Source organism: Kitasatospora sp. CB01950 (assembly GCF_001905465.1).
Classification (GTDB): Bacteria; Actinomycetota; Actinomycetes; order Streptomycetales; family Streptomycetaceae; genus Kitasatospora.
In genome coordinates this window covers 1-55,595 of the sequence record NZ_LISX01000011.1, presented here as the reverse complement: position 1 = coordinate 55,595, position 55,595 = coordinate 1, and the positions used below count along the sequence as shown (strand labels likewise).

The following is a 55,595-nucleotide window of genomic DNA, read 5'->3' as shown; positions in this document are numbered from 1 at the left end:
GCTGGGCGGCGATCGCGGCGGCGGACCGCGCGCTGGCGGTCAACATCTCGTCGGCGCCGTCGCCGGGGTGCTGGTCGGCGTAGCGGGCCTCGACGAGGGTGATGTGGTGGCCGACCAGTTCGACCCGGATCGCGGCCATCGGCTTGACGCCGGCTGCGGGGGCGACCAGTCCGTCGGGGAAGGTGAATTCGAACTCCGCCGCGTGGTCGCGGACGGCCTGGAGGGCCTGGGCGGCGGCGGCCGGGTCGTTGAAGCGCAGCACGGTGATGCTGGTGATGACGGGCTGGTCGGTGCGGGTGAGCGCGACGCCGAACCAGTCCTTGCAGTCGAGCTTCTCCAGCAGGTCGTGGCTCTTGTCGAGTTGGACGCCCTGGCAGTCGACGCCGTCCCGGCCGGCGGTCCGGCGGCTCTTGAACAGCTCGTGGTCGTAGGCGCGCTGCACGGGGAAGTAGTGGTCGACGGTGAAGGCCTGAACCTCCGTCATCGGCTTGGCGACCTGCCCGGGCGCGGCGGCCGCGGCAGCGGGCTGGGTGCTGGTGGGGCCGAGGCCGGGCAGGATGTCGCCGGGGTGCGGTGTGGACACCACCCAGACCCCGCCGGCGGCCAGGACGGCGACGACGCTCCACAGGGCGGCCAGCCGTCTGCGCTCGCCGACGGCCCGGTGACTGGTGGCCGGTTGGTCCTCGTCGGCGCTCGCAGTCACGCCCCCCTGGATGGTCATGGCGCAGATTCTAAGCAGGTCATCCCACAATCCCACCTTCGGGTGGGACGTACCGGAAGCACCTGGCCCACCACGGGCATGCGGCCGACAATCAACTTGTCAGCAGATCGGAGGTTATGTCCAACTTGCGCACTGCGGGCGGTTTCTGGCGGACCGCCCGAGGCCCACCGGCCCACTCGCCGCCGCCCACCGGTTCACTCGCCGCCGCCCGCGGGTTCACTCGCCGAGGCCCGGCACCCACACCAGGCGCAGCACGTCGATGGTGCGCTCGTCCGGGTTGACGAACAGTTCGGCGGTGACGGACGGGGCGAGCACCGCGCTGCGCAGGTCGCCCCACTCGTCGACGGCCGCGCCCGCCCGGCCGTCGAGCGTCACCAGCGCGGCGGTGACCAGCGCGAACAGCAGGTCGTCCGCCTTGGAGATCTCGACCATCGCCTGGGCGGGCTGGTCCTGGAGCCAGACCCGCCACCCCTTCACGCGACGGCCCCGACCTGCTGCGACCGCCCCGCCGTGAGCAGCGGGCCGACGGCGGCCCGGTACCCGGACCGGTCGCTGCCGTACGCCGCGGACATCGCCCGCAGCCACCACGAGGTGATCACGGCCTCCCGGTCCTGCGGGTCCTCGACCGGCCCCAACTCTGCGTAGAACCTTGCCCGTTCGTCGTAGGTGAGCGCGTGCTCGATGCCGTTGATGCTCCGTGGCACCCGAAGCGTGCCGGACTCCGCCATTGCCGTCATGCCCTGCCCTCCCGTCCCAATGCCTCCGACCGTACCCGGGCCCGCCCGATCCGTCTGCCACGTTTCCCGAACGGCTCTTCGCGGAGAGGGCGGCTGTGCCCGGGGAACGCTGCGGATATGCGCCGCCGAGGGGCGGTTCACGCTTTCGGGTCCGGTTCCGCGCAGAGGCTCGCGGCGGGCCCGCGGTGATCACTAGCGTGCGGGCGGCGGCGTCCGGGGCGGTCGGCTCGCGGTGTCGCCGGTGTGTCGTTCCGCGGCGTGAAGGAGCTCGGATGGGCAGTGTCCGGGAGCAGTTGATGCGTGGCGCGGCCGGGTACCTGGCCGCACAGGTGGAGGCGGACGGCCGGATGCGGGTGCGATGCCCGAGCCGGGTGCTCGAATCGGTGCTGACGGAGCGCCTGTTGGCGCGCCACGCCCCCGCCGACCCCGCGCTCGGCCGGGTGCGCGGGTATCTGCGCGCCGCCCGGCACGGCGCGGGCCTCGGTGCGCTGGACCGGGTGCTGCTGGGGCTGCCGGCCGGCGAGGACGTGCTGGCGGGGCTGGACCACTACACGGCCGCCCGCAAGCGGGTGCTGGTCAACACCGTGCTCCATCTCGCCGGTGTGCACGCCGAGTTGCGGGTCGGCGCGGAGGAGATCGCGGTGCCGGTCGGCGCGTTGCAGAACTGGAAGCGCGCCGAGTGGCTGGCCTGCCGGGTGATCCGCGCCCACGCACGCGCCGAGCCGGTGGACGCCGGCGACCTGGCGGCGCTGGCCGCGCTGGTGCAGGGCCCGGTGATCTACGAGCACCTGCACCTGGCCCACCTGATCGTGCTGCACGCGCTCTCCCCGCACCCGGCCCACGGGCGGGCGGTGCGCCACGGCCTGGAGTTGACGGCCGCCACCCAGTTGCCGGACGGCGGCTTCACCGTCGCCGTGGACTTCGACCTGTGGGTGCCGTCCATCGCGGCCTGCGCCCTCGCCGAGGCCGAGGCCGACCCGGCCCTGCTGGCACGGATCGCCGCCTGGGCGGCCCCGCACCAGCACGCCGACGGCGGCTGGCCGTACCGGCCCGACGTCGAGCAGACGGACGTCGACACCACCTACACCGTGCTGGCCTTCCTCCAGCGCCACGACCGCGCCCGGCACGCGGAGCGGATCGCGGCCGGGCACGCCTACCTTCGGCGGATCCAGAACCCGGACGGCGGCTGGTCCACCTACCCCGGCGGCAGCTCGGAGCCGGCCATGACCGGCGGCGCGCTCGCCGTCCTCGCCGACCGGCCCGTCCTCGCCGACCGGCCCGGCCTCGACGACGGGCAGACCGACGCCGTCCTGCGCGGCGCCCGCCTGCTGGCCGCCGCCCAGCGCGCCGACGGCGCGTTCGAACGCGGCTGGAGCCTGGCCGAGAACAACGCGCTGTTCCGCGCCGTCCACGGCCTGGCCGCCGTCCGCGACCACGCGCTCCCGCCCGCCGCCGACCAGCACCTGATCGAACGCGCGCTGACCGCCGCCACCGCCTACCTGACCCGCGGCCAGAACCCGGACGGCGGCTGGGGCCACCGCCACGGCAGCCCCAGCGACGCCACCAGCACCGGCTGCGCGCTCGCCGCGCTGGGGCGGCTCAAGCAGACCGGGCCCGTCCCCGCCGCCCTCGCCTTCCTCGCCGACACGCAGCTGCCGGACGGCAGCCTCCCCGCCGTCCCCGACACCACCGCGCCCCGCGGCCTGCCCATCGACCTGCCGTACATGCCCACCGCGTACGTCCTGCGCGGCCTGGCCCACCTCCGGTGAGAGCGGAGCGCCGACCCGTGACCCCCCGACTCCCCGGCCCGCACCGGGCGACGGTCTTCGACTTCGACGGCACCCTCGCCGACACCGGCGCGCTGAACGCCCGGGCCGTCCACCACGCCCTGACCGTGCACGGCGTCAACGTCCCCGCCGCCTGGCTGCACACCGTCGAGCTGGCCGACCTGACCGCGGTGCGCCGCCGCTTACGCGCCGAGTACGGGCAGCAACTCGCCTGCGCGGACGCCGAGTTCATCGACACCGCGCGCGCCTGGTGGGCCCGCCACGCGCACACCGTCCGCGCCGTCCCGCACATCGCCGACCTGGCCCGGCGGGCGGCCCGCAGCGGGCCGGTCGCCGTCGTCTCCGCCAACGACGGCGGCATCGTGCGGGCCGGCCTGGCCGCCATCGGCCTGTCCCACCTCGCCGCCACCCTGGTCGCCCGCGAGGACGTCCCGCACCTCAAACCCGCGCCCGACGGCTACCTGCTCGCCGCCGCCCTGCTCCGCGTCCCCCCGGCCGCCTGCCTCGTCTACGAGAACACCGACGAGGGCATCACCGCCGCCCGCACCGCCGGGATGACCGTCGTCGACGTCCGCACCCACCCGCGCGGGACGGGCATCGGGCATCCGCCGGCGCACGGCGATTCGCTTTCCCGGGCGGCCCCCTACTCCTAGGCTTGGGGCTCCGAATGTCCGACCGACAGGGTGGTTTCGATGACGGACGACACCCCGGGGATCGACGGGTCGAAGCCGAGCATCGCCCGGATCTACGACTATCTGCTCGGCGGTCGGGACAACTACCCGGTCGACCGCGAGATCGGCGATTTCTTCCTCAACGACCTGCCCGGCTCGGTGGAAGTCCCGGTGGAGAACCGCCGGGCCCTGATCCGTGCCGTCGCCGCGATGGCCGAGGACGGCATCCGCCAGTTCGTCGACATGGGCAGCGGCCTGCCCACCGCCGACAACGTCCACCAGGTCGCCCGGCGCCACCGCGCCGACGCCCGCGTCGCCTACGTCGACAACGACCCGACCGTCCTCGCCCACGGCCGCGCCCTGCTGGCCGCCGACGAGCGCACCACCGTGATCCTGGCCGACGTGCGCGAGCCGGAGACCGTCCGCCACCACCCCGAGGTGGCGCGGCTGATCGACTTCGGCGAGCCGGTGGGCGTCGTCTTCAGCGCCGTCCTGCACCACCTCGACGACGAGGAACGCCCCGGCGAGCTGGTGCGCTGGTGGGCGGAGCGGGTGCCGTCGGGCAGCCGGTTCTACCTCTCGCACTTCCGCTCCGGCCACAACGAGCAGACCCGGCTCGCGGAGCAGAGACTCCAGTCCGCCTTCGGCCGTGGCCGCTTCCGCACCGACCGGGAGATCGCCGATCTGTTCGGCGACCTCGAACTGCTCGAACCCGGGCTGGTCCCCTGCTCGCTGTGGCGGCCCGAATCGGCCTCCGGAGACCGGTCCGGCGCGGGTGAGCGGGAACTGACGGTGTGGGAACAGATGATTTCCTGCGGATTGGCCCGCAAGCCGTAAGTGCCCTACGCGGCAAGGCCCGGTGACGGCCGGTCGCCCCCCGGTGGCTCCGGCGGCCGGATTCCGCTTTGACAAGTCGAACGCGCCCCCTATTCTTCAGGCCGAATCTGCGTGCGACCGGCACCGCAGTAACGTCCGGTGGGGGCTCGCAGTGCATTCCGAAACCGCTCACGACATACCGCGTCCGCAGGCCGCCCGGCCCGGCGGATCGCCCGTCGCGGTCCGGGGGTTGGCGCTCGCCGCACAGGTGCTGATCGGCCTTGAGACCGCCCTGCAGCTGGTGCTCGCGGCGGCCGGCGGCACCCGCTCGACGCTGTTCCGGGTGACCACGCCGCTCTCGCTCCTGCTGTTCTTCGGCTCGGTCGTGGTCTTCCTCGTCTGGTTCCGGCGCTGCCGCCTCAACGCCGAGCTCCTCGCTCCGGGGGCCCACCGCTACTCCGCGGGCTGGGCCGTCGGGGCCTGGTTCACGCCGGTGGCGCTGCTGTGGATACCGCGCACCGTCACGCTCGACATCTGGCGTGCCTCCGCGCCGGCCGGCACCGGCGTCTGGCTGGTCAACGCCTGGTGGGCCGCCTGGCTGGCCAAGACCGTCGGCGGCGTGATCGTCGGCGAGATCGGGCACAACGCCTACGGCTACTCGGTCTTCGACATGGCCGCCGGCCTCGGCGCGGGCGTCCTCGCCGTCCTGCTGATCCGCCGGCTCACCGCCCACCAGGAAGCCGCCCTGCGCGGGTAGCCGCAGGCAGCCCTCAGTCGAACGCCACCACGAGCCGGACGGCCTCCTCCCCATGGCGGTCCGCCGGCGCCTTCATCACGGCGAACACGTGCGGCCAGTGCGTGCCGCCGCCCAGCAGGTAGCCGGCCGTGAGCGGCTCGTAGGTGCAGCGCACGTCCCCGGCCGTCCACTCCGTCGCGGTCGAGCGGCTGAGCCCGGCCGGCGGCGGCCCCACCTCGGCGAGGACGTCCGCGGGCCACAGCGCGGGCACCAGCAGCTGACGCAGCGGCGACCGCGCGGACGCCGGGTGCAGGCTCAGGCGGCCGGCGAAGTGGTCGGGCGCGGTCGCCGGGTCGAGCCGGGCGAGTTCCGCCCAGCCGACCCAGCTGGCCCCCTCGCACCCTTTCAGTTCGGCCCGCAGGACGCTCGACACGTCGTCCGGAAGGCCGCGGCGGGCCGCGAGCGGGCGGAAGCCCGCGTCGTTCCGCACGCCGAACAGGCAGCCGAAGGCCGCGTAGTCGCTCTGGTCGTACAGCGGCCACAGGTCGACGGCCTTGACCCAGGGTTCGGCGTCGTCGGCGTCGAGGTGCCCGGCGTCCACGCCGGGGTGGCGGTGCTCGATGCCGCCGAAGATGCCCGTGCTCATGGCCGCAGAGGCTACCGGCCAGGACCGCCCGGAGTCTGCCCGCCCGGGCATTCGGGGTCAGTCGCGGACGGCGAGTTCGGCCACCACCGCGCGGTGGTCCGTCCGGGCCAGGGTGTGTTCGCCGATCGACACCGGGACCAGGGCCGGGCCGTGCAGGACGTGGTCGATCTGGATCATCGGCGGCAGGTACGGGAAGTCCAGGTTGTGCTCCGGCCAGGTCGGGAACAGTCCGGCCCCCAACTCGGCGTGCGCGTCCGCGAGTCCGGTCGCCAGCAGGCTCCGCATCGGCGCGTGGTCGAGCGTCGCGTTGAAGTCGCCCAGCAGCACCGCGTTGCGGCTGCGTCCCGGCGCGGCATCCCGCAGCGCGTGCATCCCGGCCGCCCACTTGGCTGCGTCGCCCAGGGGGTAGTACGTGTGCACCGCCACCAACTGGACCGGCCGGCCGTCCACGGTGACCGTCACGTTGGTGGTCGGCCAGGCCGGATCGGCGGCCGCCGTCACCGGCAGCCGGGTGTAGATCGCGGTGTCGGTGCCGTCCGGCATCTCCCGGTGCGGGAGCAGCTCGCGGATGCCCGCCGCGTCCAGCGCAGCCGCCGCCGAACCGCTCAACTCCTCGACCGCAAGCGCGTCCAGGTGCTGCGCCCGGACCAGGTCGACCAGCGCCTGCGGCGAGATGTTGCCCAGGTACGCGTTGCTGGTGGCCACCCGCAGCCGCGGCGCACCGGCCGGCGCCTCCGCCCCGTCGGGGACGAACCTCGGTACCAGCCACCACAGTTGCAGCCCGACCAGGGCGGCGGCCGCCACCGCGAGCCAGCGGCGGCGCAGCACGGCGAGCACCGCCGCCGACAGCAGCGTCAGCAGTGCCGCGTACGGCAGCCCGGCCATCGGCAGGGCGAGGATCGTCCCGTCGTCCAGGCCCAGCACGCGGACCGCGGCGAGTGCGGCCGGCCCGAGCAGCAGCAGGCCGCACAGGGTGGTCGCGCTCGGACGCCACCACCGTCTCCGCGCGGGTGAACCGGTTCCCGACCTGCGGTCAGCCACGATGCTCCTCCTGTGGGGGCACCGGTGGCATTCATGATCACCGGTCGCCGTTGTCGGAAGAGGACGCCCGAGGGAGGAGCTCGGTTCCGGCCGGACGTGCGCCGCCCGGTGGCGGGCCCGGCCGGGTGCGGCCCGCAGCCGGGCCCGGCCGGGTCGCGGCCTCAGTTGACGTTGACCGCCTTCCACGCCGCAGCCACCGCGTTGACCTCCGGCTGGCCGTACAGGTCCCTCGCCGCGGCGACGGTCGCGTTGCGGGCGGTGCGGTAGTTGGTGGTGGAGGTGAAGTAGATCGTCAGCGCCCGGTACCAGATCGCGGCGGCCTTGTCCCGGCCGATGCCGACCAGCGTCGAGCCGTCGGCGGTCGGGCTGTTGTAGGCCACGCCGTTGACCACCTTCGCGCCGCTGCCCTCGGACAGCAGGTAGAAGAAGTGGTTGCCGACGCCCGAGGAGAAGTGCGGGTCCAGGGCGCCGATGCCCGAGTACCAGAAGTCCCGCGAGTAGCCGTCCTTGGAGGGCTCGTCCATGTAGCGCAGCGGGGTGCCGTTGCCCATGAAGTCGAGCTTCTCGGCGATGAGGTAGTCCGGCGGATCGGCCTGCAGGCTGGCGTACCACTCGACCATGGTCCCGAGGATGTCCGAGGTGGCCTCGTCGAGGCCGCCGGGTTCGCCGGAGTACGGCAGTCCGGCGGTGACCGCGGTGATGCCGTGGCTCATCTCGTGGGCAGCCACGTCGAGTTCGGTCATCGGCTTGCTGTTGGAGCGGCCGTCGCCGTAGCTCATGCAGTAGCAGGTGTCGTCCCAGAAGAGGTCCATGAGGCCGTTTCCGACGTGGACACGGCTGGTGATGCCGACGCCGTTGTTCCTGATGCCGTTGCGGCCGAAGGTGTTCTTGAAGTAGTCCCAGGTCACGGCCGCGTCGAACTGGGCGTCCACGGCGGCCGACTGGCGGTTGGAGGCGAATCCATTGCCCCAGCTGTTGGTGGTGCTGGTGAACAGCGGGTTGCCGGGCACGCCGCCGTCGACGGTGGACTGGTTGCCCCGGGTGGCGTCCTTCAGCTGGTAGGTCGCGCCGCTCTGCGTGGTGGTCAGGGTGACGGCGCCGACGTTGACGCCGGTGCCGGTGCCCGTCGCGGTCCGGACGGCGTCGTCACTGGCGAGCACCGCGCCGGTGCCCGCGTCCGTGATCACCCGCCGGCTGCTGGGGACGCCGTCGGTGCGCACGCCCTGCACCACCGTCCGGTAGGCCAGTCGCGGGGTGTCGCCGCCGGCCCAGACCACCAGCTGCGCCTCGCCGGCGGACCCGACCTGCGCGAGCGCCGCGCCCTCCTGCGCCGTGCTCGCTCCGAGGGTGGCCCGGACGGCGTCGGCCGCTCCGGCGGCGGCCCGGTCGGCGGAGAGCTTCGGGGCGAGGCTGGGCAGCGACAGCCGCCCGGCGAAGGCCCGGTCGACGGAGGCGATCGAGCCGTCGGCCCGCTGGTGCACGACCAGGTCGCCGCCGATCACGGGCAGGCCCGCGAAGGTCCGGTCGTAGCGCAGGTGACGGGTGCCGTCGGCGTCCGTCACCACGTCCTTGACGACGAGTCTTTCCCGGTCGCCCAGGGCGAGCGCCCCGGCGACCGGGGCGGCCTGGGCCTCGGCCAGCGCGAGCAGGGCGTCGTGCTGCTGCGCCGCCGACGGCACGCCCGCCTGCGCGGGGGCGGCGGCGGCCTGGACGACGCCCGCCAGCAGGGCGGTGGCGGAGAGTACGGCTCCGACTGTCAGCATTCGCTTCACGTGCGGGGTCCCTTCCACGAAACCGCAGGTGCGCGGTCGCGCCGCGCACCGGGGCGCCGGGGTTGGCGCCGTGGGGCGGTACGGGCGCTGACGTGCTGCTCCCGTGCGGTCCTCGACGGCCCGTCAGGGTGGGGGACGGCCGCCGAACGGGAGTTGGGCAGAAGCATGACAACACATGGGGCGAAATGACAGCTTCTCTCCGTACAGTGGCCAGGGCCCGCCACCGGGCCGGGCCGGGCCGCCCGCCTGCCTGCCGGTCTTGTCCCGCTATCGCCCCGTTCGCCGCGCTGGCGGGATCCCGCCAGCGACCGCCCCCTTGCCGCCTCCCGGACGGCCTGCTAGCGCCTCGCCGGTGCCTGCCGTACGCGGACGGACCGCCCGGGCCCGGCCGCGCCGTGCGCCCGTGCGCCCCTCCGCGCCCGGTTCGTCGCCGCAGGTCAGCAGGCGTTGTGACTACTCGCACACGCTCCGGGCGATCTTCTGGCGTGTTCCCTCTGGCGAACGGTGGGGCAGCCCGGGCAGGATCGGGCTCATGGATCTCCTCGACACGCTGACCGACAAGGGCCTTCGCCGGGAACTGCCCACCCGCGAGGAGGCGCTGGCCGTCCTGGCCACCACGGATGACGACTTGCTGGATGTGGTCGCGGCCGCGGGGCGGGTGCGCCGCCAGTGGTTCGGGCGGAGGGTGAAGCTCAACTACCTGGTGAACCTGAAGAGCGGCCTGTGCCCGGAGGACTGCTCGTACTGCTCGCAGCGCCTCGGCTCGAAGGCGGAGATCCTCAAGTACACCTGGCTGAAGCCGGACCAGGCCGCCGAGGCGGCGGCCGCGGGCGTCGCGGGCGGCGCGAAGCGCGTGTGCCTGGTCGCCAGCGGGCGCGGGCCGACGGACCGGGACATCGACCGGGTCGCGGACACCATCGCGGCGATCAAGGGCGCGGACGAGCAGGTCGAGGTCTGCGCCTGCCTGGGCCTGCTGTCGGACAACCAGGCCGAGCGCCTGAAGGCGGCCGGCGCGGACGCGTACAACCACAACCTGAACACCTCCGAGAGCACCTACGGCGACATCACCACCACCCACACCTACGCGGACCGGGTGGACACCGTCACCAAGGCGCACGGCGCGGGCCTGTCGGCCTGCTCGGGCCTGATCGCGGGCATGGGCGAGAGCGACGAGGACCTGGTCGACGTGGTCTTCGCACTGCGCGAGCTGGACCCGGACTCGGTGCCGGTGAACTTCCTGATCCCGTTCGAGGGCACCCCGCTCGCCGAGGAGTGGAACCTGACGCCGCAGCGCTGCCTGCGGATCCTGGCGATGGTCCGGTTCGTCTGCCCGGACATCGAGGTGCGGATCGCGGGCGGCCGCGAGGTGCACCTGCGCTCGATGCAGCCGCTCGGCCTGCACATCGCCAACTCGATCTTCCTGGGCGACTACCTGACCAGCGAGGGCCAGGCCGGGCAGGCCGACCTCGACATGATCAAGGACGCCGGTTTCGAGGTCGAGGGCGCCGAGCAGACCACCCTGCCCCGCCACCGCGCGGCGGCCACCGGCGGCGGCTGCGGATCGGTGTGCGGCGGCGAGTCGGCCGAGGCGGGCTGCGGCAGCGGCTCGGGCTGCGGCGGCCACGAGGAGCCGACCGCCTGCGGCCCGTGCGGCGGGCACGCTCCCGAGCAGGCCCCGGACGACGCGGCCCCGGCGGTCTCGGCGGCCGCGGAGGCCTCGCAGGTCTCGCAGGTCTCGCAGGTCTCGGACGACGAGGCGCGCACCGACCTGGTGCGGGTGCGCCGTCGCGGCGCGGGCACCGAACTGGCGCCGAACGCGTGAGGGACGCAACGCAGTTGCTCGACCTGGACCGGGCGCACGTCTGGCACCCGTACGGCCCGATGCCGGGCACGGTCCGGCCGTTCGTGGTGGAGTCGGCCGCGGGCGTGCGCCTGCGGCTGGCCGAGCCGGTGGGCGGGCACGAGGAGCTGATCGACGGGATGTCGTCCTGGTGGGCGGCGATCCACGGCTACCGGCACCCGGAGCTGGACGCGGCGGTCCGCGACCAGCTGGAGCGGATGAGCCACGTCATGTTCGGCGGGCTCACCCACCGCCCGGCGGTCGAACTCGCCGTCAAACTGGTGGAGTTGACGCCGGAGCCGTTGCAGCACGTGTTCCTCGCCGACTCCGGTTCGGTGGCGGTCGAGGTCGCGCTGAAGATGTGCCTGCAGTACTGGCAGTCGCTGGGGCGGCCGGAGAAGCGGCGGGTGCTGACCTGGCGCGGCGGCTACCACGGCGACACCTTCCACCCCATGTCGGTGTGCGACCCCGAGGGCGGGATGCACCACCTGTGGGGCGGGGTGCTGCCGCAGCAGCTGTTCGCGGCCGAGCCGCCCGCCGGGTACGACGCCCCGGCCGACCCGGAGTACCTGGCGCACCTGGCCGACCTGATCGAGCGGCACGCCGGCGAGCTGGCCGCCGTGATCGTCGAGCCGGTGGTGCAGGGCGCGGGCGGAATGCGCTTTCACTCCCCCGCTTATCTGACCGCGCTACGGGAGTTGTGCGACGCGCACGACGTGCTGCTGGTCTTCGACGAGATCGCCACCGGCTTCGGCCGCACCGGCGAACTCTTCGCGGCCGACCACGCGGGCGTCTCCCCGGACGTGATGTGCCTCGGCAAGGCGCTCACCGGCGGCTACCTGACGCTGGCCGCCACCCTGTGCACGGGCAGGGTCGCGGAGGGCATCTCGCGCGGCGAGGTCCCGGTGCTGGCGCACGGCCCGACGTTCATGGGCAACCCGCTCGCCACCGCCGCCGCCAACGCCTCGATCGACCTGCTGCTGCGTCAGGACTGGCGCACCGAGGTCAAGCGCATCGAGACCGCGCTGCACGGCGCCCTCGCGCCCTGCGCCGACCAGCCCGGGGTGCGGGACGTCCGGGTGCTGGGCGCGATCGGCGTGGTGCAGCTGGACGCGCCGGTCGACATGGCGGCGGCCACCGCCGCCGCCGCCGAACAGGGCGTGTGGCTGCGCCCGTTCCGCGACCTGATCTACACCATGCCGCCGTTCGTCACCGGGGACGCGGACGTCGCCGCGATCGGCCGCGGCATCGCCGCCGCCGCGGCCGCGTCCCACGCGGCGCACAGCAACTGAACCACCCTCCTGAGGAAGCACCATGTCGCCCGTACTGTTCGTCACCGGCACCGGCACCGAGGTCGGCAAGACCGTCACCACCGCGGCCCTCGCCGCCCTGCACACCGCTCCGGTGGCGGTGCTCAAGCCCGGCCAGACCGGCCTGGCGCCGGGCGAGCCGGGCGACGTCGACGAGGTGGCCCGGCTGGCCGGGCCGCTGGTGCACGGGGTCGAACTGGCCCGCTACCCCGAGCCGTTGGCGCCCGACACGGCGGCCCGCCGGTCCGGCCTGCCGACCCTCGCACCGGACGAGGTGGCGAAGACCGTGGCCGACCTGGCCGACCGCTTCGGCGCGGTGCTGGTGGAGGGCGCGGGCGGCCTGCTGGTCCGCTACGACGAGCAGGGCCGGACCCTGGCCGACCTCGCCGCGGCCTGCCGACTCGCGGGCGTGGACGTCGAGTTCCTGCTGGTCGCGGCCGCCGGGCTGGGAACCCTCAACGCGACGGCGCTGACCGCGGAGGCGCTGCGCCACCGGGGTCTGGCACTGCGCGGCGTGGTCGTCGGCAGCTGGCCCGCCGACCCGGACCTCGCGGCCCGCTGCAACCTCGCCGACCTGCCGTCCGCCGCCGGCGCGCCCCTGCTGGGCGCCCTGCCGGCGGGCGCCGCCGACGCCCCGGCCTTCCGGGAGTTGGCCGCGTCCTCGCTCGCCCCTGCGCTGGGCGGACACTGGGACGCCGAGGCGTTCGCGACGGCGCACCGCCCCGGCTGAGTCCGCCGCCACGGCCGGGTCTCGCGGCAACGGCGCGACGGGAATCCCCCGTCGCGCCGTTTTTTCATGCCCGGGTGCAGTGCTCCCTCACCGTCCGCTCGCGCTGCCGCCCGCGCCGCCGGCCGCGCCCTGCTCGCCGATCAGGCGGGCCACCAGCTCGTTCACCAGCTCGGCGCGCTGCTCGGGCGTGAACAGGTCGGGCAGTGCGAGGCGTTCCAGGATCAGCCAGTTCAGCGCCAGGTAGAGCAGCTGGACGGCGGTGGCGTCGCCCGGCAGGCCGGACGCCAGGTGGTAGTCGATGTTGAACTTCAGGTCCTCGCCGATCCGGCGGGTGACGGTCTCGCGCAGTTCGGGGCGGCGCAGCGCGGCCAGTCGCAGTTCCAGCAGGGCCAGGAAGCCGGTCGGGAAGTCGGCGATCCGGTCGACGAGTTGGTGCATCAGTTCGGCGACGCGGGCGACGTCGCGCGGGCCGGCCAGGCCCTGGGCGAGGGTGTCGGGGTCGGCGCCGAGGCGCTCGTACACGCGCTCGGCGCACTGGGTGAGCAGGGTGTCGCGGTTGGCGAAGTAGTTGGAGGCGGTGCCGGCCGGGACGGCGGCGCGCTGGTCGACGGCGCGGAAGGTGAGTCCGCGGGCGCCTTCGTCGGCGAGGACCTCGATGGCGGCGTCGAGCAGGGCCGCGCGCCGTTCGGGATTGCTTCGAGCCATTGCCTGTAACCACTCCACTCGTAGTGCTACGGTCTTACCACTTCAGTCAGAGTACTACAGACCAAGTGGTCACCGTTCTTCTTCGAGAGGCATCAGGATGCGAAAGCTCGTGTACTTCGTCGCCGTCTCCATCGACGGCTTCATCGCCGGCCCGTCCGGCGAGTTCGACTTCTACCCCCAGCCCGACGACCTGGTCGCGCACCTGCGCGCCGAGTTCCCCGAGACCATGCCGGGCCACGTCCGGCCGCACATCGGTCTCGACGGCGCGCCCAACAAGCGCTTCGACACCGTCCTGATGGGCCTCGGCACGTACCGCCCCGCGTACGACCACGGCATCACCAGCCCCTACCCGCACCTCAAGCAGTACGTGGTCTCCTCCACCCTGCCCGAACCGACCGACCCCGCGATCACCGTGGTCCGCGCCGATCCGCTCGGCCTGGTCCGGGAGCTGAAGCAGCAGCCCGGCGACGGCGACATCTGGCTCTGCGGCGGCGGCCTACTGGCGGGCGCACTGCTCCCGGAGATCGACGAACTCCTCTGGAAGCGCTACCCCGTCATCGCCGGCACCGGCATCCCCGCCCTCGCCGGCGACTTCCACCCCCGCCCGTTCACCCCCACCGAGACCTTGGCCTTCAGCAACGGCGCCACCCTCACCACCTACCGCCCGACCGTCTGACCCACCCGGCCAGAACCCGGTGCGCCGGTGCCGCGCGACCCCTCCGAGCCGATCAGCGGCCCAGGGTGGCGAGTTCGGTGGGGCCGAGGGTGAGGGTGGCTGCGGCGGCGGAGTCGTGGATGGAGGCGGGGCGGCGGGCGCCGGGGATCGGGACGACGGTCGGGGACTGGGCCAAGTGCCAGGCGAGGCAGACCTGTTGGGGGCTGACATGGAGGGTGGCGGCCAGGGTGTGGAAGGACGTGGTGGGCGGCGGCGTGGTGGCGGGGTCGTCGACGGCGCTGCGGGAGATGCCGCCGAGGGGGCTCCAGGGGAGGAAGGCCAGGCCGAGTCCGGTGCACAGGTCGAGGGTGTCGCGGGTGTCCTGGTGCGCGGGCGAGAAGCGGTTCTGCACCGAGACGAGCCGGTCGCCGAGGACGGCGTGCGCGGTGCGGATCTGTGCGCAGTCGACGTTGGACAGGCCGATCATCCGAATGGTTCCCTCCTCGGCGAGCTCGCGCAGCGCCCCGACCGAGTCCTCGAACGGCACCTCGGGGTCGGGCTTGTGGAGCTGGTAGAGGCCGATCGCGTCGACGCCGAGGCGCGCCGCCGAGGCGTGGGCGGCGCGGCGCAGGTGGCGCGGGTCGCCGTTGACGGTCCACGAGCCGTCGCCGGGCCGGCCCCGGCCGCCCTTGCTCGCGACCAGCACGCCGTCGGTGTCGCCGCCGTACGTGGCGAGGGCACGGGCGATCAGCCGTTCGTTGTGGCCGACTTCGTCGGCGTGCCAGTGGTAGCTGTCGGCGGTGTCGATGAGCCGCACGCCCGCGTCGAGTGCGGCGTGCAGGGTGGCGATCGCCTGCGCCTCGTCGGGGCGGCCCTCGACGGACAGCGGCATCGCGCCGAGCCCGATCGCCCCCACCGGGACCCCGCCGATCGCGCGGGTGCCGCGCTCCCCCTGCTGCTCCTTCACGTTGCCCACTCTCTCCCGTCCGATGATCTCTCCGGTGATCTCTCCGGTGATCTCTCCGGTGATCTCTCCGGTGAGAAGCCTGCCGGGAGCCGGTCGCCAGCGGTAGTGTCCGGTCGACGACCTCGTTTTCAGGAGAACTGTTGATCGACGTTCAACGCCTCGCCGTTCTGCGGGAGGTGGCCCGCCGGGGCAGTTTCAACCAGGCGGCCGCGGCGCTGCACTGCACGGCCTCGGCGGTCTCGCAGCAGATCGCGGCGCTGGAACGCGGCCTGGGCGCGCCGGTGGTCGAACGGTCCACCAGGGGCGTCACGTTGACGGGCGCGGGCCGGGTACTGGTCGAGGCGGCGGACGCGATCGCGGCCGAACTCGCCGACACCGAGCAGCGGATCACCCGGCTGACCGCCGCCCGCACCACGCTCACCGTCGCGACCTTCGCCAGCGGCGGCCGCCGGCTGCTGCCGGGTGCGCTGGCCGGGTTCGTCGCGGAGCATCCGGAGGTCGAGCTGACCATCGTGGAGGCCGAGCCGGAGGACAGCCTGCCCGCCGTCCGCGAGGGCCGGGCCGACCTCGCCCTCGCCTACCACCTGGACGGCCCGCCGCCGGCCCGCGCGGGCGACCGCTCCGGCCTGGACTGGACGCCGCTGGTCGAGGATCCGCTGCTCGTCGTCCTCCCCCGCCGCCATCCGCTGGGCCACCGGCCGGTCCTGCACCTGGCCGAACTCGCCGACCAGCGCTGGATCCTGGGCTGCCGGAAGTCCGCCGGACAGCTGGCCCGGTTCGGCGCGCTGGCTGGCGTCGACCTGCGGATCTCCTGCACCGCGACGGACTACGAGTTCGCCCAGTCGCTGGTCCGCTCGGGCATCGGCATCGCTCTGATCCCGCAGATCGCCCTCGCCGACCACCCGGACCTGATCTCCCGCCCCCTCGCCGAGCCCGCCCCCCGCCGCCACCTCGGCCTCGCCCTCTCCCGCCGTCGCCGCACCCCTCGCGCCCACCTCGCCGAAGCCCTCGCCGCCCGCCTCACCACCGAGGCCCGACTCCCTTGACCTGCACGCAGGTTGAGCATCCCGCCGCTCGGACGGGGCTGGGCATGACGTGGGTGGGGACGCGTTCGGCGTCGACCGGGCGACCCGTCGATGTTCACCCTGGGCGGCGTGCTGGACGCGCCGGACGAGCAGTGGCAGTCGCTGTTCGACCCGAACGTGATGTCGGCGGTGCGCACCACCCGGGCCGCACTGCCCAGTCTGCGGGAGCGGCGCGGCGCGATCGTCAACGTCTCCTCGATCAACTCCCGTATTCCCAGCGGCTCTCCGGTCGACTTAGCGGAGGCCGAGGCGGCGCTCACCCGGTGCGGCAAGCGCCTCAGACGCCCTGGGCATGCCGCTCGACGACCTGCTGGCCGGCCTGCCCGCCAAGGCGGGTACCGCGTCCGGCCGGCTCCCCACCCCGGAGGAGGTCGCCGACGTCGTCCTGTTCGCCCTCTCCGGCCGGGCCGGCAACGTCCACGGAGCGGACCTGGTGATCGACGGCGGAACCCTCAAAGCCGCCTGAGCACACAAGAACTGACGGTTGATCAGGTCAGCGGACGGGTCCAGCGCCGCCACCGCTCCTCGCGCCCGTACCCGGCCGCCAGCCAGGCCGACTGCCCGAGTTCGTTGCGCTCCAGCACCATCGCGTCGGCCCGCCGGCCGCCCAGCGCCTCGAAGCGCTCGTGCGCGGCGTCCAGCAGCGCGGCCCCGATGCCCCGGCGGCGCGCCGACGGGTGGACGGCGAGGCGGTACAGGTGGCAGCGCCAGCCGTCCCAGCCCGCGATCACCGTGCCGAGGATCGCGCCGCCCTGCTCGGCCAGGATCAGTGCCTGCGGGTCGCGCTCCAGCAGCCGCGCCACGCCCGCCCGGTCGTCGCTGATGCTGGTGCCCTCGGCGGCCTCCGCCCAGAACGCCAGCACCGCGTCGATGTCCGCGGGCACCGCGGCCCGCAGTTCGTACTCGCTCATGGCACGCCTTCCTACCAGCGGCGATGCCCCGAACACCAGCGCTTTTCGCGGTCTTTCCCCATCATCCTTTCGCCGTAGGGAACTTGACCGCCCCTCACCACCCTTGCCGTCCCTGCCACCCCTTGACGGAGGCCCGTGCCGCCCTCCAGGGTGTGGTCCACTCCCTCGCACCGCCGCCCCTCATCCACCGACCCCACCGGGAGACGGCATGCGTGCACCGACCCAGCACCATCACGGCACCCCCCTGCGCGGCACACCCCTACGCGGCGCGGCCGCCGCGACGCTCGCCCTGGCCACCGCCGCCGCGCTGACGCTCGGCGGCAGCGCCTCCGCCGACGACCCGGCCAACGCCCAACTGCTCATCGACAGCAGCTTCGCCGGGCCGCTGGGCCTGAACTGGCAGTGCACGAACGTGGCCCGGGACGGCGCCGGCATCACCGGCCACCCCGTCGGCGACGACTACGCGCGCTGCTCCCAGACCGTCGCCGTGCTGGAGCACACCACCTACAAGCTGGAGGCCGCGATCTCCGGGCCGTACGTCTTCCTCGGCGCGGTCGGCGGCGACACCCCCGACACCTACACCTGGGCCAACTACCCGAGCAGCGGCCGACTCTCCACCACCGTCACCACCGGCCCGACCACCACCCGGCTGACGGTGTACGTCCACGGCTGGTACGGGCAGGAGGCGTACCACGCGAGTTCGGTGACGCTGACCGGCCCGCGCGCCCCGGTCCCGTGCGGGTCGTTCACCATGCCCCCGCCCCCGTCCCCGTCGCGCCCGGCCACGACGCCCCCGCCCCCGTCGCCGTCGAGCGCCGCCGCGGCCGCGAACGCGAACACCGTGACGCCGACGGCCAGTTGCCTCACCCCGTACCCGCTGGAACGAGCGGGCTGACGGTGCGTCAGCCGCGCAGCGCCCAGACCGTGGTGGTCTTCACGGCGGCGTCCTCCAGGTCCGCGGCGACCGGGACGGCGTACTCGGCGAGCGCGGTGAAACGCTCGCGCGGCAGGTAGGCGCGGCCCGGGTCGCCGACCACCACGGTGGCGCCCCGGGCGGCGGCGCGTTCCAGGAACGGCAGGAAGCGCGCCGCCATCGCCCGCTCGTAGAACACGTCACCGGCCAGCACCACCTGGCATTCGCCGCCGTCGCCGTCGAGCACGTCCGCGAGCTCCGCCGTCACCGACACCCCGTTGGCGGCCGCGTTCACGGCGATCGCCGCCACCGCGTACGCGTCGATCTCCGCCGCCCGCACCTCGGCCGCACCGCTCAGCGCCGCCGCCACCCCGACCAGGCCGGAGCCCGCCGCCAGGTCCAGCACGGTGCGCCCGGCGACCAGTTCGGGCCGGTCCAGCACGTGCCGGGCCACCGCCACGCCGCCCGCCCACGGGAACGCCCAGAACGGCGGCGGCAGTCCGATCTCGCCGCGCTCCCGCTCGGTGACCTCCCAGAGCGCGATCGCGTCCTGCGCCATGTGCAGCCGCACCTCGGGCACGAACGGCACCGGCCCGGGCTCGGTGTGGGCCCGCACGAACTCCGCGTCGGCGGAGCCGATCTGACAGTCCGCGGCATTCCGCAACGTGGCGGCGTCGTTCCCCATGGCGCACAGCCTAGGGCCTGTCTTCGAACCCGCGCCGCAGCCCCGCGGCGTCTGGTGCGTGCTCTCGGCGTGCCGGGTGGAAGGCCTCGTACTGGGTGTCTCGGTCTTTCGCCCGGTGCGGCGAGAGTGCGTGCCAGGGGCCGTGGGGCAGGCGGGGGTTTGAAGACGGGCCCGAGGGGCAGTGATCACCGCTTCCGTGCCGCCACGACACGGCCGGACGATCACCGCGCGATCACAGGCCACGTACCGTTTCGATACCGAAGCCGTGATGAGCTGCGGAAACGCTCGCTCCGCAAGGGACGCCCGAGTACGATCCGGGCAGACGCCCCGGTTCACGGCACATGCTCGTGCCCGGCCGCGGGCGGCGGCTCGCACGGGGGCGTGCCCGGCACCTGAACGCCGGTGCGCCGCGACCCGCGTTCACGGCACCGCGCGCCAGGGCAGTCGCGCGAAGCGGAAGGGCAAGCGACTTGGCGGATCGTCTTACCGGCGGGGACTCCTCACTGCTGCGGCGGATCAACGCGGCGGTCACCCTGCGGTCGTTGCGCGACGGACAGGCCGTCACCCTCACCCAACTCGTGGGCGACACCGGCCTGTCCAGACCCACCGTCGAAGGCGTCATCGAAGGTCTGCTGGAATCCGGCCTGGTCGCCGAGGTCGAACACGTCCAGGAGTCGGGCCGTCAACGCGGCCGCCCGGCCCGCTGGTTCCGCTTCCGCGCCGAGGCCGGGCACGTCCTCGGCATCGAGATCGGCGTCCACGACCTGCGGGTCGTCCTCGCCGACCTGGCCGGCGAGGTGATCACCAGCCACGCCAAGCCGGTCGACGAGTCGACCGAGGCAGAGGAACGGCTCACCCAACTCCGCACCACCGTCGCCGAGGTGCTCCGCAAGGCCGGGGTCTCCCGCGACAGCCTGTGGGAGGTCGTCGTCGGCACCCCCGGCATCGTCGACCGCGAAGGCGTCGTCCGCCTCGGCACCGCGATGCCCGGCTGGACCGGCCTCGACCTCGGCGCCCGGCTGCGCCGCTCGTTCCGCTGCCCCGTGGTGATCGAGAACGACGCCAACCTGGCGGCCATCGCCGAACATTGGCAGGGCGCCGCCGTCGGCAGGGGCGACGTGGTGTTCGTGATGGCCGGCCTCAGCCCCGGCGCCGGCTCGCTGATCGGCGGGCGACTCCACCGCGGCTTCGGCGGCGCCGCCGGCGAGATCGGCGCCCTCCACCTGCTCGGCCGCCAGGCCACCCCCGAACGCCTGCTCTCCACCACTGGCCAGCCCCTCGACCCGCTGGACGAGGCCGCCGTGGCCCGCGTCCTGCGGCTCGCCCGCGAGGGCGACCAGGTCGCGCAGGTCGCCATGGACCGTTTCCTCGGCCGCCTCGTCCACGACGTCACCGCGCTCGTCCTCGCCCTCGACCCCGAACTCGTCGTGGTCGGCGGCTGGGCGGCCGGTCTGGACGGCGTCCTGGAACCGCTGCGCGAACAGCTCGCCCGCTACACGCTGCGCGCGCCCGAGGTCGAACTCGCCGCGCTCGGCTCCGAAGTGGTGGCGATGGGCGCGCTGCGGGTGGCCCTCGACCACGTCGAGGAACAGCTGTTCGCGGTCGATCCGCCGGCCCGGTGACGCAGCTCTACGGCAGGCAGAGCAGCTCGTAGTCGCCCGCGAAGCGGTCGCGGGCGTGGGTGCGCATCCGGTGCGCGTAGCGGCGGTCGTTCTTGAGCGCGTCGTAGCCCTCGCCTGCGGCCGGGTCCAGGATCCCGGCCGTGTCGGCGAGGTACGCGTCGAGGCCCGGATACATCAGCACGGCGCACGGCAGGTCGTCGACGTCCAACGCGAACACCGGGTACTCGCCGAGTTCGTCGCGCTCGCCGTTCGGCCCGAGCGAGAGGATGCGGCGGCTGTCAGAGCCGCCGGGCAGCAGGAAGCACCCGCCGAAGCGCTCCTCGAACGGGGCGAAGCACGCGTCCCAGGGCTCGCCGAACTCCTCGGCCGCGATCTCCCCGAGGGTGCGCGGCGCGAGCCGGCCGTCGACGTCGAACCAGCCGTGCCGCTCCAACATCCCGCCGTCGTACGCCAACCAGGCACGCAGGCTCGGCGGCAGCGGGTGCCCGCCCGGGAACTCCTCGACCACGCGGGGCTGCGGCGCGCCCTCCACCCACGGCCCGGCGAAGCGGTGGTACGCCAGCACCGGGCGGGACGGATCGGCGGCCACGGCGGCGATCACCCGCGCGACGAGCGCACCTCCGTGGTCGTCGCCGGCCTGGCCGGTGCCGCCGCGATCGTTACTGCCGTGGCCGTTACTGCCGTGGCCGTTATTGCCGCGATCGTTGACGTCGTGCGAACTCACCGCTGTACCACCCCTGTTCACCGATCTGCGCCAGTGAGCGGGAGCGTAACGGGCCGCTCCGACAGATCAGTGCCCGGTCAGGAGGCGGTGGCGGCGGCGACCGGGGTAGCGACCTGGACGGCCGCCGCGCCGGACTCGCCGAAGGTCAGCTTGCAGGTGTCGGAGCGGTAGGTGGAGACGGCGAACGCCGCCAGCCGGCCCGCCGCCGCGTACTGGGTGGTGACCACCAGCACCGGGGTGCCCGGGGGGCGCTCCAGCAGTCCGGCCTCGACGGACTCCGCCACGCCCAGCTCCACCGAGCGGGACTCGCCGTCGATGCCGAGGCGCTCCAGCTGGCGCAGCACGCTGCGGGCGCGGTCGCCGCCGTCCACCACGACGGCCAGGTGCGGCAGGCCGGCGGCCGGCACGTGCAGCGATTCGACGGCGACCGTCACGCCCTGGACGACCCGCAGCCGGCGGACCGTGTGCACCTGCTCGCCCTCGGCGATGCCGAGCGTGCGGGCCAGCGCGGCGGAGGCGGCGGCCGTGGTGCAGTCGACGGCCTTCCACTCGTGGCCGAGGACGACCCCGGCCCGGCCGGACTCGCGCTCGCCCACCGGAACGCCGACCCGCGGGGCGGCGACCAGGGTGCCGATGCCGCGACGACGCACCAGGCGACCCTCCAGCTCCAGCTGGTCGAGGGCCTGCCGCAGCGTGGCGCGGGCCACACCGAAGCGCGCCGAGAGCTCACGCTCGTTCGGTAGCACCTGGCCGGTGGAGAACTCGGTGTTCATGGTGCGCAGCAGCACCGTGCGCAGGTGCCAGTACTTCGGCTCCGCAACCGTCGCCGTGAGCGTTCCTTGCCCCACCGTGTCCTCCACCCTGAAGAGCGACGGCCCGCCGCGGCTCCCCGGTTTCAGCAGGTGGGGAGGGCGGCCTTTATCCGTCCTTCTTTATTAAAGGTCTTTGCAGTAAGTGACAGTAGGGGGTGCCCGTGGACATGGTCAAGACCAATGGAGTGGGTTCCTGGCCGGTTTCGCGCACCGGTGCGCACCCGCGACCCGGTACTCTCACCGGGTGAAGAGTGTTTCCACGGTCAACGTCAACGGGATCCGGGCAGCCGCCAAGAAGGGCTTCCTGGAGTGGATCGACGACACCAAGTCGGAGGTCGTCTGCCTCCAGGAGGTTCGCGCCGAGGCCGACCAGTTCGGCGACATCCTGGCCCGCCTCGACGGCTGGCACGCGGTCTGGGCCCCGGCGGCGGCGAAGGGCCGTGCGGGCGTCGCCGTGCTGTCCCGTCAACAGCCCGACGCCGTCCGGATCGGCTTCGGCTCGGCCGAGTTCGACACCTCCGGCCGCTACGCCGAACTCGACCTCCCGGGCCTGACGGTCGCCTCGCTCTACCTCCCCTCCGGCGAGGTCGGCACCGAGCGCCAGGACGAGAAGGAGCGGTTCATGGCCGAGTTCCTCGTCCACCTCGGCGCCCTCCGCGAGCGTGCCGCCGCCGACGGCCGCGAGGTCCTGGTCTGCGGCGACTGGAACATCGCCCACCGCGAGGCCGACCTGCGCAACTGGAAGGCCAACCAGAAGAAGGCCGGCTTCCTCCCCGAGGAACGCGCCTGGCTCACCCGCGTCCTCGACGACCACGGCTACGTGGACGCCCTCCGCGCCAAGCACCCCGCCCAGGAGGGCCCCTACTCCTGGTGGTCCTACCGCGGCCGCGCCTTCGACAACGACGCCGGCTGGAGGATTGATTATCTGATGGCCAGTCAGAAACTCGCGGCCACCTGCGCCGAGGCCTACGTCGAACGGGCCGCCTCCCACGCCGAACGCTGGTCCGACCATGCCCCCGTCACGGCAGTCTTCGACTTCGGCCAACTCCGTTGAGTTTTTGCGAAGTTCGGGCAACCGGCTTCGGCTGCTGCGGTCGTCGCGCGACCTGCCGGGAGTGATGACCGCAGCTGCTATGTCCCCTCGAATGGGGCTATGCGGTGATCGCCATTCGCTGAATGGAGTCAGTACTTTTCCGGGAACGCGTCGGTTTGTAAAAGTCCGTCCAGGACGTGTACGCCGCTCGTGGAGGCACGAGGCGCCCGCGCACGGTGACTTCGACGGGGAGGTGAGTGCGGCGGCGGTCGGCCGGGGACTTGTCGGTAGGGCTCGCTAACGTTCGTCTCCTGATCATCAGTGCGAGGAGAGGGGCGGGGCTGTGCGGCGCTGGGAGTTCGTCGAGGGCGGCTCGGACAAGTTCTGGGAGGCCGCGGTCGACGGTGTCGCGGTGACTGTGCGGTACGGGCGGTCCGGTACGAACGGGCGGGAGCAGGTCAAGGCGTTCCCGACCGTGGATGAGGCGGAGGCGCACTTCGCCAAGGTGGTCGCCGAGAAGGAGCGCAAGGGCTACCGCGAGATCGGTGCGGGGGCGGGTACGGAGCCGGGTGCGGCGGCGGATTCGGTGCCCGTGGCGCAGCTCGGCGTGTCCGCGCCCACGGCCGAGGCCGCCGGTCCCGGGGACGAGGACGTCTTCGTCATGCCGGACGCCTGGCGTCGGGCCCTGATTCCGCGCCGGGGCGGCATTCCCCGGAAGCCGTCCGCGCCGGGGAAGGGCCCGGTGGCCTCGTACCGCGACGGGCTGCGGCAGATGGGGGACTGGCTGGAGCAGACGCTCACCTCGGAGCGCAGCGACCCGGAGCTGGTCGCGGCCGCCCGCGCCCACCAGTCCGGCAGCCGGGACCCGCTCGGTGCGGCGGTGCTCGCCTCCGTGTTCTCGTATCCCAGCAACAACAAAGTCCGCGTGGCCGTGGACGCCTGGGTGGCGGAGTTCGGCCTGCCGTTCGCGGCCAGGGCCACCGTCGAGCTGTTCACGACTGCTGTCGAAACCGACTGGATCCACCAGAGGTCCGTCCACCCCCGCGTCCGGCGCGGGGCCGACCAGAGGCGCGGCGGGTACCGTCCCGCCGCGGACCGGGTCCGGTCGCTGCTGGCGGACTGCGACGAGGAGACCCACCGCGCGGCGGTCGAGGCCCTGGCGGACTGCCGGAACGACCTGACCCGCCTGGTGGTGGCGGCGTACCTGGTGCCGTCCAAGACCGCCTGGGTCGAGGAGTGCGTCGCGTCGGGCTCCCGTCTGGCCGCCGTCGAGTGGTCGATGTTGCTGTGCTCGCTCTCCTCGGCGGAACCGCTGGAGAAGCTCCCCCCGCTGCCGATCCTGGGCTATGACGGTTGGTCCACCGAGATCATCGCGACCGTGGCCGAGGGCCTCGGCGGCGACGCAGCACCGGTGATGCTGCACGAACTGGTCACCAGCTACCACCACAAGGACGGCAAGAAGCGGATCCTGGACGCGCTCGCCGAGCTCCCCTCCGACGAGGGCTTCCGGGGGCTGCTGGCCCAGCAGGATGGCATCAAGTCCACCCGTGCCGCCCTCATGGCCGGTCTCCGCCGCTTCCCCCGGCGTGCCCTGCGCCTGCTCGCCGAGGCCGCGGCGGCCTCCACCGACCCGGCCGTGCAGCAGCTTGCCCGGCAGCTTCTCACCGGCCACGTCGCCGTCCACCGCGCGACCGCGCTCGAACTGCTGCCGGAGCTGACGCCGGAGCAGGCGGCCCTGGTCGAGCCGCTCACCGACGTCGGCGAGCGGGTGCCGGAGGTCGGCCCCGACTCGCTGCCGGAGCTGTTCACCAGCCCGCCGTGGACGCGGCCGCGCTCCGCCGGCAAGCCCCGCGTGCTGACCGGCCTCGGTGCGCCTCGGGAACCGCAGATGCGGTGGCTGCCGGGTGAGCGCGAGGCGTGGGCGGAGAACCCCGAGCCCTGGTACACGCACTGGTCGGCCGACGACTGGCAGCGCGTCGCGGCCACGATCCGGGCCAGGATCGAGCAGCCCGAGGACGCGCGGCTGGACCGCGGACAGCCTGACGAGCTCGAACTGTTCGTGTACGGCAAGGAGGAGTTGGCCCGGCCCCTGCTCGCGCACTGGCGCGCCGGTGAACACATGGGGCACTCCGGGGACTCCTGGCGCCGGATCGCCGCCCGCTTCGGGACGGACGCCCTCGAACCGATCCGGGCCGCAGCGGTGGCGAACCCGGCCACGCGGGCGCCCCTGCTGCTTCCGTACCTGGACGCGCGGGTGGCCGAGACCATGGCGGACTGGCTGGTGCGCCTCAAGTCGGCCGGAAACACCGCGAGTTCCTGGTTCGTCCGGCACGGCGTGGACGCGGCCCGGCTGCTGGTGCCCGCCGCGCTCGGGAAGGCCGGGGCAGCCCGGCTCGGCGCCGAGCAGGCCCTGCGGGTGATCGCCGAGGCGCATGGCGCGGCCGCGGTGCGCGCGGTGGCCGGCGAGTTCGGGCCGAAGGCGGAGGAGGCCGTGGGCACGCTGCTGTCGGCCGACCCGCTGGTGACCGCGCTCCCGGCGAAGCTGCCCCCGCCCTGCGACTGGGCGGAGCCGGTGATGCTGCCGCAGCTGCTGCTGCGCGGCGGCGAGGGCGCCCTGCCCGCCGAGGCGGTGCGGCACGTGCTCACCATGCTCGCGCTGTCCGGCCCCAAGGCGTTCTACCCCGGCCTCGACGAGGTGGCCGGGCTGTGCGAGCCGCGGTCGTTGACGGAGTTCTGCTGGGCGGTGTTCGAGCAGTGGCGGCTGGCCGGCATGCCCGCCCAGGACGGCTGGGCACTGCACGTGCTCGGCCGCTTCGGTGACGACGATACGGTCCGCCGGCTGACGCCGGTGCTCCGCGCCTGGCCGGGCGAGGGGGCCCACCACCGTGCGGTGGACGGCCTGGAGGTGCTGGCCGCCATCGGCACCGACGTGGCCCTGCTGCACCTGCACGGCATCGCGCAGCGGGTGAAGTTCAAGGCGCTCAAGACCCGGGCCCAGGAGAAGATATCCGAGGTGGCAGCCGGTCTCGGCCTGACCGGGGAGCAGCTGTCCGACCGCCTGGTCCCGGACTTCGGGCTGGACGCCGACGGGACCACCGTCATCGACTACGGCACCCGGACGTTCACGGTCGGCTTCGACGAGCAGCTCAAGCCGTACGTCCTCGACGCGGACGGCGCCCGCCGCAAGGACCTGCCCGCCCCGGGGGCGCGGGACGACGCCGAGCTGGCGCCCGCCGAGCGCAAGCGCTTCGTCGCGTTGAAGAAGGACGTCCGCACGGTGGCGGAGGATCAGATCCGCCGCCTGGAGGAGTCGATGATCACCCAACGCTCGTGGACGGCGCAGGAGTTCGACCAGCTCTTCGTCGGGCATCCGCTGCTGTGGCACTTGGTGCGCCGCCTGGTGTGGCTGTCCGAGACGGACGGCACGGTGACGGCGTTCCGCGTCGCCGAGGACCGCACCCTGGCGGACGTCCAGGACGAGGCGTTCGCGCTGCCGGCCACGGCCTCCGTCCGGCTGGCGCACCCGCTCCTGCTCGGCGACGGCCTCGCCGACTGGTCGGAGCTGTTCGCCGACGACGAGATCCTGCAGCCGTTCCGACAGCTCGGCCGCCCGGTGTACGCGCTGACCGACGAGGAGCGGGCCGGCCACCGCCTCACCCGCTTCGAGAACGGTCCGGTGCTGCCCACCACCCGGCTGGTCGGAATGGAACGGCGCGGCTGGCGGCGCGGCGAGCCCCAGGACAACGGCGTCGAGCAGTGGCTGTCCCGCCGGGTCGGGCCCGACCGCTACGTGGTGATCGCCCCGGAGGACGGCATCGCCGTCGGCATGTTCGACTCCTACCCCGAGCAGCGGGTGGAAACGGTGTGGCTCGACAGGCGCCCGGGCGACTACTGGACCCACAACCGCACCTTCCCGACCTTCGCCGAGCTCGACCCGGTGATCGCCTCCGAGGTGATCGCCGACCTCACCGAGCTGACCACGCTGTGACCCCTCGCCACCTCACCGACGACCACCCGGGACAGGCCGCCGTGACCACGAGCACCACCGAGGAGGAGCTCCAGCGCCCGCCTGCCGAGGTCCGGTACGCCGAGGAGCTGCCCGCGCTGCGCGCCCTGTTGCAGGCGTCCTCTCCGCGCACCCCATAGAGCTCCGGCCGCAATACTGCAGGTAGTGCCCTGGTTGACGACGGCGGGCGTCGGGGTGGCTCGTCCCACTCGAGCTGCCCCGAAAGGCCGGCTGGTTGGTGCCAACCCTCGGCGGCCGGCGTCGGGTGCACCTTTTCGAAAAGGTGTCGTTCCGCTGGCGCATCGACGGCCTCATCTCCACACCGAGCTCCGGTCGAACCACACGCCCGCCGCCGCCGTCTTCGCCCTCGGCCAACTTGCTTAACCCAGGCAGGAGTTGGCCGGGTCGGTCAGGTTCGGCCGGTCGCCGGCAGTAGGCGGTCTGGCGGTGGCGGGTCGAGCGAGGCGGTGAGGCGGTGGCGGAGCCGGACTGCGAGTCTGCGGTCGACGACGTGGTGGAGGGCCGCGGACAGCAGCAGGGAGAACAGCAGGCCGGCGAGGACGGCGGGGAGCAGGCCGAGCCCGGGCGCGACCTTGATCACGCCTCGGGCCACGGGTATGCCCAGGCTCTGGTGGACCAGGTAGAACGGGTAGGTGAGCGCGCCGGCGTAGACCAGGGTCCGCCAACGCAGTCGTCCCAGCGGTCCGGGTCCGGCGAGGGCCAGCGCGGCCAGGAACGCGGTCAGCAGGGCCGCGCAGACCGCCCAGCCGGGGCTGTCGCCCCGGTCGGCGGGCACCGCGTGCTCGGCGACGCGTTCACCGAGCAGGGTGAGGGTGTAGCACCAGGCGAAGCCCGTCAGCAGCCACAGCATCAGGTTCGGCCCGAAGCGGTACATGAGGTAGAGGGCGATCCCGGCGACGAACAGGCCGGCGTAGCGCGGCAGCAGGATCTCCTCCAGGACCGCGGAGTGGAGTTCGCGGCCGATCGCGGCGAGAGTGAGCCAGAGGAAGCAGAAGGCGATGGTCCGCCGGTAGGTGAGGCCGACCAGCATGAGGACGGCCATCAGCAGGTAGAACCGGGCTTCGACCCACAGCGTCCAGGCGACGCCGTCGGTGGCCTCCAGGCCGAGCGGGCCGGGCATCATGGTCAGGTTGCCGAGGCTGGTGCGCAGGTCGGTCGGGATCGAGGGTTCCAGTCCGCCGAGGGCCGCCACCGCCCCCGAGCCGAGGATCAGCGCCACGACCGCCCAGTAGAGCGGGAAGAGGCGCGTCACCCGGGAGACGGCGAACTGGGCGGGGGTCCGTCCCCAGCAGCTCATGCAGATGGCGAAGCCGCTGAGCAGGAAGAACGCCTCGACGCCGAGCCAGCCGTAGCTGCTGATCCGGTGCAGCACGGGCAGGGCCTGCGGCAGGTCGAAGCGGCCCCAGAAGTCGGAGGTCGGCGTGCCCAGGTAGTGGTAGGCGGCGACGGCCAGCGCGGCGAGCAGCCGCAGCGCGTCGACGGCGGCGAGGCGGGCGCCGTGCGCGGCGGGACGCGGCGGGCGGAGCGGGAGGAGGGCCGGTGCGGGCCCGGTGCGGGCAGGGGCGGGGAGCTGAGTGGACATGGCAGTGCCGCTCTTCGGTGGGAGGGTGGTTCGGTGTTGGCCGACGTGGGTCGGGGTGGGTCGGGGTCGGTCGGCGCGGCAGCGGGTCACAACCGGTTGCGCGTCACAGTCGGCAGCGGGTCACAGCCGGTCGCGCGTCACAGCCGGTCGCCGGTCACAGCCGGTTGCGGCGGATGCTGCGATAGGCCGCCGCGAGCAGCGCCGCCGCGAGTGCGACCATCAGCGCGCCCTGCGTCCACTGCATCGGCCAGAGTTGACCGGCGGAGTGGTACACGTCGAGGGTGCGGGAGTCCGCCGGGCATCCGGACTCCGGGCACTGCGCGTACGGCAGCCGGTGTCCGTCGGACGTGAGGACGCCGTCCCAGAGCAGCCAGTCGTCGGGGCTCAGGTCGTAGCCGTGCGGGGGGAACCGGGTGAGCTGCGGCTGGAGCCAGCGGCGCAGCCAGGTCAGCAGGACGGTGAGGCCGGCGTGGCCGAGGATCGTGATGCCGATGGCGGGGACGGTGCGCCGGATCAGGCTGCCGGTCAGGACGCCGAGGGCGAAGGCCAGCAGGGTGGCGGCGGCCAGTACGGGGCCGAAGGCGTTGTACGGCAGGGCGTCGAAGCCCGAGGCGCCGTAGGCGAGCGCGGGGGTGGCGGCGGCGTGGATCCGGGTTCCGAGGAGTGCGGCGACGGCGCCGATGGTGGTGGCCGCGCCACCGAGGACGATCAGGTGGCTGGTCAGCCAGCGCCGACGCGGCACGGACTGGGTCCAGGCGAGGCGGTGGGTGCCGTGTTCGTACTCCCGGGCGAGCAGCGGCGCGCCGAGCAGGGCGCCAACCAGGACGGGGACGGCCAGCAGTGCGAACTGCACCTGCTGGGTGGTCTGGAGGGCCTGGCCGACCGGGTCGGCGAGCGAGGAGCAGGCGTCGGTGAACACGCGGCCCCGGCAGCCGGTCCGGTCCAGGTCCGTCTGGACGGCCGCGGTGGTGGCGGCGGTCCGCAGCGCCCAGGCGGACAGGGCCGCGAGGCAGATCGCGGCGGCGGCCAGCACGGTGCGGTGCTGGCGGACGGCGGTGCGGACGAGTGCGCGGTGGGGGATGCGGGGCGGGCGGGGGCGCGGCGGCCGGAGCCGGATCGGCACCATCCGCGGCGTGGCCGTGCTCATGCGATCGGTTCCGCGATCAGGCCCGTTCGCGGCATCGGCCGCATGGAAGGGGCCAGCCAGGAGTCCGCCCGGGGCGAGCGCACGTAGGCGATGACCAGTTCCTCCAGGGTGGGGTGGTCGTACTCGTCTCCCGGCCGGGCGGGTCCGTCGGTGATCCGGACCAGGGCGGTGCCGTGGCTCGCGGAGCCGTGGAGCTCCACCGGTTCCGCGCTGTCCGGCATCCGGTCGGCCGGGCCGAGGTAGCGGTGTGCGGCCAGCAGTTCGGTGGTCTGTCCGGCCAGCCGGACCCGACCGGCGTCGATGAGCAGCAGGTGGTCGGCGGCTTCGTCCAGATCGGCGAGGACGTGGGAGGAGAGCAGCACGGTGCAGTCGCCGTCGGCGACGTCGGCGAGCAGCAGGCCCATGACGGCGCGGCGGACGAAGGGGTCGAGGTCGGCGAGGGGTTCGTCCAGCAGCAGCAGGCGGGGGGTGGTGGCGTGGGCGAGGGCCAGCCGTACCAGGGTGCGCTGCCCGCCGGAGAGGGTGCCGGCCCGGGCGGTGAGCGGTACGCGGCCCAGGTCCAGCAGTTCCTGGGCGCGGGCCCGGTCCCAGCGGGCGTTGAGCGACCGGCCCGAGTCGAGGAGTTCGGCGACCTTCAACTGCCGGTAGAGGGAGCGTTCCTGGTCGACGTGGGCGATGTCGGCGAGCATCGTCTCGCTGTCGGAGGGCTGCCCGAGCACGGTCAGCCGTCCCTCGGTGGGGCGGACCAGGCCGGCGGCGGCGGACAGCAGCAGGCTCTTGCCCGCGCCGTTGGGGCCGACCACGCCGCAGACCGCCCCGGTGGGCACCCGGAAGGAGCAGTCGGCGAGCAGGTGCGGGTCGTTCGCCCGGCGGGGGTGGCGGATGCCGAGGCCGAGGGCCTCGACCGCCGTCCGTCGGCCGGTCATCGCGGCAGTTCCGGTTCGGCCTGCTGCGGGAGGCGGGCGTCGACCGCGGCGCCGGCGAGCGCCAGGACGTCCTCGCGGTCGAGCCCGAGTTCGGCGGCCCGGTCCACCCAGGCGTCCAGTTCCTCGCGCAGCCCGGAGCCGGCGATGGTCTCGGCCCGGCCGAGCGAGCGGACCACGAACGTTCCGAGGCCCTGCCGCGATTCGACCAGCCCGGCCCGCTGGAGTTCCTGGTAGGCCCTCAGCACGGTGTTGGGGTTGATGGCGGTGGCGGCGACCACGTGCCGGGCGGTGGGCAGTTTGTCGCCGGGGCGGAGCAGGCCCAGCCGCAGGGCCTGCTCGGTCTGCTGCACGATCTGCTGGTAGGCGGGCATGCTGCTGCCGCGCCGCAGGCGATACTCCATCAGGAACCTACTTTCACTAATTAATTAGTGAAAGTAGGTTCCTGATCACTTCCGTGTCAAACCGCCTCCTCCTTCGCCGCGCGTCCCTCCCTGTCAAAAAATTTCAGGTGGCCAGGAAGCGTTCGTGGAACAGCCGGCAGCCCGGGGCGGCGCGGCGTACCGCGTCGACCATCGGCGGCGGCCCGCAGACGTACAGGTCGGGGGCGGGGCCGGTGTGGTCGGCCAGCGCCCGGGCGAGCAGGTCGGCGGGGGTGCCGACCGGGCCCGACCAGCTGTCGTCCGGCTCGCGTACGCACAACTCGTAGGAGAAGCCCGGGAGTTCGGCGGCGACGGCGTCGAGTTCGGCGGCGCCGAACAGGTCGGCGGGCGTGTTGGCGCCGAGGAACAGCCGGGTCGGCTGCGGGTCCTGCCACTCCGCCGCCTGCCGGGCCATCGCGAGCAGCGGGGCCAGGCCGGTGCCGCCGGCCAGCAGCCAGCGCGGGCGCAGCCCGGTCTCGTGGAGGCCGAAGGCGCCCTGCGGGCCGTGGACGGTGAGCGGGTCGCCGGGTCGGGCCCGCTCCGCGAGGGGCGCGGAGAACGCGCCGTCGGGGCGGTGGCGGAGGTAGAACTCCATCCGGCCGTCCCAGTTGCCGGTGTTGGCGAGCGAGTAGGCGCGGCGGATCCCGGTGCCGGGCTGTTCGAGTTCGACGAACTGGCCGGCGTCGAACTGGCAGTCGGGGCTGTCGGTGAGGGCGAGGACGAGGTGCAGGGTGTCCCGGGCGACGGGGGTGAGCGAGACGATCTCGGCGGCCCGCTGCGGCACGCCGCCGTACAGGATCCGCGACTGCGGGCACGGCAGCGCGGCGGTCAGCGGCCCGCAGGGCACGGTGCGGCACAACAGGACGCCGCCGCCCGGGAGTTCGTCGTCCGGGAGGGCGAGCGCGCTGTGCGGGCCGAGGTCGTACGCGCCGGAGGTCACGGTGGCGTGGCAGGAGCCGCAGGTGCCCTGTCTGCAGGAGGCGGGCAGCGCGGCCCCGGCCTCGGCGGCCGCCTCCAGGACGGTGGCGCCGGGTGGGCAGCACAGCTCCAGGCGGGCACCGTCGGCGGTGGTGAGGACCACCTGGTGGCCGGTCACTTCGCGGCCGGTCACTTCGCGGCCGGTTCCAGCGCGGCGGCGAGGTCGGCGGCCGGGTCGCCGATCACCCGCAGGTCGAAGCGCTGCACGAGGGCGTCCACCAGGTTCGGGGTGAGGAAGCCGGGCAGGCTGGGGCCGAGGTGGATGGTGCGGAGGCCGAGCGCGAGCAGGGCCAGCAGCACGGCGACGGCCTTCTGCTCGGTCCAGGACAGCACCAGCGTCAGCGGCAGGTCGTTCACCTCGCACTCGAACGCCTCCGCGAGGGCCGCCGCGATCCGGATCGCCGAGTGGGTGTCGTTGCACTGGCCGAGGTCGAGCAGCCGCGGGATGCCGTCGATGTCGCCGAACCGGTGCCCGTTGAAGCGGTACTTGGCGCAGCCGAGGGTGAGGACGACGGAGTCGGCGGGCGCGCCGACCGCGAAGTCGGTGTAGTAGTCGCGTCCGGGGGTGGGCCCGTCGCAGCCGCCGACGAGGAAGAAGTGCCGGATCGCGCCGCTGCGGACGGCGGCGGTGACGCGGTCGGCGACGGCGAGGACGGCGTCGGCGCCGAAGCCGACGGTGAGCAGCTGCTCGGGTTCGGCGGCCGCCTCGGCGGTGAAGCCGGGCAGCGCGCGGGCGGCCTGCAGGACGGGCGTGAAGTCGCGCTGCGCGAGGTGGCGCACGCCCGGCCAGCCGACGGGGCCGGTGGTGAAGATCCGGCGGCGGTAGCTGACGTGGGGCTCGACGATGCAGTTGGAGGTCATCAGGATCGGGCCGGGGAACGCGGCGAACTCGCGCTGCTGGTCCTGCCAGGCGCCGCCGTAGTTGCCGACCAGGTGCGGGTAGGCCTTGAGCAGCGGGTAGGCGTGCGCGGGCAGCATCTCGCCGTGGGTGTAGACGTTGATGCCCTGGCCGGTGGTCTGCTCCAGCAGCTGTTCCAGGTCGTTCAGGTCGTGGCCGCTGACCAGGATCGCCTTGCCCTCGACGGGGGTGGTGCGCACGGCGGTGGGCTGCTGGGCGCCGTACGCGCCGGTGTTGGCGGCGTCCAGGAGTTCCATGACGGTCAGGTTGAGCCGGCCGAGGCCGACGGCGCGTTCCAGCAGGTCGGCGGCGTCGGTGGGCTCGCCGGCCAGGTGGGCGAGGGCGTTCTCGACGCCGGCGAACACCTCGGCGCTCTCCTTGCCGAGGACGTGCGCGTGGTGGGCGTACGCGCAGATGCCCTTGAGGGCGTACAGGTGCAGGGAGCGCAGGCCGACGACGTCCGGTCCGACCAGGGCGAGGCCGGTGTCGACGCGGACCTCGGCGGCCTGCCGGGCGAGCTCGTCGGGGTCGTCGGCGGGCTGCCAGGCGGCGGGGCCGGCGAGTGCGCGCGGCTCTTCCCCGGCGGCGCGGGCGGCCCGTTCGTAGGCGGCGCGGGCGCGGTCGCGGTGGGCGACGGCCTGCTGGATCAGCGTGCCGAACCGGGACGGGTTGAAGTTGACGTTGGTGAGGGTGGTGAAGACCGCGAACAGCAGGAACCGGGCGGCCTCGTCGTCCGGAGCTCCGAGCGTGCGCGCCTCGGCGGCGTACTGCGCGACGCCCTTCGCCGCGTGGATCAGCAGGTCCTGCAGGTCGGACGTCGCGGCGTCCTTGCCGCAGTTGCCGATCGCGCCCGCGCACCCGGGAACCGTCCCGGTACGGTCGGTCTGCTCGCACTGGTAACAGAACATTGCGGTCCTCCTGGACTCCGTACACCTCGCCCCGGGGCCGACGGACCCCACGCACGGGCGTGCCTCCACGCTACGAATCCGGCGGCCGGCCGCCGTAGGTCCCGGACGTCCCGCCGGCCGGGGCCGTCCGTCCCCGCTCCGTCGGCGCCGGTGGGCCGCAAGTCCCTTGCCGGGTCTGCCGATCGGCCTTCGGCGGACGGTTCGTTACCGCTGGATGAACAGCGTTGTGCGCGGCCGAGGTGCGGGGTTACGGTGCGACGGAGACGGTGGCGGAGGAGGTGGCGGCGGTGCGGTTCGTGCACACAGGCAGGGCCGTCGCCCGCCCGGGGTGGGTGCTGGCCGCCCGGCTGCACGTCGATCTGCTGCGGGTGAGCACCGCGCTCTGTCCGGCGCCCGCGCCCGCCGTCTGAGCTGCCGTCCCCCGGCCGTCGGCCCTTCCGCCTTTCCCTCGCCCTTCACTTCCCTTCCCTTTCCGTGACCCGTGAACAGGAACGGTTCGCCATGCCCGAATCCACGTCCACCTCCCTGCATTTGGCCGTCGCGCTGGACGGCGCCGGCTGGCATCCCGCCGCGTGGCGGGAGCCCGAGGCCCGGCCCGAGGAGCTGTTCACCGCCCGGTACTGGGCGGACCTGGCGGCGGAGGCCGAGCGGGGTCTGCTGGACCTGCTGACCTTCGAGGACGGCCTGAGCCTCCAGTCCGACGAGCCGTTCGCGCCGGACGCCCGCACCGACCGGGTGCGGGGCCGGCTGGACTCGGTGCTGGTCGCGGCCCGGATCGCGCCGCTGACCCGGCACATCGGGCTGGTGCCGACCGCCGTCGTCCCGTACACCGAGCCGTTCCACCTGTCCAAGGCCGTCGCCACCCTGGACTTCGTCAGCAGCGGCCGGGCCGGCCTGCGGGTGAAGATCTCCGGACGCCCGGACGAGGCCGCCCACTTCGGCCGCCGCCGGGCCCCGGACCTGACCCGATCCGACGTGCTGGCCGAGGAGTTGGCGGAGGCGGCGGACTACGTCGAGGTGCTGCGCCGGCTCTGGGACAGCTGGGAGGACGACGCGGAGATCCGCGACGCCGCGACCGGCCGGTTCGTCGACCGGGACAAACTGCACTACATCGACTTCGCCGGGCCGAGGTTCCGGGTGCGCGGCCCGTCGATCACCCCGCGCCCGCCGCAGGGGCAGCCGCTGGTCGCGTCCCTGGCGCACGGCCCGGAGACGTTCCAACTCGCTGGCGGATCGGCCGACTTGGCGTTCATCACCCCGCCCGACCCGGACGCCGCCCGTGCCGCGCTGGCCGCGATACGCGCCGCGCAGCACACCGCCGGACGCGACGCCGAGACCGTGCACGTCTTCGCCGACCTGGCGGTGTTCCTGGACGAGCGCCCCGGCGCGGCCGCCGACCGGCTGGCCCGGCTGAACGGGCGGGCCGGCGCCGAGTACCGCGGCGACGCCCGGATCTTCACCGGCACGGCCGCCGAACTCGCCGACCTGATCGAGGAGTTGGCCGCCACCGGCGTGACGGGCTTCCGGCTGCGCCCGGGCGCGCTGCCGTACGACCTGGAGCGGATCACCCGCGACCTGGTGCCGGAGCTCCAGCGCCGCGGCCGCTTCCGCACCGCCTACGGGGCGTCCACCCTGCGCGGCCTGCTCGGCCTGCCGCGCCCCGCCAACCGCTACGCGCCCGCCGCCACCGTCTGACGCCCGGAAGGATCCCACCGACCATGACCGATGAGGCCCGCAAGCCCGTCAAGCAGATCCACCTGGCCGCGCACTTCCCGGGCGTGAACAACACCACGGTGTGGAGCGACCCGGCGGCCGGCAGCCAGATCGAGTTCGCGTCCTTCGCGCACTTCGCGCGGACCGCCGAGCGCGCCAAGTTCGACTTCCTGTTCCTCGCCGAGGGCCTGCGGCTGCGCGAACAGAACGGCCGGATCTACGAGTTGGACGTGGTCGGCCGGCCCGACACGTTCACCGTGCTGGCGGCGCTGGCGGCCGTCACCGATCGCCTCGGCCTGGCCGGCACCATCAACTCGACGTTCAACGAACCGTACGAGGTGGCCCGGCAGTTCGCCTCGCTGGACCATCTGTCGGCGGGCCGTTCGGCGTGGAACGTGGTCACCTCCTGGGACGCCTTCACCGGGGAGAACTTCCGGCGCGGCGGCTTCCTGCGGGAGGAGGACCGGTACGCCCGGGCCCGGCAGTTCCTGGAGGCGTCCTGGCAACTGTTCGACTCCTGGCGCGGCGACGAGCTGCGCGCCGACCGCGCCTCGGGCGCCTTCCTGGGCGACCCGGACGCGGGCCGGTTCGCCCACCGTTCCGACGAGTTCGACATCGCGGGACGGTTCGACGTGCCGCGCAGCCCGCAGGGCCGTCCGGTGATCTTCCAGGCGGGCGACTCCGACCAGGGCCGCGAGTTCGCCGCCGCCTCCGCCGACGCGATCTTCTCCCGGCACGGCACGCTGACCGCCGGTCAGGCGTTCTACGCGGACGTGAAGGGCCGGCTGGCCCGGTACGAGCGGCAGTGGGACGAGCTGAAGATCCTCCCGGCGGTGACGTTCGCGCTCGGCGACACCGACGCCGAGGCGCACGAGCGGGCGGCGCTGATCCGCCGTCAGCAGGTCGGCGGGCAGACCGCGATCCGGCTGCTGGAGCAGGTGTGGAACCGCGACCTGTCCGACCTCGACCCGGACGGGCCGCTCCCCGCGCAGGACCCGCTGCTCGGCGAGCACACCGTCGCGCAGGGCCGCGCCTCGGTGCGGATGAACCGCGACCCGCTGGCCGTCGCCCGCGAGTGGCGGCAGATCGCCGAGGCGAAGCGGCTGTCCGTCCGCGAGCTGATCGTCGAGGTGACGGGCCGCCAGTCGTTCATCGGCACCCCGGCCCGGGTCGCCGAGGAGATGAACCGTTTCGTCCAGCAGGACGCGAGCGACGGCTTCATCCTGGCCCCGCACCTCACCCCGACCGGCCTGGACGAGTTCGCCGACAAGGTCGTCCCGCTGCTCCAGGAACGCGGCGTCTTCCGCACCGAGTACCGGGGCACCACCCTCCGCGACCACCTGGGCCTGGCCCCGCGCTGACCGGCCTCCCGCGCGTCTCGTCCGCGTTGATCCGTTGTTGATCGGCGGGGTCCACCATGGCGGACGTGCCGGTCCCGGGGGTGGGTTCGACGGGTGATCGGCCGTCAGTTTCGGCGCGGTCCCCGTCGCGGGGCCGCCGAGATCATGGGTGGAACCGATCATGCGCATCCGTCAGCTCTCCGCCGCGACCGCCGTGGTGGCGGCCCTGGGCGTGTCCCTCACCGCGTGCGCCGAGCAGCGGCCGGCCAGGCCGGTCGCCGCCGCCGGACCGGTGGCCCCGGTCGCGGCGGAGCTCCCGTTCTCGCCCGTCCTGGAGAGCACCCCGTCCGCGCCGGCCGCCTCCGCGCCCGCCGCTTCCGCCCCCGCCGGGACGCGCCGGTGCACGGCGGCGGACCTGCGGGCGACGGTCTCGGCGGGTGCGGCGGCGACGGCCTCGGACGGGCCGGTGGTGGAGCGGATCGAGCTGGCCAACCGCGGCGAGTCCACCTGCACCCTGCAGGGCTTCCCGGGCGTCGACCTGGTGAGCGACGGCACCACCTGGAGCCTGCCCCGGGCCCGCGCGGCGCAGACCCGGCCGGTGACCCTGCCGCCCGGCGGGACGGCGTACGTCCTGATCGACTACCTGCCGTACCGGGGGCGCGGGCAGCGCGGCCAGAACGAGTTCAAGGTCACCTCGATGGTGCTGACGCCGCCGGGCGACACCGGCCGCCTCACCGTCCACTGGGAGGGCGCCAACCCCCAGGACCGCCGCGCCGCACAGCAACCCGGCACCCAGGTCCGGCCGATCGCCCCCACCCGCTGAGCCGCCGCGCGGCCGGATCGCGGCCCGGGCGGGTCAGGGCCCGGGCGGGTCAGGGGCCGGGCGCCGGATCAGGGGCCGAACAGGGCCTGCGGGTCGGACGGGGCCTGTGGGTCGGGGCGCAGCGCGCCGAGGACGGGGAGTATGGTGACGGGCGCGAGTTTGACCACCGTCCCGGTGTGCGGGGCGTGGACGACGGTGCCGCCGCCGAGGTAGAGGGCGATGTGGCCGGCGTCGTCGTGGTAGACGATCAGGTCGCCGGGGCGCAGTTCGCGCAGCGGGATGCGCGGCAGGGCGGCCCACTGCTCCTCGCTGGTGCGCGGGATGCCGATGCCGCCGGCCTGCCAGGCCTGCGAGGTGAGGCCGGAGCAGTCGAACGCGTCGGGGCCGGCGCCGCCCCACAGGTACGGTTTGCCGAGTTGGGCGAGGGCGAAGGCGACGGCCCGCCGGCCGCCCTGGGAGGCGCTGCCGCCGGGTCCGAACACCCCTGCGGCGAGGGCCTGTTGGCGGTCCTGGTCGGCGCGGGCGCCGTCCTGCCGTTCCAGCAGTTCGAGTTGGTCGGCGGGGGTGGTGTCGAGCAGGCGGGCGGTGCGGTCGGCGGCGGTGCGGACCTCGGTCATGGCCTGTTGGGCGTCCTTCGCCGCGGCGGCCGCCGACTCCTCGGCCTGCCGGGCCTGTTCGGCGGCGAGGACGAACCGTTCGCGGGCCTGGCGCAGGTCGTTCAGCACCTCGGCGGCGGTGTGGGCCCGTTCGAACTCCCGTTGGCGGTGGCCGAGGACGTCCTCGGGGCGGTCGGAGAGGAAGAGCCGCGCGAGCGAGCCGAGTGCGCCGAGCGGGCCGTTGCGGTACTGCTCGGCGACCAGTTCGGCGGCCTGCGCCTCGGCCTCGACGACCTTGGCCCGCTCCTGTTCGGCCCGGTTCGCCGCGTCCGCCGATTCCCTTTGCTTGCTGCCGAGTTGGGCGTCGGCGGCGGTGGAGCGCTGCTCGGCCGACTCGGCGCTGTGCCGGGCGTCGGCGAGGTCGTGGGCGAGTTGGTCGAGCGCCGTTCCGGCGGTCGCGCTGTCGGGTGGGGGCGCCGGTTCGGCGACGCCGGGTGCGGCGGCGGCGACCAGCAGCGCCACGGCGAGCGGAAGCACCGCTGACCGCCAGGACCGGGGGGTGCCACGGGACATGGGAGTGCACCGTCCTCGCTCGAAGTGCGATGAAATGCCTCGAATGCGTCATCCACCGGACGCCGCGCACCCGTTGGACGATCAAAACCCCCGCCACTCTGGCACCCGCCCCGCCGACTCCCCCGCAACCGGCGCTCGGACGGCACCGTCCTCACCCGCCCGGCCCAGCCTGTCGGCGGCCCGTGCCATGCTCGGCCGTCATGGACAACCAGCAGTTCTGGCAGCTGATCGACCAGGCCCGCGCGCAGGCCCCTGCCCCCGATGACGGCAACGACGACGGCATCGACGACGGCATCGCCGTCGCCGAGCGGGCGGTGGCGCTGCTCGCGCTGCGCCCCGCCGCCGAGATCGTCGCCGCCCAGGAGGCCCTCGACCGTCTGATGGCCGACTCCTACCTGGCCCCACTCTGGGCCGCCGCTTATCTGATCAACGGCGGCTGTTCCGACGACGGCTTCGACTACTTCCGCGGCTGGCTGATCACCCAGGGCCGCGAGACCTTCGAACGCGTCCTCGCCGACCCCGACACCCTCGCCGCCCTCCCGTCCGTCCGCGCATGTGCACGGGACAGCCTCGACATCGAGTGCGGGGACGTCCTCTCCATCGCCTGGACCGCCCACCGCACGGCCACCTCCACCGAGCTCCCCCAGTCCTCCGGCCCGACCCCGCCCTGGCCGAGCCTGGACCCGGACTGGGACTTCGACTTCGACGACAGCGCGGAGCTGGCCCACCGCCTGCCCCGCCTGTCGGCGCTCTACCCGGCCTGAGGCGTCCCGCCGGAATGCGGCGGCGACCGTCGCCGGTGCGGACCCGACGGGAACGGGCCAGCCTGCGCCGACTTCCCGCCCGTCTCCCCGACCGGCGGCCCTGCGGTGGGCGTGCAGGTCGATCGCGCGGCTACGGTGGGCGAATGACTGTTCGTCGGAGCTCCGGCTACCTGGGGGCGGCGGGCGCGTTCGCCGTGTGCATGGCGGGGACGACGTTGCCCACACCGCTGTACGGGCTGTACCAGGAGCAGATCGGGTTCTCCGAACTGATGGTGACGATCGTGTTCGCCGTCTACGCGTTCGGGGTGATCGGCGTGCTGCTGCTGGTCGGCAACGTCTCGGACCAGGTGGGACGCCGACCGGTGCTGCTGGTCGGCCTCGGCTGCGCGGCGGCGGCCGCGGTCGCGTTCCTCGCCGAACAGGGGCTGCCGCTGCTGTTCGTGGGCCGGCTGCTGTCCGGTTTCTCGGCGGGCCTGTTCACCGGCACCGCCACCGCGTACGTCCTGGAACTCGCCCCGGCCGGGCGCGGGGCCCGCGCCGGTTTCGTCGCCACCGCCGCGAACATGGGCGGCCTCGGCCTCGGCCCGCTGCTGTCCGGGCTGTTCGCCGAGTACACCTCCCACCCGCTGACGCTCCCCTACCTGGTCCATCTGGCCCTGCTCGCCGCCTCGTTCGCCGTCACCTGGGCCCTGCCCGAGACCGTGGCCGCCGCCCGCCCGCTGCGCGAGGCCCGTCCCCGCCGGCCGAGTCTGCCGCCGCAGGTCCGCGGCGTCTTCGTGCCCTCCGCGATCGCCGCGTTCGCCGGGTTCTCGCTGCTCGGCGTCTTCACCTCCGTCTCGCCGGCGTTCCTCGCGCAGGACCTCGACGTGCACAACCACGCCGCCGTCGGCGCGATCGTCTGCCTGGCGTTCTTCGCCTCCACCGCCGGCCAGCTCCTCGTCCCCCGCCTCGGCGAGTCCCGCGCCATCCCGCTCGGCTGCCTGGTCCTGATCGCCGGCCTCGCGCTCCTCGCCCTCTCCCTCGCCACCGAGACCCTCCTCCCCCTCGTACTCGCCGCGCTCGTCGGCGGCGCCGGCCAGGGCATGGGCCTGCGCGGCGCCGTCGGACAGGTCGCCGGCGCCTCCCCGCCCGAGGCCCACGGCGGCGTCCTGTCCGCCCTCTTCGTCGTCGCCTACTTCGGCATCTCCATCCCCGTCATCGGCATCGGCCTCCTCACCGGCCCATTCGGCCTCACCCACGCCGCCCTGATCTTCACCGCCTGCATGGCCGCCCTCGCCGCCGCCTCCGGCATCTACCTCCTGCGCCGCCACACACCCTGACCGGCCGTCCGACCCCCTCCCGCCCCGGATCCATCAACTCCACCGCGAACTCGCCCATCGCTCCCGGCAATCGGTCCTGCGCCAGGCACCCGACCCCGACCTGACGGTCGACTGCATCTGTGAGGCGCCCGAAGTGTCCTTCTCCGAGCGCCCGTTGGCGACGTCCGGAGATGACCTGGGCTCCTTGGGCGGCCTTCCCGGAGCTGACCTGGACTCCCTAGGCGGCCTTCCCGAACCCGCTCGCCGCCGCCGCGGTGACGGACTGTGGGAAGGCGAAGACGCCGTCGGGGTCGTACCGGCAGGCGACTGTCTGCAGGCGGGGCAGGTTCTCACCGTAGTAGGCGTGTCCCCAGTCCGGCAGGGTGGCGTCGATGTAGTTGACGTAGCCGCCGTACGCGCCGAGGCGGGCGAGGCCGTCGCGGATCGCGTCGACGGTGGCCTTCACGCGGGCCTCGGTGGCGGGGGTGGCGCCCGCGTAGATCTGGGCGCTGGCGAGCGAGTGCCGGTGCGGGAAGGCGGTGGCGTCCGGGGCGAGGTCGGCGACTGCGCCGCCGAGCGAGTCGAGCAGCAGGTCGACGCCGGTGTGACCGGTCATCAGCTCGGTGACCTTCGCCGGGTCGACCGGCCGGGGGCCGAGCATCCGGGAGACCGCGACGAACCCGGTCCGGGTGAGCCTGCCGCCCTCCCAGGTGGGGTGGCACTCGGCGATGGTGTCCTTCGAGCAGCCCGCCATGTACTTCATCGCCGCCAGGTAGTCCTTGGACGCGACGGTGCGGCTGGTCGGCGTGGTCGCGGCGGCCTTGACCAGCCGGTCGACCTGCTGGTTCGCGCCGTCCGGGTCGCCGACCCAGCAGCCGACGACCCGGCAGCTCGGCGGGTTGCCGCCGGCGATCTGGCAGCTCGCCCAGAGCTCCTCGGGCGCGCCGGACACCCACGGCTGCCACGCGCCGAGCACCTGCGGCACCGACCCGGCGGGGAACGCCAGCGAGATGACGGTCAGGGCGGGCGCGGGCGCGGTGTCGAAGCTGAACCGGGTGACCACGCCGAAGTTTCCGCCACCGCCGCCGCGCAGCGCCCAGTACAGGTCCTCGTCGCCGGCGGGCGAGGCGGTGTGCAGGGCGGAGTCGGCGGTGACGACCTGCGCGGCGCCGAGCCGGTCGCAGGTCAGCCCGTATTTGCGGGCCAGCACGCCGATTCCGCCGCCGAGGGTGAGCCCGCCGACGCCGACGGTCGGGCAGCTCCCGGCGGGCAGCAGCCGGCCCGCCGCCGCGAGGCCCGCGTACACCTCGATCAGCCGGGCGCCCGCGCCGACGTGCGCGGTCCCGTCCGGGGCGACCTCGACGGCGGCCATGCCGCGCAGGTCGATCACCAGGCCCCGGTCCGGGACGCTGTAGCCGAGGTAGCTGTGGCCGCCGCTGCGCGCCGCGATCGGGAGGCCGTGGCCGCGCGCCACGTCCAGGCAGGCCCGGACGTCGTCCGCCGAGACGCACTTGGCGACGGCGGCCGGCAGTTGACCGTCGTTCAACTCGTTGAAGCCGAGCCGCGCCGTCGCGTACCCGGAGTCGGCGGGCAGCACCAGCCGGTCGCCCAGCCGCCGGCGCAGCGCCTGCCAGTCCGGCGGCGCGGCCCGCCACCCGCGCGGCCGCGCGGGGAACGCGGCCACCGCCTGCCCCGTCCCCGCGACCAGCCCGGCCGCCGACACCGCTGCGACGGTCAGGAACCGCCGACGATCCATTCCCATGGCGCACCTCTCCGCCCGCACCCGACGCACGGGCCTCCTGTCCGCCGATCGTCGCCCTCCCCCACCCCCGGAGCCCGCCGCACTGCACCCATCGGCCCAGCCACTCAGCCGGGCTCCCCCGGCAGAACGCCAAGGCGCGCGCCGACCCGCTCGCGCAGCAGCAGGTACTCCTCCCACCGGTGCGGCGGCCGCCCGGGCGGACGTTCGACCACCCGCGCCGCGGTCACCAGCTGCCCGTCGCGAAACTGCTCGCGCGTCAGGTCGAGCTCCGCGCCGCTCGGCAGCCGGTTCCACCAGTGGAAGCCCTGGCGCTCCCCGCCGAGGTGCACCTCGCCGACCACCAGGTCGCCGCCGAGCAGGTCGTTCACCAGCAGTGCCGTGATGTCGCAGTGCCCCCACGCCGGGTTGTCCGCCTGCCACCCCGCGCGGGCCAGGTCGTCCGGCGAACAGGTGTCGGCGGCCCAACTCGCCCGCAGGGCAAGGTCGATGTCGATCAGGTTCCAGATGGCCATCCCCGCAACATCGCAGCCGCCACCGACAGCCCCACCTGCCCGGGACGATCCGTTGCCTGCCCGGGACCGGAGGCCGACGTCGTGGGAGCGCTGCGCGGCTCGAAGTGTCGGCCCGCCCGGGCCTGGTGGCGCGGGCGGGCCGGTGGTGTCAGGGGTTCTTGGTGATGACCCGGACGGTGTAGACCCCGCACTGGGTGCCGTTGACCTGGTTGCCGGCCGTCCAGCCGGCGGGGATCGGGGACTGGCCGCAGACCACCATGCTGGTCTGGGTGGTGATCTTGGTGAGCGTGTACACGGTGTAGACGCCGCACTGGCCGGAGCCGCTGCCGGCCCCGGTGATGACCCAGCCGGTCGGGATCGGGGACTGCCCGCAGGCGATGAGGCTCGTCTGGGTGGTGACCTTCGTCAACGTATTGATGTTGTACGTGCCGCAGGTCGAACTGCCGCTCTGCATCGCGGTGATCACCCAGCCGTCCGGGACGCGCGAGTTGCCGCACACCTGGAGCGAGGTCTGGTTGGTCACCAGCATCACCGTGAACGTCCCGTAGGTGCCGCAGGCGGGCGAGTTGGACTGCACGGCGGTGACCACCCAGCCGGGCTGGATCGCGGACTGCCCGCAGTCCTGCAAGGTCGTCTGGGTGGTGACCTTCAGCAGCGAGTACAGCGGGTAGTTGCCGCAGCCGGCATTGTTCTGCGAGCTGGTGATCACCCAGCCGTCCTGGATCGGCGAGATCGCGCACGCCTGGTAGGAGGTGGCGGTGGGCGGTATCAGCGTGACGGTGTACGTCCCCCAGGTGCCGCACGCCGCCGAGACGGTCTCGATCGCGGTGATCACGAAGCCGGGCAGGATCGCCGACTGCGCGCAGTCCTTCAGCGTGGTCTGGGTGGTGACCTTCAGCAGCGAGTACAGCGGGTAACTGCTGCCGCAGGTCGGGCCGTTCTGCATCGCCGTGATCACCCAGCCGGCGGGCACCGGCGAGTTCGAGCAGGCCTGAATGGTGGTGGCGTCGCCGAGCTCGGTGATGGTGAACAGCCCGTAGCCGCTGCACCCGCCCCAGTTCGCGCTGGTGATCACCCAGCCGGCGGGGACCGGCGTGTAGCCGCAGATCGTCGTGGTCGCGCCCTGTTCGACGGCCTGGGCGCTCGGCGCGCCCGTGAGCGGCAACGCGCCCGTGAGCGAGAACGCGCCCAGCAGCACGGCCGCCACCGTGATCCACCTGGTCAGTAGTGTCCGAAGTCCTGTCATCTGCTGCGCCCCTTCTGGTCCGTGTCCGGCGCGCCGAAGCCTGACAGGCCGTCGGGCCCCTGAACAGACCGCCTCCCAGCTGCGACGATGCGCCTGCGGAGGGAAGGAAACGGCCGTTCGCCCACCGCCGTTCAGCCCGCCGTTCAGCCCACCGTTCAGCGCCGGTACGCGGCCGCGGCGGTCTCGACGAAGGAGCGGATCAGCGGGTTGGCGTCGCCCTCGTTCCACACCGCCACCACCCGGCTCGGCGCCAGGCCGGCCAGCGGCACCACGGCCAGTCCGGCGGGGATGCGGTGTCCGAGCGGCGCCAGGCCGACGGTGCCGTTCCACAGCACGGCCTGCACGCACTCCTGGACGGTGCGCACCACCGGGCCCTCGCGCGGCGCGCCGCCGTGCCAGTACGACTGCCAGCGCGGGTCGGTGCCGGGCGGGAACCGGAACCAGCGGCGGTCGTCCAGTTCCGCGAGCCGCAGCCGCTCGCGGTGGGCCAGCGGGTCGTCGGCGCGCAGCACGACGCCGACCGGATCGGCGCGCAGTTCACGGACCGTCAGGGCGGTCCCGTCGAACGGCGCCCTGGTCAGCGCGACGTCGACCAGGCCGGCGCGCAGCCCGCAGGTCGGGTCGGTGAGGTCGGCGTCGCGGATGCGGATGTCGAGGCCGGGGTGCTGTCGCCGGTGGGCGTCGGCGAGCCTGGCCGCGCCCGGGTCGGTGCCGTCGCCCAGGATGCCGACGGTGAGGGTCGCTGTACAGGCCGCCGCGCCGACCCGCTCGCGGACGCGGTCGGCGTGGTCGAGCAGGGCCCGCGCCTCGTCGAGCAGCACCGATCCCACGGCGGTGAGCGTGACGCCCGTCCCGGAGCGGTCGAACAGCAGGGCCCCGATCTGGGCCTCCAGCTGTCTGATCGCCCGGCTCAGCGGCGGCTGGCTCATGTGCAGTCGGGTGGCGGCCCGGCCGAAGTGGAGTTCCTCGGCGACCGCCACGAAATAGCGCAAGGTCCGTAGCTCCACGCTGCCACGATACGCAGCGGGTATCGGCGCCGCGGAACGGGTCTTGGACATCGACGCCGCCCCGGCGGTGCACTGGTGGACATGAGCGAAGAAGCGAAGACCGAAGAAGCGAACACCGAAGAAGCGACGACCGACGAGCCGCAGAGCAACGAACCGCAGAGCAACAAGCCGCAGACCGGCGAGCCGCAGACCCGTCCGGCCGTGTCGGTGGTCCGCCCCGGCGAGGGCGAGACGATCGTTCTGGGCACCACCCGGATGCGCGTCCTGGAGGACGGCAGCCACACCGGGCACCGCCTCGCGATCGCCGAGTCCGTCCTCGCCCCGCACACCGAGGGTCCGCCGCAGCACCGCCACCGCGAGCACGACGAGGGCTTCTACGTGCTGTCCGGCACGGTGCGTTTCACCGTCGGGGACGAGGAGCACGACGCCGTCGCGGGCACCCTGGTGATCGTCCCGCCCGGCGCCCCGCACACCTTCGCCAACCCGACCGACCGGCCCGCCGTCCTGCTCAGCACCTTCACCCCCGACCTGTACGTGCAGTACTTCCGGGACCTCCGGGACGCCCTCGCCGCAGGCCGTCCGCCGACGCCGCAGGCCACCGTCGACGTGATGCGCCGCTACGCGACCGAGCCCGCCGCCGACCGCCCCCGGGGCTCCTCCGTCAATTGAAGCAATGGTTCCGGAATTCCCCGGAGAATCGGCGCCGGAAAGCGAAAGCCACACCTCTGCGGGACAAGTCAATATGTACTTTCCGGGATTCGCTCTGCATAGTGGTGCGTCGAATCGGGAGTCGAATCGAGAAGGAGGCTCTCTTTGTCGCAGATCCACGGCAACGCCGCACAGCAGGTCGAGCTGGAGCGGGTGCAGGTGTCCGTCATCGGCGAGCTGTTCGACGAGCGGCTCGCCGGGGCGCGGTCGCAGCTGGGCCGGGTGCTGGCGTCGGCGCCGGGCAGTGCGGGCGAGGTGTACGAGCGGGAGGTGGCGGCGGGGCGGCTGGCGGGCGAGGTGCGCCGGTTGGAGGGCGCCGAGGGCGGGTTGGTCTTCGGCCGGATCGACCTGGTGGACGGGACGGTGCTGCGGATCGGGCGGTTGGGCCTGCACCGGGACGAGGACGAGCTGCCGGTGCTGGTGGACTGGCGGGCGGAGGCGGCGCGGGCGTTCTACGAGGCGACGCCGGTGCATCCGCTGGGGCTGCGTCGGCGCCGTCATCTGAGCGTGACGGGCCGCACGGTGGTCGGCGTGAGCGACGAGCTGCTGGACGGTTCGGAGCCGGCCGCGGGGGACGTCGTCGGTGACGGTCCGTTGGCGGCCGCGCTGCGCGAGCGGCGCACCGGCCGGATGGGGACGGCGGTCGCCACGCTGCAGGCGGAGCAGGATGCGATCGTCCGGTCCGCGCACCGCGGGGTGACGGTGGTACAGGGCGGGCCGGGCACCGGGAAGACGGTGGTGGCGCTGCACCGCGCCGCGTACGTGCTGTACGCGTTCCCGAAGGCGGCCGAGCGCGGCGTGCTGGTGCTGGGGCCGAACGCGCGTTTCCTGGACTACATCTCGCAGGTGCTGCCGTCGCTCGGCGAGAACGACGTCGTGCTGGCGACCTGCGAGGAGCTGGCGGGGGTCCGACCGGGCGCCGTGGACGGGTTCGGGGCGGACGGGTTCGCCGTGGACGCGTTCGCCGTGGACGGGTTCGGGGCGGCGCGGCTCAAGGGCGGCGCCGACCTGGCCGGGGCGCTGGCCGGGTCGGTGCGGGCCCGGCAGGCGCCCGACGGGGAGTTCTCGGTCCGGGTCGGGCAGGAGTGGGTCCGGCTGGCGGAGTGGGAGGTCGCGGAGGCGCGCGGGGCGGCGCGGGCGAGCGGGCTCGCCCACAACCGGGCGCGCGGGCTGTTCCTGGAGCTGCTGGTGGATGCGCTGACCGACACGCTGGCCCGGGGTACGGCCGAGGCGCTGGAGCGGATCGACGCCGAGGTCGCCCTGATCACCGGCATCGACCTCGACCGGATGGCGGCGCGGGACCTGCGCCGACTCGGCGTCGACGACCGACCGGCCGACGGGAGCGCCGAGTTCGACGCCGACGCGGTGCGGGCGGCGCTGCTGGAGGACGCGCACCTGGACCGGGCCGTGGAGGCGATCTGGCCTCGGCTGTCGCCCGGCGCCGTCGTCGAGGCGCTGCTGGGCGACGCCGCCGCGCTGGCCGCGCACCTGCCGCAACTCACCGACGACGAGCGGACGTTGCTGCTGCGCACGCCCGGCGCGCCGTGGACCGGGGCCGACCTGCCGCTGCTCGACGAGGCGGCGAGCCTGGTCGACGGGCCGCCGGAGCGGGTCTTCGGGCACGTCGTGGTGGACGAGGCGCAGGAGTTGACGGCCATGCAGTGGCGGATGATCGTGCGCCGGTGCCCGGGGCGGTCGATGACGCTGGTCGGCGACTTCGCGCAGGCGGGCCCGGCGGCGACCGCGCGGGACTGGGACGAGGCGCTCGCGCCGCACCTCGGCGGGCGCTTCGACCTGCGGACGCTGACCGTCGGGTACCGCACCACGCAGGAGATCCTGGCCGCCACCGGGGAGTTGCTCGCCCGGATCGCCCCGGGGCAGGCGCCGGTGCGGTCGGTCCGGCACGGCGACGAGCCGCGGTCCGTCCCGGCGGCCGCGGGGCGGCTCGTCGACGCGCTCGTCGGCGAGTTGCGGGCGCAGGCCGCCGCGCATCCGGGCGAGTTGCTCGGCGTGGTCTGCGCGGACGGCCGGGTCGCGGAGTTGGCGGCGGCGGGGGTCGGGGAGTTCGCCCGGCTGGTCCCGGCGTCGGAGGCGCGCGGCCTGGAGTTCGACGAGGTATTCGTGGTGGATCCGGAGGGGATCGTCGCGGCCCGGCCGGCGGGCGAACGGGACCTGTACGTCGCGATGACCCGCGCCACCAAGCGGCTGTGCACGGTCGCGGTGCGGGGGCCGGGCGCGTAACGCGCCTCCCACCTGCGGGTCCGCCGGGGCCACCAGGCAGAATCGGCGTCATGCGTACCCTTCTCGTCATCGGCATCGGCGCGGGCGATCCCGACCACCTCACTCTGGAGGCGGTCAAGGCGATCGGCCGCACCGATGCGTTCCTGCTGCTGGACAAGCCCGAGGAGCGGCAGGACCTGATCCGGCTGCGGCGTCGGATGATCGCCGAGCACGGGCGGCCCGGGCACCGGGTGGTCGAGCTGATCGACCCGGCGCGGGACCGTTCGACGGCCGCGTACAGGGAGGCCGTGGAGGAGTGGCGGGAGCGGCGCGCCGATCTGGTCGAGCAGGCGGTCGTCGGGGAGCTGGCGGACGGCGAGACCGGCGCGCTGCTGGTCTGGGGCGACCCCGCACTGTACGACAGTGTGATCGCCGTACTGGACCGGATTCTGGCGCGCGGCCGCACCGCCTTCGAGTACACCGTCCTCCCCGGCATCAGCAGCATCTCGGTGCTGGCGGCCCGTCACCGCACCACCCTGACCCGCACCGCGCGCCCGGTGCGGATCACCACCGGGCGGCGCCTGGCCGCCGAGGGCTTCGGCCCGGGCGCGGAGGACGCGGTGGTGATGCTGGACGGCCAGGCGGCGTTCACCGCGATCGACCCCGAGGGCGTGCACATCCACTACGGCGCCTACCTGGGCACCGAGGACGAGATCCTGGCGGCCGGCCCGCTCGCCGAACAGGCCGACCGCATCGCCGAGTTGCGCGAGGAGGCGCGGGCCCGCAAGGGCTGGATCATGGACAGCTACCTGCTGCGCCGCACCGAGGACTGACCCGGCCCGTGTCCCACGGAGCGGACGGGTGACGGAATTCGGTCCTGATCCCGTCCGCTCCGTTCTACACTGGCCGCGCAACTGGTTCGCCCTGCCCGCCAGGCAGGCGCGTCGCAAGAGGGAACCCGGTGGGAATCCGGGACTGCCCCGCAGCGGTGAGTGGGAACGACCGCCGTCATACGCACTGGGTCCGGACGGGCCCGGGAAGCGACGGCCAGTAGGTGTCCGGGCCTCGGCCCGGGCGTGGCCCACGAGTCCGAATACCTGCCCGTTGCCCGGGCGCGACCGTTCGCGCCCGGCCTCCGATGACCTCGAGGGCGGGTCGGCGAACAACCGGGCGGGCGGGCGCAGTTGACGCACGCCGCCCGGCCCGTGACCCCTTCGCGCCCTCCAGTGCCGTCGGACCCGAGGTTCGAGGCTCGCGAAGGAGAGTCCCCTTGACCACGAAGTCCGCAGCCGCGGCGACCGTCCATGGCTACCCCCGCCAGGGCGGCAACCGGGAGTTGAAGAAGGCCGTCGAGGGCTACTGGAAGGGCGCCGTCACCGCCGACGTGCTGCTCGCCACCGCCGCCGCCCTGCGCTGCTCCAACTGGCGGCAGCTGGCCGGCGCCGGCATCACCGAAGTCCCCACCGGCGACTTCTCGTTGTACGACCACGTGCTCGACACCACGGTCGCCGTCGGCGCGATCCCGCCCCGGCACCGGGCCGCGGTGGACGCCGATCCGCTGGCCGGGTACTTCGCCATGGCGCGCGGCACCCAGGAACTCGCGCCGCTCGAAATGACCAAGTGGTTCGACACCAACTACCACTACCTGGTACCCGAGTTGGGGCCGGACACGGTGTTCGCCGCGAACTCCGCCAAGCAGGTCGGCGAACTCCGCGAGGCCCTGCTCCAGGGTTACCGGGCCCGCCCGGTGCTGCTCGGCCCGATCAGCTACCTGCTGCTCGCCAAGGCCGCCCCCGGCGCGCCGGACGGCTTCCGGCCGCTCACCCTGCTGGACCGGCTGCTGCCGGTGTACGCCGAACTCCTCGCCGACCTGCGGGCCGCCGGCGCGGCATGGGTGCAGCTCGACGAGCCCGCGCTCGTCCAGGACCGCACCCCGGCCGAGCTGAACGCCGCCGCCCGCGCCTACCGCGAGCTCGGCGCGCTGACGGACCGCCCGAAGCTGCTGGTCGCCTCCTACTTCGACCGGCTCGGCGAGGCCCTGATCACCCTCGCCAAGGCCCCCGTCGAGGGCCTGGCGCTGGACTTCACCGGCCCGGCCGCGGGCAACCTCGCCGACCTCGCCGCGGTCGGCGGCCTGCCCGGCAAGCGCCTGGTCGCGGGCGTGGTGGACGGCCGCAACGTGTGGATCAACGACCTGGAGAAGTCGCTGGCCACCCTCGCCACCCTGCTCGGCCTGGCCGACCGGGTGGACGTCGCCCCGTCCTGCTCGCTGCTGCACGTCCCGCTGGACGCCGCCGCCGAACGCGACCTGGACCCGCAGATCGCCCGCTGGCTGGCGTTCGCCCGACAGAAGGCCGCCGAGACGGCGCTGCTGGCCCGCGCCCTGCGTGAGGGCACCGCCACCGTCACCGCCCAACTCGCCGCCAACCGGGCCGATCTGGCGTCCCGCGCCGCATCCCCGATCACCCGCGACCCGGCGGTCCGGGCCCGCGCCGCGGCCGTCACCGACGCCGACACCCGCCGCGACGCCCCCTACGCCGTCCGCGCCGAGGCGCAGCGGGCCCGGCTGCGGCTGCCGCCGCTGCCCACCACCACCATCGGCTCCTTCCCGCAGACTGCCGAACTGCGCTCCGCCCGCGCCGAGTTGAACGCGGGACGGCTGGAGGAGGCGGACTACCGCAAGCGGATGGAGGACGAGATCCGCGCGGTCGTCGCCCACCAGGAGCAGGCCGGCCTGGACGTCCTGGTGCACGGCGAGCCCGAACGCAACGACATGGTGCAGTACTTCGCCGAACAGCTCACCGGCTACCTGACCACCCGGCACGGCTGGGTGCAGTCGTACGGCACCCGGTACGTGCGGCCGCCGGTGCTGGCGGGCGACATCTCCCGTCCGCACCCGATGACCGTCGAGTGGTACGCGTACGCGCAGAGCCTGACGGACCGTCCGGTCAAGGGCATGCTGACCGGGCCGGTGACCATGCTGGCCTGGTCGTTCGTCCGCGACGACCAGCCGCTCGCCGACACCGCCCGGCAGGTGGCGCTGGCGCTGCGGGACGAGGTCGCGGACCTGGAGGCGGCGGGCGCGGCGGTGGTCCAGGTGGACGAGCCGGCGCTGCGCGAGACGCTGCCGCTGCGCCGCGCCGGGTGGCCCGCCTATTTGGACTGGGCCACCGACGCGTTCCGCCTCACCACCTCCGCGGTCCGCGCCGACACCCAGATCCACACCCACATGTGCTACGCCGAGTTCGGCGACATCCTGCGCGCCATCGAGGAGTTGGACGCGGACGTCATCTCGCTGGAGGCGGCCCGTTCGCACATGCAGGTCGCCCACGAGCTGGCCGCGGCCGGCTACTCGGCGGAGGTCGGCCCGGGCGTGTGGGACATCCACTCGCCGCGCGTCCCCTCCCCCGCCGAGGCCGTCCTGCTGCTTCGGCTGGCCCTCACCGCCGTCCCCGCCGAGCGGCTGTGGGTCAACCCGGACTGCGGCCTGAAGACCCGCGGCTGGCCGGAGACCCGGGCCTCGCTCGACAGCCTGGTCGCGGCGGCCCGCACCCTGCGGGCGGAGCTGGCGGGCCGCGGGGGTCTCGGGGGCTGACCCGGTGCCCGAGCCGAACGCACGGCGGCCGGCCGGCCGCCGTGCGTTCGGCTCGGACGGCCTGCTGACCGCACGTTCGGTTCAGTCGGTGGCCGGGAGCGGGTAGTGGACGCCGGTCAGCCGCTCCGACAGCTCCCACAGCCGCCGGCCGGTCCCGGCGTCCTCGGCCGCCGGGACCGGCCGCACCACGGTGGGTGCGCCGCGCAGCTCGCCCGGGCCGCCCGGCCCGATGAACTGCCCGCTGCGGGCCTCGGGGTCGGTGGCGGCGAAGAGTTGGGGCAGCGCGCCCTGTTCCGGGCTCTGGGCGAGTGGGGTGAGCAGCCGGCCGAAGAGCAGTTTCACCAGTCCGGTCGGCGCGCTGGTCTGCAGGTTGGTGGCGGTGTAGCCGGGATGTGCGAGCAGGCTGCGGACCGGGCTGCCGGCCGCCGCCAGCCGCCGGTGCAGCTCCAGGCCGAAGACCGCGTTCGCGAACTTCGACTGGTTGTAGTACCGCATCGGCGCGTAGCCGCGCTCGCCGGAGAGGTCGTCGAAGTGCATCCGACCCTGCCGGTGGTTGAGTGAACTCACCGTCACCACACGGGAGTTCGGCCGGTCTGCGAGCAGGTCGAGGAGCAGCCCGGTGAGCGCGAAGTGGCCGAGGTGGTTGACGGCGAACTGGAGCTCGTGCCCCTGCGCGCCGAGGGTGCGCGGCGGTGCCATCACGCCCGCGTTGTTGACCAGCACGTCCGGCCGGACGCCGTCGGCGCGCAGGTCCTCGGCGAACCGGCGGACCGACTCCAGGTCCGCGAGGTCGAGTCGCCGCACCTCCGCCCCCGGCATCCCCTCGGCGGCCCGCCGCCCCTTGGCCTCGTCGCGCACGGCGAGGATCACCCGGCCGCCCTTCGCGGCGAGGGCGCGGCCGGTCGCCAGCCCGAGGCCGCTGTTCGCGCCGGTGACGACGAACACCCGCCCCGCCTGGTCCGGAATCCGTTCGGTGCTCCAGAGCTGACGCTTCATCATGCGGCACACGCTGCCCCTAGTGTCACCAAGTGTCAAGTTCGCTCCGCGATGCCACATCCGACGCCGCGTGTAATATCGAACCCGTGACCACCCGCCCCGTGACCACTCGCCCCGAATCGACCCGTCCCGAATCGACCCTGGCCGAGCGCAAACGCCGCCTCGTCTCCGGCGAGTTGACGGAGACCGCGCTGCAACTCTTCGTCCAGCAGGGCTTCGACGCGGTCACGGTCGACGAGATCGCCGCCGCGGCGGGCATGTCCAAGCGGACGTTCTTCCGCTACTTCGCGTCCAAGGAGGACGTGGTCGTCCAGTTCCTGGCCGACCTGGGCGCGGGCATGCGCGCCGAACTCGCCGCCCGCCCGCCCGAGGAGAGCACCGCGACGGCCCTCCAGCACGCCGTCCGCTCCTGCGTCGACGCCTGCGCCGGCCACGCCGACAAGGCCCTGCGGGTGGTCCGGCTCATCCTGGGCACCCCGTCGCTGCACGCCCGCTTCCTGGAGCGCCAGGCCCAGTGGCGCGACGACCTGGCCGCCGAGCTCGCCATCCGCCTCGCCCTGCCCTCCCCCACCGCGCTCCACCCCCGCCTCGCCGCCGGCCTCGCCCTCACCGTCTTCGAGGTCGTTCTCCAGCTCTGGAGCGACGGCGACGGCGCCGAGGACCCCAGCGCGCTCACCGCTCGCGCCTTCGCCGCCGTCGCCCCCGCGCTGGACGCGGTCGGCCGCTGACAGCACTGTGCGGGCCGGCCCCAAGCGCGCCGACCCGCACAGCCAACTACTGGTTCTTCATCAGCACTTGGGGATCCAGCCGTTGTGGAACGCCGCAGCGCCGTCCACGTACGGCGCGAACACCCAGCCGCCGACCTGCTGGTAGGGCGCGCCCGCGTAGATCTCCTGGAACGCGTGGTACCAGACGTCGCCGAAGTTGCCGACGTTGCCGCCGACCGTCCAGCAGTTCACCGCGACCGAGTCGCCCGGGTGCAAGTCGGGCACGCCGACCTTGGCGGAGCCCGCGTTGGGCGCCGAGTAGACGCCGGCGCTGTACGGGGTGCCGAGGACGATCACCGTGCTGGCCGAGGCCTGCGAGGCGCCGACCCCGGTGCCGACGACGGCGGTGGTCGCCGCGACGAGCGCGGCGGTGGACATGGCGGCGCGCTTGAGCATCTTGCCCATGACTGTTCCCCCTTGAGTCCTGCTCTGCTGTTGAGGTGGCCATAACAGCAGGGCCGGGAAGCGAGCGACCATCAGCTTTTAGGACAAGGTCGACTCCCGGGCTGGCCGCCCTTTACCCCGCGACCGGCGGCAGCACGTTCTCCCGGTACGCCTTCGCCGGGTCCTGCGGGTCCATCGCCACGTTCCCCCGCGGCGCGAAGTCGCACACGATGTACGTGTCGGACCACGAGTACCCCTCGCTGTCCGGCCCGCCCTCCCGCGGACCCCCCACCCGCGCGCACCCGACCTTCGTCGTCGCCTTCCACACCAGCTGCGTGAAGTTCCCCGTCTCCCGCGAGAACCCCGGCCGGCCGTAGTCGTACTGCGCGCTCCCCTCGTACCAGAAGTCCACCGCATCCCCACAACTCTCCGGCGAGTAGACCCTCGCCACCCCCGTCGAACTCCAACTCAACGTCTCCCCGTACCCCCGCGCCAGCCCGTCATGGTTGAACCCGTCCGGCCGCGACACCTGCTGCGCCCGCGACTTGGCGTACTCCACGATCTTCGGATCGACCACCAGCGGCGCCACCTGATGCCTCGCCCGGTGCCCATTGATCGCCGCAAGACAGTCGTCCTGAAACGCCCCGTCGCTCGAATCCGCGTACCCCCGGCGCTCCACCCCGACCGCCCCCACGGGCCCCACCGCCCCCACCACGACCACAGCCGCCACCACCCCGACGAGCCCCGCCCTACGAATCCCCGACCCAATCCCCACGTCCACTCCTTCTCTCGCCGATCCCACCACCCCCATCAACGCCAACCGCCCCACCCAGGGCACGGCCACCCCCCGAACCCTGTCGGTGGCAGGCGCGACCCGCCGTGGCTGCTGGAGTGCGGGGCGGCCGCCGTGGGTCTTCTCGGTTAGGGTCTGGGCTCGTGACTGCGACGCCCGATCTCGCCGCTGCCGTTCTCCGACCCGCGACGCGGGGCGATCTGTCGGCTGTGCTGGCGTTGCTCGCCGACGAGGAGCGGGTGGTGGACCCGGCGGGCGTCAGTGTCGGGGAGGCGCACGAGCGGGCGTTCGCCGCGATCGAGGCGGATGCGCGCAATGAGGTGCTGGTGCTGGTGGACGGCGCCGGGACGGTGCTGGGGTGTCTGCAGGCGACGTACATCCCGGGGTTGGGGAAGGGCGGCGCGGAGCGGGTGTTGATCGAGGCGGTGCGGGTGCGGGCGGATCGGCGGGGCGGCGGCTTGGGGCGGGCGTTGATGGGGCTGGCGGTGGAGCGGGCGAAGGCCCGGGGGTGCGCGCTGGTGCAGCTGACGAGCGACAAGCGGCGTGCGGACGCCCACCGGTTCTACCTGGGGCTGGGCTTCGAGGCGAGCCACGAGGGCTTCAAGCTGAGCCTGTGAGACGGAGACGGGCCGGCCGACGCGCGGTACTGCGCGTCAACCGGCCCGTGGGGAACGCTAGGTCGTGTCTCATAATT

53 protein-coding genes, 1 pseudogene and 1 riboswitch (1 of these 55 running past the window's edge) are annotated in these 55,595 nt (G+C 73.8%); of the genes and pseudogenes, 26 read left to right on the top strand and 28 right to left on the bottom strand.

From position 1 onward, the window contains the following. The 3 genes from AMK19_RS25230 to AMK19_RS25220 form a co-directional block, all read right to left on the bottom strand. A protein-coding gene (locus tag AMK19_RS25230; RefSeq protein WP_073815573.1) for a hypothetical protein crosses the window boundary here: on the bottom strand, positions 1–721 show its 5' portion. It extends 17 nt beyond the left edge of the window; only the first 721 of its 738 coding nucleotides appear in the window; the start codon lies at positions 719–721; the stop codon falls past the left edge of the window. Between the two features lie 216 nt (positions 722–937). Continuing rightward, positions 938–1,198 carry a hypothetical protein gene (locus AMK19_RS25225; RefSeq protein ID WP_073815572.1) on the bottom strand — a complete coding sequence of 87 codons (261 nt, stop codon included), beginning with the start codon at positions 1,196–1,198 and terminating at the stop codon, positions 938–940. After that, positions 1,195–1,458 carry a hypothetical protein gene (locus AMK19_RS25220; RefSeq protein ID WP_073815570.1) on the bottom strand — a complete coding sequence of 88 codons (264 nt, stop codon included), beginning with the start codon at positions 1,456–1,458 and terminating at the stop codon, positions 1,195–1,197. The genes AMK19_RS25225 and AMK19_RS25220 overlap by 4 nt, the downstream gene beginning before the upstream one ends. Before the next feature lie 272 nt (positions 1,459–1,730). On the opposite strand from AMK19_RS25220, the gene AMK19_RS25215 reads away from it, so the two are divergent. From AMK19_RS25215 to AMK19_RS25200, 4 genes are all read left to right on the top strand, one after another. After that, the gene (locus tag AMK19_RS25215; protein WP_073815568.1) at positions 1,731–3,227 is read left to right on the top strand and encodes a prenyltransferase/squalene oxidase repeat-containing protein; all 1,497 of its coding nucleotides are present in this window, start codon (positions 1,731–1,733) and stop codon (positions 3,225–3,227) included. Between the two features lie 17 nt (positions 3,228–3,244). After that, entirely contained in the window at positions 3,245–3,898 is a 654-nt protein-coding gene (locus AMK19_RS25210; protein WP_073815567.1) for an HAD family hydrolase, read from the top strand. A gap of 39 nt (positions 3,899–3,937) precedes the next feature. Beyond that, positions 3,938–4,753 (top strand): SAM-dependent methyltransferase, encoded by an 816-nt coding sequence (locus AMK19_RS25205; protein WP_073815565.1) that lies wholly within the window; start codon positions 3,938–3,940, stop codon positions 4,751–4,753. 151 nt (positions 4,754–4,904) lie between these two features. Then, positions 4,905–5,489, top strand: a complete 585-nt coding sequence (locus AMK19_RS25200) for a DUF4328 domain-containing protein (protein WP_241844572.1) — start codon at positions 4,905–4,907, stop codon at positions 5,487–5,489. Positions 5,490–5,502: 13 nt separating this feature from the next. On the opposite strand, the gene AMK19_RS25195 is transcribed toward AMK19_RS25200, so the two are convergent. The 3 genes from AMK19_RS25195 to AMK19_RS25185 form a co-directional block, all read right to left on the bottom strand. Continuing rightward, positions 5,503–6,114 carry a hypothetical protein gene (locus tag AMK19_RS25195; RefSeq protein ID WP_073815562.1) on the bottom strand — a complete coding sequence of 204 codons (612 nt, stop codon included), beginning with the start codon at positions 6,112–6,114 and terminating at the stop codon, positions 5,503–5,505. A 57-nt stretch (positions 6,115–6,171) separates the two neighbouring features. Beyond that, positions 6,172–7,155 (bottom strand): endonuclease/exonuclease/phosphatase family protein, encoded by a 984-nt coding sequence (locus tag AMK19_RS25190; protein WP_241844571.1) that lies wholly within the window; start codon positions 7,153–7,155, stop codon positions 6,172–6,174. Between the two features lie 161 nt (positions 7,156–7,316). After that, a complete protein-coding gene (locus AMK19_RS25185) occupies positions 7,317–8,918 on the bottom strand; it encodes a M4 family metallopeptidase (protein WP_073815561.1) in 1,602 nt (533 codons plus the stop codon). A gap of 541 nt (positions 8,919–9,459) precedes the next feature. On the opposite strand from AMK19_RS25185, the gene bioB reads away from it, so the two are divergent. From bioB to bioD, 3 genes are read left to right on the top strand one after another with little or no spacing between them, the layout of a single operon-like run. After that, the gene (gene bioB / locus AMK19_RS25180; RefSeq protein WP_073815559.1) at positions 9,460–10,749 is read left to right on the top strand and encodes a biotin synthase BioB; all 1,290 of its coding nucleotides are present in this window, start codon (positions 9,460–9,462) and stop codon (positions 10,747–10,749) included. Between the two features lie 59 nt (positions 10,750–10,808). After that, positions 10,809–12,059 carry an adenosylmethionine--8-amino-7-oxononanoate transaminase gene (locus AMK19_RS25175; protein ID WP_241844585.1) on the top strand — a complete coding sequence of 417 codons (1,251 nt, stop codon included), beginning with the start codon at positions 10,809–10,811 and terminating at the stop codon, positions 12,057–12,059. 22 nt (positions 12,060–12,081) lie between these two features. Beyond that, on the top strand, positions 12,082–12,807 hold the full coding sequence (gene bioD / locus AMK19_RS25170) for a dethiobiotin synthase (RefSeq protein ID WP_073815556.1): 726 nt from the start codon (positions 12,082–12,084) through the stop codon (positions 12,805–12,807). An 87-nt stretch (positions 12,808–12,894) separates the two neighbouring features. Here bioD and AMK19_RS25165 read toward each other — a convergent pair whose 3' ends face one another. Next, positions 12,895–13,512, bottom strand: a complete 618-nt coding sequence (locus AMK19_RS25165; RefSeq protein WP_073815554.1) for a TetR/AcrR family transcriptional regulator — start codon at positions 13,510–13,512, stop codon at positions 12,895–12,897. A gap of 97 nt (positions 13,513–13,609) precedes the next feature. Here AMK19_RS25165 and AMK19_RS25160 point away from each other — a divergent pair, with 97 nt between their 5' ends. Then, positions 13,610–14,188, top strand: coding sequence for a dihydrofolate reductase family protein (locus tag AMK19_RS25160; protein ID WP_073815553.1), 579 nt, complete (start codon positions 13,610–13,612; stop codon positions 14,186–14,188). A gap of 52 nt (positions 14,189–14,240) precedes the next feature. Here the strand turns inward: AMK19_RS25160 and AMK19_RS25155 are convergent, their stop codons facing one another. Continuing rightward, positions 14,241–15,134 carry an aldo/keto reductase gene (locus tag AMK19_RS25155; protein WP_274536997.1) on the bottom strand — a complete coding sequence of 298 codons (894 nt, stop codon included), beginning with the start codon at positions 15,132–15,134 and terminating at the stop codon, positions 14,241–14,243. A gap of 140 nt (positions 15,135–15,274) precedes the next feature. On the opposite strand from AMK19_RS25155, the gene AMK19_RS25150 reads away from it, so the two are divergent. The 3 genes and pseudogenes from AMK19_RS25150 to AMK19_RS36650 all read left to right on the top strand — a co-directional run bounded on the left by AMK19_RS25150 (position 15,275) and on the right by AMK19_RS36650 (position 16,685). Further along, positions 15,275–16,180, top strand: a complete 906-nt coding sequence (locus AMK19_RS25150) for a LysR family transcriptional regulator (protein WP_073815551.1) — start codon at positions 15,275–15,277, stop codon at positions 16,178–16,180. 90 nt (positions 16,181–16,270) lie between these two features. Continuing rightward, positions 16,271–16,384: pseudogene (locus tag AMK19_RS38685) on the top strand (3-oxoacyl-ACP reductase); the annotation flags it as partial. A gap of 127 nt (positions 16,385–16,511) precedes the next feature. Continuing rightward, on the top strand, positions 16,512–16,685 hold the full coding sequence (locus tag AMK19_RS36650) for an SDR family oxidoreductase (protein ID WP_198953438.1): 174 nt from the start codon (positions 16,512–16,514) through the stop codon (positions 16,683–16,685). A gap of 22 nt (positions 16,686–16,707) precedes the next feature. Here AMK19_RS36650 and AMK19_RS25135 read toward each other — a convergent pair whose 3' ends face one another. The 4 genes from AMK19_RS25135 to AMK19_RS25120 form a co-directional block, all read right to left on the bottom strand. Further along, entirely contained in the window at positions 16,708–17,130 is a 423-nt protein-coding gene (locus AMK19_RS25135) for a GNAT family N-acetyltransferase (protein WP_073815549.1), read from the bottom strand. A 231-nt stretch (positions 17,131–17,361) separates the two neighbouring features. Then, positions 17,362–17,565, bottom strand: coding sequence for a hypothetical protein (locus AMK19_RS38680; protein ID WP_073815547.1), 204 nt, complete (start codon positions 17,563–17,565; stop codon positions 17,362–17,364). A gap of 156 nt (positions 17,566–17,721) precedes the next feature. Beyond that, positions 17,722–17,997, bottom strand: a complete 276-nt coding sequence (locus AMK19_RS38675; RefSeq protein WP_073815546.1) for a hypothetical protein — start codon at positions 17,995–17,997, stop codon at positions 17,722–17,724. Positions 17,998–18,032: 35 nt separating this feature from the next. After that, positions 18,033–18,728, bottom strand: coding sequence for a class I SAM-dependent methyltransferase (locus AMK19_RS25120; protein ID WP_073815544.1), 696 nt, complete (start codon positions 18,726–18,728; stop codon positions 18,033–18,035). Between the two features lie 470 nt (positions 18,729–19,198). Here AMK19_RS25120 and AMK19_RS25115 point away from each other — a divergent pair, with 470 nt between their 5' ends. Beyond that, the gene (locus tag AMK19_RS25115; RefSeq protein WP_073815542.1) at positions 19,199–20,350 is read left to right on the top strand and encodes an ROK family protein; all 1,152 of its coding nucleotides are present in this window, start codon (positions 19,199–19,201) and stop codon (positions 20,348–20,350) included. Between the two features lie 7 nt (positions 20,351–20,357). Here AMK19_RS25115 and AMK19_RS25110 read toward each other — a convergent pair whose 3' ends face one another. Next, entirely contained in the window at positions 20,358–21,074 is a 717-nt protein-coding gene (locus AMK19_RS25110) for a hypothetical protein (RefSeq protein ID WP_241844570.1), read from the bottom strand. A gap of 77 nt (positions 21,075–21,151) precedes the next feature. Continuing rightward, positions 21,152–21,922 carry a GntR family transcriptional regulator gene (locus tag AMK19_RS25105; protein WP_073815795.1) on the bottom strand — a complete coding sequence of 257 codons (771 nt, stop codon included), beginning with the start codon at positions 21,920–21,922 and terminating at the stop codon, positions 21,152–21,154. Between the two features lie 208 nt (positions 21,923–22,130). On the opposite strand from AMK19_RS25105, the gene AMK19_RS25100 reads away from it, so the two are divergent. Both AMK19_RS25100 and AMK19_RS25095 read left to right on the top strand, forming a co-directional pair. Further along, positions 22,131–22,940, top strand: coding sequence for an exodeoxyribonuclease III (locus tag AMK19_RS25100; protein ID WP_073815541.1), 810 nt, complete (start codon positions 22,131–22,133; stop codon positions 22,938–22,940). 322 nt (positions 22,941–23,262) lie between these two features. Beyond that, on the top strand, positions 23,263–26,907 hold the full coding sequence (locus tag AMK19_RS25095; protein ID WP_073815539.1) for a WGR and DUF4132 domain-containing protein: 3,645 nt from the start codon (positions 23,263–23,265) through the stop codon (positions 26,905–26,907). 427 nt (positions 26,908–27,334) lie between these two features. On the opposite strand, the gene AMK19_RS25090 is transcribed toward AMK19_RS25095, so the two are convergent. From AMK19_RS25090 to hcp, 6 genes are all read right to left on the bottom strand, one after another. Continuing rightward, the gene (locus AMK19_RS25090; protein WP_198953434.1) at positions 27,335–28,528 is read right to left on the bottom strand and encodes an acyltransferase family protein; all 1,194 of its coding nucleotides are present in this window, start codon (positions 28,526–28,528) and stop codon (positions 27,335–27,337) included. Between the two features lie 154 nt (positions 28,529–28,682). After that, complete coding sequence (locus AMK19_RS25085) at positions 28,683–29,675, bottom strand: ABC transporter permease (protein ID WP_073815538.1); 993 nt, start codon at positions 29,673–29,675, stop codon at positions 28,683–28,685. Continuing rightward, positions 29,672–30,601, bottom strand: a complete 930-nt coding sequence (locus AMK19_RS25080) for an ATP-binding cassette domain-containing protein (protein ID WP_073815536.1) — start codon at positions 30,599–30,601, stop codon at positions 29,672–29,674. The genes AMK19_RS25085 and AMK19_RS25080 overlap by 4 nt, the downstream gene beginning before the upstream one ends. After that, positions 30,598–31,005, bottom strand: coding sequence for a GntR family transcriptional regulator (locus AMK19_RS25075; protein ID WP_380470776.1), 408 nt, complete (start codon positions 31,003–31,005; stop codon positions 30,598–30,600). The genes AMK19_RS25080 and AMK19_RS25075 overlap by 4 nt, the downstream gene beginning before the upstream one ends. 100 nt (positions 31,006–31,105) lie before the next feature. Continuing rightward, positions 31,106–32,131, bottom strand: coding sequence for a 2Fe-2S iron-sulfur cluster-binding protein (locus AMK19_RS25070; protein WP_073815533.1), 1,026 nt, complete (start codon positions 32,129–32,131; stop codon positions 31,106–31,108). Then, positions 32,128–33,804, bottom strand: a complete 1,677-nt coding sequence (hcp, locus tag AMK19_RS25065) for a hydroxylamine reductase (protein WP_073815531.1) — start codon at positions 33,802–33,804, stop codon at positions 32,128–32,130. Before hcp ends, AMK19_RS25070 begins: the two co-directional genes overlap by 4 nt. A 296-nt stretch (positions 33,805–34,100) precedes the next feature. Between hcp and AMK19_RS38470 the strand changes: the two genes are divergently transcribed. The 4 genes from AMK19_RS38470 to AMK19_RS25050 all read left to right on the top strand — a co-directional run bounded on the left by AMK19_RS38470 (position 34,101) and on the right by AMK19_RS25050 (position 37,680). Beyond that, complete coding sequence (locus AMK19_RS38470; RefSeq protein WP_338015811.1) at positions 34,101–34,214, top strand: putative leader peptide; 114 nt, start codon at positions 34,101–34,103, stop codon at positions 34,212–34,214. A gap of 91 nt (positions 34,215–34,305) precedes the next feature. Further along, positions 34,306–35,499 carry an LLM class flavin-dependent oxidoreductase gene (locus tag AMK19_RS25060; RefSeq protein ID WP_073815529.1) on the top strand — a complete coding sequence of 398 codons (1,194 nt, stop codon included), beginning with the start codon at positions 34,306–34,308 and terminating at the stop codon, positions 35,497–35,499. 23 nt (positions 35,500–35,522) lie between these two features. Then, positions 35,523–36,878, top strand: a complete 1,356-nt coding sequence (locus tag AMK19_RS25055) for an NtaA/DmoA family FMN-dependent monooxygenase (protein WP_073815527.1) — start codon at positions 35,523–35,525, stop codon at positions 36,876–36,878. A gap of 160 nt (positions 36,879–37,038) precedes the next feature. Further along, positions 37,039–37,680 (top strand): DUF4232 domain-containing protein, encoded by a 642-nt coding sequence (locus AMK19_RS25050; RefSeq protein WP_143200385.1) that lies wholly within the window; start codon positions 37,039–37,041, stop codon positions 37,678–37,680. Between the two features lie 68 nt (positions 37,681–37,748). Here AMK19_RS25050 and AMK19_RS37475 read toward each other — a convergent pair whose 3' ends face one another. Further along, entirely contained in the window at positions 37,749–38,849 is a 1,101-nt protein-coding gene (locus AMK19_RS37475) for a C40 family peptidase (protein ID WP_143200384.1), read from the bottom strand. Positions 38,850–39,049: 200 nt separating this feature from the next. Here AMK19_RS37475 and AMK19_RS25040 point away from each other — a divergent pair, with 200 nt between their 5' ends. Beyond that, positions 39,050–39,613: a DUF4240 domain-containing protein gene (locus AMK19_RS25040; RefSeq protein ID WP_073815522.1), complete on the top strand. Its 564-nt coding sequence runs from the start codon at positions 39,050–39,052 to the stop codon at positions 39,611–39,613. Positions 39,614–39,756: 143 nt separating this feature from the next. Beyond that, positions 39,757–40,932 (top strand): MFS transporter, encoded by a 1,176-nt coding sequence (locus tag AMK19_RS25035; RefSeq protein WP_073815520.1) that lies wholly within the window; start codon positions 39,757–39,759, stop codon positions 40,930–40,932. Positions 40,933–41,149: 217 nt separating this feature from the next. On the opposite strand, the gene AMK19_RS25030 is transcribed toward AMK19_RS25035, so the two are convergent. From AMK19_RS25030 to AMK19_RS25015, 4 genes are all read right to left on the bottom strand, one after another. Then, positions 41,150–42,673: an FAD-binding oxidoreductase gene (locus tag AMK19_RS25030; protein ID WP_073815518.1), complete on the bottom strand. Its 1,524-nt coding sequence runs from the start codon at positions 42,671–42,673 to the stop codon at positions 41,150–41,152. Positions 42,674–42,777: 104 nt separating this feature from the next. Next, a complete protein-coding gene (locus tag AMK19_RS25025) occupies positions 42,778–43,185 on the bottom strand; it encodes a YunG family protein (protein ID WP_073815516.1) in 408 nt (135 codons plus the stop codon). 148 nt (positions 43,186–43,333) lie between these two features. After that, positions 43,334–44,431, bottom strand: a complete 1,098-nt coding sequence (locus AMK19_RS25020) for a hypothetical protein (RefSeq protein ID WP_143200383.1) — start codon at positions 44,429–44,431, stop codon at positions 43,334–43,336. Positions 44,432–44,586: 155 nt separating this feature from the next. Then, the gene (locus AMK19_RS25015; protein ID WP_241844569.1) at positions 44,587–45,438 is read right to left on the bottom strand and encodes a LysR family transcriptional regulator; all 852 of its coding nucleotides are present in this window, start codon (positions 45,436–45,438) and stop codon (positions 44,587–44,589) included. A gap of 81 nt (positions 45,439–45,519) precedes the next feature. Here AMK19_RS25015 and AMK19_RS25010 point away from each other — a divergent pair, with 81 nt between their 5' ends. The 4 genes from AMK19_RS25010 to metE all read left to right on the top strand — a co-directional run bounded on the left by AMK19_RS25010 (position 45,520) and on the right by metE (position 51,961). After that, the gene (locus tag AMK19_RS25010) at positions 45,520–46,107 is read left to right on the top strand and encodes a cupin domain-containing protein (protein WP_083647333.1); all 588 of its coding nucleotides are present in this window, start codon (positions 45,520–45,522) and stop codon (positions 46,105–46,107) included. 144 nt (positions 46,108–46,251) lie between these two features. Next, entirely contained in the window at positions 46,252–48,387 is a 2,136-nt protein-coding gene (locus tag AMK19_RS25005) for a HelD family protein (RefSeq protein WP_073815511.1), read from the top strand. 50 nt (positions 48,388–48,437) lie between these two features. Continuing rightward, positions 48,438–49,199, top strand: coding sequence for a precorrin-6A synthase (deacetylating) (gene cobF, locus AMK19_RS25000; RefSeq protein WP_073815510.1), 762 nt, complete (start codon positions 48,438–48,440; stop codon positions 49,197–49,199). Between the two features lie 65 nt (positions 49,200–49,264). After that, a riboswitch (cobalamin riboswitch) is annotated at positions 49,265–49,485 on the top strand. A gap of 151 nt (positions 49,486–49,636) precedes the next feature. Beyond that, complete coding sequence (gene metE / locus AMK19_RS24995) at positions 49,637–51,961, top strand: 5-methyltetrahydropteroyltriglutamate--homocysteine S-methyltransferase (protein WP_073815508.1); 2,325 nt, start codon at positions 49,637–49,639, stop codon at positions 51,959–51,961. Positions 51,962–52,042: 81 nt separating this feature from the next. Here metE and AMK19_RS24990 read toward each other — a convergent pair whose 3' ends face one another. Further along, a complete protein-coding gene (locus tag AMK19_RS24990; RefSeq protein WP_073815507.1) occupies positions 52,043–52,960 on the bottom strand; it encodes an oxidoreductase in 918 nt (305 codons plus the stop codon). Positions 52,961–53,043: 83 nt separating this feature from the next. Between AMK19_RS24990 and AMK19_RS24985 the strand changes: the two genes are divergently transcribed. Then, the gene (locus AMK19_RS24985; protein WP_241844568.1) at positions 53,044–53,685 is read left to right on the top strand and encodes a TetR family transcriptional regulator; all 642 of its coding nucleotides are present in this window, start codon (positions 53,044–53,046) and stop codon (positions 53,683–53,685) included. Positions 53,686–53,745: 60 nt separating this feature from the next. On the opposite strand, the gene AMK19_RS24980 is transcribed toward AMK19_RS24985, so the two are convergent. Together AMK19_RS24980 and AMK19_RS36105 are read right to left on the bottom strand one after the other, a co-directional pair. Then, positions 53,746–54,129, bottom strand: coding sequence for a hypothetical protein (locus tag AMK19_RS24980; protein WP_143200382.1), 384 nt, complete (start codon positions 54,127–54,129; stop codon positions 53,746–53,748). Between the two features lie 112 nt (positions 54,130–54,241). Then, on the bottom strand, positions 54,242–54,919 hold the full coding sequence (locus AMK19_RS36105; RefSeq protein WP_274536999.1) for a CAP family protein: 678 nt from the start codon (positions 54,917–54,919) through the stop codon (positions 54,242–54,244). A 125-nt stretch (positions 54,920–55,044) separates the two neighbouring features. On the opposite strand from AMK19_RS36105, the gene AMK19_RS24970 reads away from it, so the two are divergent. After that, complete coding sequence (locus tag AMK19_RS24970; protein WP_073815503.1) at positions 55,045–55,518, top strand: GNAT family N-acetyltransferase; 474 nt, start codon at positions 55,045–55,047, stop codon at positions 55,516–55,518. Positions 55,519–55,595: the final 77 nt, after the last annotated feature.

Bases quoted from the DNA above. Each gene is read 5' to 3' on its own strand.
- AMK19_RS25220 (WP_073815570.1), bottom strand. From the start codon at position 1,458: ATGACGGCAATGGCGGAGTCCGGCACGCTTCGGGTGCCACGGAGCATC.
- AMK19_RS25215 (WP_073815568.1), top strand. From the start codon at position 1,731: ATGGGCAGTGTCCGGGAGCAGTTGATGCGTGGCGCGGCCGGGTACCTG.
- AMK19_RS25205 (WP_073815565.1), top strand. From the start codon at position 3,938: ATGACGGACGACACCCCGGGGATCGACGGGTCGAAGCCGAGCATCGCC.
- AMK19_RS25195 (WP_073815562.1), bottom strand. From the start codon at position 6,114: ATGAGCACGGGCATCTTCGGCGGCATCGAGCACCGCCACCCCGGCGTG.
- AMK19_RS25185 (WP_073815561.1), bottom strand. From the start codon at position 8,918: ATGCTGACAGTCGGAGCCGTACTCTCCGCCACCGCCCTGCTGGCGGGC.
- bioB (WP_073815559.1), top strand. From the start codon at position 9,460: ATGGATCTCCTCGACACGCTGACCGACAAGGGCCTTCGCCGGGAACTG.
- AMK19_RS25175 (WP_241844585.1), top strand. From the start codon at position 10,809: ATGCCGGGCACGGTCCGGCCGTTCGTGGTGGAGTCGGCCGCGGGCGTG.
- bioD (WP_073815556.1), top strand. From the start codon at position 12,082: ATGTCGCCCGTACTGTTCGTCACCGGCACCGGCACCGAGGTCGGCAAG.
- AMK19_RS25165 (WP_073815554.1), bottom strand. From the start codon at position 13,512: ATGGCTCGAAGCAATCCCGAACGGCGCGCGGCCCTGCTCGACGCCGCC.
- AMK19_RS25160 (WP_073815553.1), top strand. From the start codon at position 13,610: ATGCGAAAGCTCGTGTACTTCGTCGCCGTCTCCATCGACGGCTTCATC.
- AMK19_RS36650 (WP_198953438.1), top strand. From the start codon at position 16,512: ATGCCGCTCGACGACCTGCTGGCCGGCCTGCCCGCCAAGGCGGGTACC.
- AMK19_RS25135 (WP_073815549.1), bottom strand. From the start codon at position 17,130: ATGAGCGAGTACGAACTGCGGGCCGCGGTGCCCGCGGACATCGACGCG.
- AMK19_RS38680 (WP_073815547.1), bottom strand. From the start codon at position 17,565: ATGCCGGCGCCGTCCCGGGCCACGTTCGTGCACTGCCAGTTCAGGCCC.
- AMK19_RS25120 (WP_073815544.1), bottom strand. From the start codon at position 18,728: ATGGGGAACGACGCCGCCACGTTGCGGAATGCCGCGGACTGTCAGATC.
- AMK19_RS25090 (WP_198953434.1), bottom strand. From the start codon at position 28,528: ATGTCCACTCAGCTCCCCGCCCCTGCCCGCACCGGGCCCGCACCGGCC.
- AMK19_RS25085 (WP_073815538.1), bottom strand. From the start codon at position 29,675: ATGAGCACGGCCACGCCGCGGATGGTGCCGATCCGGCTCCGGCCGCCG.
- AMK19_RS25080 (WP_073815536.1), bottom strand. From the start codon at position 30,601: ATGACCGGCCGACGGACGGCGGTCGAGGCCCTCGGCCTCGGCATCCGC.
- hcp (WP_073815531.1), bottom strand. From the start codon at position 33,804: ATGTTCTGTTACCAGTGCGAGCAGACCGACCGTACCGGGACGGTTCCC.
- AMK19_RS25060 (WP_073815529.1), top strand. From the start codon at position 34,306: ATGCCCGAATCCACGTCCACCTCCCTGCATTTGGCCGTCGCGCTGGAC.
- AMK19_RS25055 (WP_073815527.1), top strand. From the start codon at position 35,523: ATGACCGATGAGGCCCGCAAGCCCGTCAAGCAGATCCACCTGGCCGCG.
- AMK19_RS25050 (WP_143200385.1), top strand. From the start codon at position 37,039: ATGCGCATCCGTCAGCTCTCCGCCGCGACCGCCGTGGTGGCGGCCCTG.
- AMK19_RS37475 (WP_143200384.1), bottom strand. From the start codon at position 38,849: ATGTCCCGTGGCACCCCCCGGTCCTGGCGGTCAGCGGTGCTTCCGCTC.
- AMK19_RS25040 (WP_073815522.1), top strand. From the start codon at position 39,050: ATGGACAACCAGCAGTTCTGGCAGCTGATCGACCAGGCCCGCGCGCAG.
- AMK19_RS25035 (WP_073815520.1), top strand. From the start codon at position 39,757: ATGACTGTTCGTCGGAGCTCCGGCTACCTGGGGGCGGCGGGCGCGTTC.
- AMK19_RS25030 (WP_073815518.1), bottom strand. From the start codon at position 42,673: ATGGGAATGGATCGTCGGCGGTTCCTGACCGTCGCAGCGGTGTCGGCG.
- AMK19_RS25025 (WP_073815516.1), bottom strand. From the start codon at position 43,185: ATGGCCATCTGGAACCTGATCGACATCGACCTTGCCCTGCGGGCGAGT.
- AMK19_RS25020 (WP_143200383.1), bottom strand. From the start codon at position 44,431: ATGACAGGACTTCGGACACTACTGACCAGGTGGATCACGGTGGCGGCC.
- AMK19_RS25010 (WP_083647333.1), top strand. From the start codon at position 45,520: ATGAGCGAAGAAGCGAAGACCGAAGAAGCGAACACCGAAGAAGCGACG.
- cobF (WP_073815510.1), top strand. From the start codon at position 48,438: ATGCGTACCCTTCTCGTCATCGGCATCGGCGCGGGCGATCCCGACCAC.
- AMK19_RS24990 (WP_073815507.1), bottom strand. From the start codon at position 52,960: ATGATGAAGCGTCAGCTCTGGAGCACCGAACGGATTCCGGACCAGGCG.
- AMK19_RS24980 (WP_143200382.1), bottom strand. From the start codon at position 54,129: ATGGGCAAGATGCTCAAGCGCGCCGCCATGTCCACCGCCGCGCTCGTC.
- AMK19_RS36105 (WP_274536999.1), bottom strand. From the start codon at position 54,919: ATGGGGGTGGTGGGATCGGCGAGAGAAGGAGTGGACGTGGGGATTGGG.